General features: G+C 41.3%; 60 protein-coding genes (2 of these 60 running past the window's edge). 26 read left to right on the top strand and 34 right to left on the bottom strand.

The features are described from left to right. The 4 genes in view from ACM9H2_RS01960 to ACM9H2_RS01945 are tightly spaced (at most 39 nt apart) and all read right to left on the bottom strand, a layout consistent with a single transcriptional unit that may run on beyond the window. Positions 1-325: the 5' portion of a phosphopantetheine adenylyltransferase gene (locus tag ACM9H2_RS01960; RefSeq protein ID WP_415487626.1), read on the bottom strand. 152 nt of this gene lie to the left of the window's left edge; 325 of the gene's 477 nt are visible here — the first part of the coding sequence; it begins with the start codon at positions 323-325; its stop codon lies beyond the left edge, outside the window. Next, positions 325-1398: a glutamate--cysteine ligase gene (locus ACM9H2_RS01955; protein ID WP_415487624.1), complete on the bottom strand. Its 1074-nt coding sequence runs from the start codon at positions 1396-1398 to the stop codon at positions 325-327. The genes ACM9H2_RS01960 and ACM9H2_RS01955 overlap by 1 nt, the downstream gene beginning before the upstream one ends. Before the next feature lie 39 nt (positions 1399-1437). Next, positions 1438-2073 (bottom strand): fibrillarin-like rRNA/tRNA 2'-O-methyltransferase, encoded by a 636-nt coding sequence (locus tag ACM9H2_RS01950; protein ID WP_415487622.1) that lies wholly within the window; start codon positions 2071-2073, stop codon positions 1438-1440. Next, the gene (locus ACM9H2_RS01945) at positions 2070-2918 is read right to left on the bottom strand and encodes an NOP5/NOP56 family protein (RefSeq protein WP_415487620.1); all 849 of its coding nucleotides are present in this window, start codon (positions 2916-2918) and stop codon (positions 2070-2072) included. Before ACM9H2_RS01945 ends, ACM9H2_RS01950 begins: the two co-directional genes overlap by 4 nt. Positions 2919-3017: 99 nt before the next feature. On the opposite strand from ACM9H2_RS01945, the gene ACM9H2_RS01940 reads away from it, so the two are divergent. Next, positions 3018-4070 carry a hypothetical protein gene (locus ACM9H2_RS01940; RefSeq protein WP_415487618.1) on the top strand — a complete coding sequence of 351 codons (1053 nt, stop codon included), beginning with the start codon at positions 3018-3020 and terminating at the stop codon, positions 4068-4070. 38 nt (positions 4071-4108) lie between these two features. Then, positions 4109-5089 carry a C-terminal binding protein gene (locus ACM9H2_RS01935; protein WP_415487616.1) on the top strand — a complete coding sequence of 327 codons (981 nt, stop codon included), beginning with the start codon at positions 4109-4111 and terminating at the stop codon, positions 5087-5089. On the opposite strand, the gene ACM9H2_RS01930 is transcribed toward ACM9H2_RS01935, so the two are convergent. From ACM9H2_RS01930 to ACM9H2_RS01915, 4 genes are read right to left on the bottom strand one after another with little or no spacing between them, the layout of a single operon-like run. Next, positions 5084-5923, bottom strand: coding sequence for an MBL fold metallo-hydrolase (locus ACM9H2_RS01930; protein WP_415487614.1), 840 nt, complete (start codon positions 5921-5923; stop codon positions 5084-5086). The two genes, ACM9H2_RS01935 and ACM9H2_RS01930, sit on opposite strands and share 6 nt — an antisense overlap. A gap of 30 nt (positions 5924-5953) precedes the next feature. Next, the gene (locus ACM9H2_RS01925) at positions 5954-6352 is read right to left on the bottom strand and encodes a YlbF family regulator (protein ID WP_415487612.1); all 399 of its coding nucleotides are present in this window, start codon (positions 6350-6352) and stop codon (positions 5954-5956) included. A 45-nt stretch (positions 6353-6397) separates the two neighbouring features. Then, positions 6398-7060, bottom strand: coding sequence for an alpha/beta hydrolase (locus tag ACM9H2_RS01920; RefSeq protein WP_415487610.1), 663 nt, complete (start codon positions 7058-7060; stop codon positions 6398-6400). Between the two features lie 43 nt (positions 7061-7103). Further along, positions 7104-8576 (bottom strand): UbiD family decarboxylase, encoded by a 1473-nt coding sequence (locus ACM9H2_RS01915; RefSeq protein ID WP_415487608.1) that lies wholly within the window; start codon positions 8574-8576, stop codon positions 7104-7106. A gap of 105 nt (positions 8577-8681) precedes the next feature. Here ACM9H2_RS01915 and dph2 point away from each other — a divergent pair, with 105 nt between their 5' ends. Together dph2 and ACM9H2_RS01905 are read left to right on the top strand one after the other, a co-directional pair. Beyond that, positions 8682-9731, top strand: coding sequence for a diphthamide biosynthesis enzyme Dph2 (gene dph2, locus ACM9H2_RS01910; protein WP_415487662.1), 1050 nt, complete (start codon positions 8682-8684; stop codon positions 9729-9731). Positions 9732-9733: 2 nt separating this feature from the next. Then, positions 9734-10366 (top strand): METTL5 family protein, encoded by a 633-nt coding sequence (locus ACM9H2_RS01905; protein WP_415487660.1) that lies wholly within the window; start codon positions 9734-9736, stop codon positions 10364-10366. Positions 10367-10370: 4 nt separating this feature from the next. Here ACM9H2_RS01905 and ACM9H2_RS01900 read toward each other — a convergent pair whose 3' ends face one another. From ACM9H2_RS01900 to ACM9H2_RS01890, 3 genes are all read right to left on the bottom strand, one after another. Further along, on the bottom strand, positions 10371-10772 hold the full coding sequence (locus tag ACM9H2_RS01900) for a PaaI family thioesterase (RefSeq protein WP_415487606.1): 402 nt from the start codon (positions 10770-10772) through the stop codon (positions 10371-10373). Between the two features lie 117 nt (positions 10773-10889). Continuing rightward, positions 10890-12476: a class I adenylate-forming enzyme family protein gene (locus tag ACM9H2_RS01895; RefSeq protein ID WP_415487604.1), complete on the bottom strand. Its 1587-nt coding sequence runs from the start codon at positions 12474-12476 to the stop codon at positions 10890-10892. Then, entirely contained in the window at positions 12476-13525 is a 1050-nt protein-coding gene (locus ACM9H2_RS01890; RefSeq protein WP_415487602.1) for a zinc-binding dehydrogenase, read from the bottom strand. The genes ACM9H2_RS01895 and ACM9H2_RS01890 overlap by 1 nt, the downstream gene beginning before the upstream one ends. A gap of 182 nt (positions 13526-13707) precedes the next feature. On the opposite strand from ACM9H2_RS01890, the gene ACM9H2_RS01885 reads away from it, so the two are divergent. Then, positions 13708-13992, top strand: coding sequence for a DNA-directed RNA polymerase subunit L (locus ACM9H2_RS01885; RefSeq protein WP_415487600.1), 285 nt, complete (start codon positions 13708-13710; stop codon positions 13990-13992). 13 nt (positions 13993-14005) lie between these two features. Here ACM9H2_RS01885 and hisF read toward each other — a convergent pair whose 3' ends face one another. Beyond that, a complete protein-coding gene (gene hisF / locus ACM9H2_RS01880) occupies positions 14006-14821 on the bottom strand; it encodes an imidazole glycerol phosphate synthase subunit HisF (protein ID WP_415487598.1) in 816 nt (271 codons plus the stop codon). A gap of 153 nt (positions 14822-14974) precedes the next feature. Here hisF and ACM9H2_RS01875 point away from each other — a divergent pair, with 153 nt between their 5' ends. The 3 genes from ACM9H2_RS01875 to gatA are packed head-to-tail and all read left to right on the top strand — an operon-like array spanning position 14975 to position 17270. Then, complete coding sequence (locus ACM9H2_RS01875; RefSeq protein WP_415487595.1) at positions 14975-15664, top strand: PHP domain-containing protein; 690 nt, start codon at positions 14975-14977, stop codon at positions 15662-15664. A 47-nt stretch (positions 15665-15711) separates the two neighbouring features. Continuing rightward, entirely contained in the window at positions 15712-15996 is a 285-nt protein-coding gene (gatC, locus tag ACM9H2_RS01870) for an Asp-tRNA(Asn)/Glu-tRNA(Gln) amidotransferase subunit GatC (protein ID WP_415487593.1), read from the top strand. Next, positions 15993-17270, top strand: coding sequence for an Asp-tRNA(Asn)/Glu-tRNA(Gln) amidotransferase subunit GatA (gatA, locus tag ACM9H2_RS01865; RefSeq protein WP_415487591.1), 1278 nt, complete (start codon positions 15993-15995; stop codon positions 17268-17270). Before gatC ends, gatA begins: the two co-directional genes overlap by 4 nt. A gap of 11 nt (positions 17271-17281) precedes the next feature. Here gatA and ACM9H2_RS01860 read toward each other — a convergent pair whose 3' ends face one another. The 7 genes from ACM9H2_RS01860 to ACM9H2_RS01830 all read right to left on the bottom strand — a co-directional run bounded on the left by ACM9H2_RS01860 (position 17282) and on the right by ACM9H2_RS01830 (position 25259). Beyond that, positions 17282-17644 carry a helix-turn-helix transcriptional regulator gene (locus tag ACM9H2_RS01860; RefSeq protein ID WP_415487589.1) on the bottom strand — a complete coding sequence of 121 codons (363 nt, stop codon included), beginning with the start codon at positions 17642-17644 and terminating at the stop codon, positions 17282-17284. Positions 17645-17670: 26 nt separating this feature from the next. After that, the gene (menE, locus tag ACM9H2_RS01855) at positions 17671-19131 is read right to left on the bottom strand and encodes an o-succinylbenzoate--CoA ligase (RefSeq protein WP_415487587.1); all 1461 of its coding nucleotides are present in this window, start codon (positions 19129-19131) and stop codon (positions 17671-17673) included. Next, complete coding sequence (locus tag ACM9H2_RS01850) at positions 19128-20162, bottom strand: mandelate racemase/muconate lactonizing enzyme family protein (protein WP_415487585.1); 1035 nt, start codon at positions 20160-20162, stop codon at positions 19128-19130. Before ACM9H2_RS01850 ends, menE begins: the two co-directional genes overlap by 4 nt. A 53-nt stretch (positions 20163-20215) precedes the next feature. Further along, positions 20216-21154, bottom strand: coding sequence for a 1,4-dihydroxy-2-naphthoate polyprenyltransferase (locus ACM9H2_RS01845; RefSeq protein WP_415487583.1), 939 nt, complete (start codon positions 21152-21154; stop codon positions 20216-20218). 61 nt (positions 21155-21215) lie between these two features. Next, on the bottom strand, positions 21216-22091 hold the full coding sequence (locus tag ACM9H2_RS01840; RefSeq protein ID WP_415487581.1) for a 1,4-dihydroxy-2-naphthoyl-CoA synthase: 876 nt from the start codon (positions 22089-22091) through the stop codon (positions 21216-21218). Between the two features lie 58 nt (positions 22092-22149). After that, entirely contained in the window at positions 22150-23898 is a 1749-nt protein-coding gene (menD, locus tag ACM9H2_RS01835; protein WP_415487579.1) for a 2-succinyl-5-enolpyruvyl-6-hydroxy-3-cyclohexene-1-carboxylic-acid synthase, read from the bottom strand. Next, positions 23895-25259, bottom strand: coding sequence for an isochorismate synthase (locus ACM9H2_RS01830; RefSeq protein WP_415487577.1), 1365 nt, complete (start codon positions 25257-25259; stop codon positions 23895-23897). The genes menD and ACM9H2_RS01830 overlap by 4 nt, the downstream gene beginning before the upstream one ends. A gap of 181 nt (positions 25260-25440) precedes the next feature. Here ACM9H2_RS01830 and ACM9H2_RS01825 point away from each other — a divergent pair, with 181 nt between their 5' ends. Genes ACM9H2_RS01825 through ACM9H2_RS01815 form a run of 3 tightly spaced genes read left to right on the top strand, consistent with a single transcriptional unit; the run spans position 25441 to position 27802 of the window. Next, entirely contained in the window at positions 25441-25719 is a 279-nt protein-coding gene (locus ACM9H2_RS01825) for a UPF0058 family protein (protein ID WP_415487575.1), read from the top strand. 33 nt (positions 25720-25752) lie between these two features. Beyond that, the gene (locus ACM9H2_RS01820) at positions 25753-26061 is read left to right on the top strand and encodes an FAM210A/B-like domain-containing protein (RefSeq protein WP_415487573.1); all 309 of its coding nucleotides are present in this window, start codon (positions 25753-25755) and stop codon (positions 26059-26061) included. Positions 26062-26089: 28 nt separating this feature from the next. Next, positions 26090-27802: a hypothetical protein gene (locus ACM9H2_RS01815; protein WP_415487571.1), complete on the top strand. Its 1713-nt coding sequence runs from the start codon at positions 26090-26092 to the stop codon at positions 27800-27802. A 4-nt stretch (positions 27803-27806) separates the two neighbouring features. Here ACM9H2_RS01815 and ACM9H2_RS01810 read toward each other — a convergent pair whose 3' ends face one another. Then, positions 27807-28106: a hypothetical protein gene (locus ACM9H2_RS01810; protein ID WP_415487569.1), complete on the bottom strand. Its 300-nt coding sequence runs from the start codon at positions 28104-28106 to the stop codon at positions 27807-27809. 201 nt (positions 28107-28307) lie between these two features. Between ACM9H2_RS01810 and ACM9H2_RS01805 the strand changes: the two genes are divergently transcribed. From ACM9H2_RS01805 to ACM9H2_RS01790, 4 genes are read left to right on the top strand one after another with little or no spacing between them, the layout of a single operon-like run. Further along, positions 28308-29624, top strand: a complete 1317-nt coding sequence (locus ACM9H2_RS01805; RefSeq protein WP_415487567.1) for an adenylosuccinate synthase — start codon at positions 28308-28310, stop codon at positions 29622-29624. Between the two features lie 43 nt (positions 29625-29667). Further along, positions 29668-29847: a methytransferase partner Trm112 gene (locus ACM9H2_RS01800; RefSeq protein WP_415487565.1), complete on the top strand. Its 180-nt coding sequence runs from the start codon at positions 29668-29670 to the stop codon at positions 29845-29847. A gap of 56 nt (positions 29848-29903) precedes the next feature. Next, complete coding sequence (locus ACM9H2_RS01795; RefSeq protein WP_415487563.1) at positions 29904-30458, top strand: hypothetical protein; 555 nt, start codon at positions 29904-29906, stop codon at positions 30456-30458. 43 nt (positions 30459-30501) lie between these two features. Further along, positions 30502-30924, top strand: a complete 423-nt coding sequence (locus tag ACM9H2_RS01790; RefSeq protein ID WP_415487561.1) for a hypothetical protein — start codon at positions 30502-30504, stop codon at positions 30922-30924. A gap of 40 nt (positions 30925-30964) precedes the next feature. Here ACM9H2_RS01790 and ACM9H2_RS01785 read toward each other — a convergent pair whose 3' ends face one another. Then, entirely contained in the window at positions 30965-32491 is a 1527-nt protein-coding gene (locus ACM9H2_RS01785; protein WP_415487559.1) for a TrkH family potassium uptake protein, read from the bottom strand. Then, the gene (gene trkA / locus ACM9H2_RS01780; protein WP_415487557.1) at positions 32488-33813 is read right to left on the bottom strand and encodes a Trk system potassium transporter TrkA; all 1326 of its coding nucleotides are present in this window, start codon (positions 33811-33813) and stop codon (positions 32488-32490) included. Before trkA ends, ACM9H2_RS01785 begins: the two co-directional genes overlap by 4 nt. A 221-nt stretch (positions 33814-34034) precedes the next feature. Here trkA and coaBC point away from each other — a divergent pair, with 221 nt between their 5' ends. Further along, positions 34035-35198, top strand: a complete 1164-nt coding sequence (gene coaBC / locus ACM9H2_RS01775) for a bifunctional phosphopantothenoylcysteine decarboxylase/phosphopantothenate--cysteine ligase CoaBC (RefSeq protein WP_415487555.1) — start codon at positions 34035-34037, stop codon at positions 35196-35198. A gap of 19 nt (positions 35199-35217) precedes the next feature. Here the strand turns inward: coaBC and mnhG are convergent, their stop codons facing one another. Genes mnhG through mbhE form a run of 7 tightly spaced genes read right to left on the bottom strand, consistent with a single transcriptional unit; the run spans position 35218 to position 41208 of the window. Then, the gene (mnhG, locus tag ACM9H2_RS01770) at positions 35218-35622 is read right to left on the bottom strand and encodes a monovalent cation/H(+) antiporter subunit G (protein ID WP_415487658.1); all 405 of its coding nucleotides are present in this window, start codon (positions 35620-35622) and stop codon (positions 35218-35220) included. Between the two features lie 5 nt (positions 35623-35627). Then, entirely contained in the window at positions 35628-35915 is a 288-nt protein-coding gene (locus ACM9H2_RS01765) for a monovalent cation/H+ antiporter complex subunit F (protein WP_415487656.1), read from the bottom strand. Further along, positions 35905-36486, bottom strand: a complete 582-nt coding sequence (locus ACM9H2_RS01760; protein ID WP_415487553.1) for a Na+/H+ antiporter subunit E — start codon at positions 36484-36486, stop codon at positions 35905-35907. The genes ACM9H2_RS01765 and ACM9H2_RS01760 overlap by 11 nt, the downstream gene beginning before the upstream one ends. Positions 36487-36496: 10 nt before the next feature. Then, a complete protein-coding gene (locus ACM9H2_RS01755; RefSeq protein WP_415487551.1) occupies positions 36497-38074 on the bottom strand; it encodes a complex I subunit 5 family protein in 1578 nt (525 codons plus the stop codon). Further along, positions 38071-38409, bottom strand: coding sequence for a sodium:proton antiporter (locus ACM9H2_RS01750; RefSeq protein WP_415487549.1), 339 nt, complete (start codon positions 38407-38409; stop codon positions 38071-38073). The genes ACM9H2_RS01755 and ACM9H2_RS01750 overlap by 4 nt, the downstream gene beginning before the upstream one ends. A gap of 1 nt (position 38410) precedes the next feature. After that, positions 38411-38836, bottom strand: a complete 426-nt coding sequence (locus ACM9H2_RS01745; RefSeq protein WP_415487547.1) for an MnhB domain-containing protein — start codon at positions 38834-38836, stop codon at positions 38411-38413. Further along, the gene (gene mbhE / locus ACM9H2_RS01740; protein ID WP_415487545.1) at positions 38833-41208 is read right to left on the bottom strand and encodes a hydrogen gas-evolving membrane-bound hydrogenase subunit E; all 2376 of its coding nucleotides are present in this window, start codon (positions 41206-41208) and stop codon (positions 38833-38835) included. Before mbhE ends, ACM9H2_RS01745 begins: the two co-directional genes overlap by 4 nt. Before the next feature lie 130 nt (positions 41209-41338). Here mbhE and hpt point away from each other — a divergent pair, with 130 nt between their 5' ends. From hpt to ACM9H2_RS01710, 6 genes are all read left to right on the top strand, one after another. Then, positions 41339-41917, top strand: coding sequence for a hypoxanthine/guanine phosphoribosyltransferase (gene hpt, locus ACM9H2_RS01735; RefSeq protein ID WP_415487543.1), 579 nt, complete (start codon positions 41339-41341; stop codon positions 41915-41917). A 33-nt stretch (positions 41918-41950) separates the two neighbouring features. Next, complete coding sequence (locus tag ACM9H2_RS01730) at positions 41951-42691, top strand: SDR family NAD(P)-dependent oxidoreductase (protein WP_415487541.1); 741 nt, start codon at positions 41951-41953, stop codon at positions 42689-42691. A 64-nt stretch (positions 42692-42755) separates the two neighbouring features. Continuing rightward, on the top strand, positions 42756-45641 hold the full coding sequence (gene uvrA / locus ACM9H2_RS01725; protein WP_415487539.1) for an excinuclease ABC subunit UvrA: 2886 nt from the start codon (positions 42756-42758) through the stop codon (positions 45639-45641). 24 nt (positions 45642-45665) lie between these two features. Then, positions 45666-46760: a geranylgeranyl reductase family protein gene (locus tag ACM9H2_RS01720; protein WP_415487537.1), complete on the top strand. Its 1095-nt coding sequence runs from the start codon at positions 45666-45668 to the stop codon at positions 46758-46760. Positions 46761-46803: 43 nt separating this feature from the next. Beyond that, positions 46804-47487 (top strand): hypothetical protein, encoded by a 684-nt coding sequence (locus tag ACM9H2_RS01715; protein ID WP_415487535.1) that lies wholly within the window; start codon positions 46804-46806, stop codon positions 47485-47487. Between the two features lie 12 nt (positions 47488-47499). Continuing rightward, on the top strand, positions 47500-47865 hold the full coding sequence (locus ACM9H2_RS01710) for a DUF5611 family protein (protein WP_415487533.1): 366 nt from the start codon (positions 47500-47502) through the stop codon (positions 47863-47865). Positions 47866-47885: 20 nt separating this feature from the next. On the opposite strand, the gene sepF is transcribed toward ACM9H2_RS01710, so the two are convergent. Further along, positions 47886-48239, bottom strand: coding sequence for a cell division protein SepF (gene sepF, locus ACM9H2_RS01705; protein WP_415487531.1), 354 nt, complete (start codon positions 48237-48239; stop codon positions 47886-47888). Between the two features lie 148 nt (positions 48240-48387). On the opposite strand from sepF, the gene ACM9H2_RS01700 reads away from it, so the two are divergent. Next, positions 48388-48591 (top strand): CDGSH iron-sulfur domain-containing protein, encoded by a 204-nt coding sequence (locus ACM9H2_RS01700; RefSeq protein ID WP_415487529.1) that lies wholly within the window; start codon positions 48388-48390, stop codon positions 48589-48591. A gap of 6 nt (positions 48592-48597) precedes the next feature. Here the strand turns inward: ACM9H2_RS01700 and ACM9H2_RS01695 are convergent, their stop codons facing one another. After that, positions 48598-49074 (bottom strand): RNA-binding protein, encoded by a 477-nt coding sequence (locus ACM9H2_RS01695; RefSeq protein WP_415487527.1) that lies wholly within the window; start codon positions 49072-49074, stop codon positions 48598-48600. 46 nt (positions 49075-49120) lie between these two features. Here ACM9H2_RS01695 and ACM9H2_RS01690 point away from each other — a divergent pair, with 46 nt between their 5' ends. Next, complete coding sequence (locus ACM9H2_RS01690; protein ID WP_415487525.1) at positions 49121-50389, top strand: ribonuclease catalytic domain-containing protein; 1269 nt, start codon at positions 49121-49123, stop codon at positions 50387-50389. Positions 50390-50394: 5 nt separating this feature from the next. On the opposite strand, the gene ACM9H2_RS01685 is transcribed toward ACM9H2_RS01690, so the two are convergent. Then, positions 50395-51612, bottom strand: coding sequence for an MFS transporter (locus ACM9H2_RS01685; RefSeq protein WP_415487523.1), 1218 nt, complete (start codon positions 51610-51612; stop codon positions 50395-50397). A 158-nt stretch (positions 51613-51770) separates the two neighbouring features. On the opposite strand from ACM9H2_RS01685, the gene ACM9H2_RS01680 reads away from it, so the two are divergent. Beyond that, positions 51771-52715 (top strand): NAD-dependent epimerase/dehydratase family protein, encoded by a 945-nt coding sequence (locus ACM9H2_RS01680; RefSeq protein WP_415487521.1) that lies wholly within the window; start codon positions 51771-51773, stop codon positions 52713-52715. 20 nt (positions 52716-52735) lie between these two features. Here the strand turns inward: ACM9H2_RS01680 and ACM9H2_RS01675 are convergent, their stop codons facing one another. Then, positions 52736-53860: a dimethylarginine dimethylaminohydrolase family protein gene (locus tag ACM9H2_RS01675; protein ID WP_415487519.1), complete on the bottom strand. Its 1125-nt coding sequence runs from the start codon at positions 53858-53860 to the stop codon at positions 52736-52738. An 88-nt stretch (positions 53861-53948) separates the two neighbouring features. Between ACM9H2_RS01675 and ACM9H2_RS01670 the strand changes: the two genes are divergently transcribed. Beyond that, complete coding sequence (locus ACM9H2_RS01670; RefSeq protein WP_415487517.1) at positions 53949-54758, top strand: DUF4013 domain-containing protein; 810 nt, start codon at positions 53949-53951, stop codon at positions 54756-54758. Between the two features lie 11 nt (positions 54759-54769). On the opposite strand, the gene ACM9H2_RS01665 is transcribed toward ACM9H2_RS01670, so the two are convergent. Beyond that, a protein-coding gene (locus tag ACM9H2_RS01665; RefSeq protein WP_415487515.1) for a hypothetical protein crosses the window boundary here: on the bottom strand, positions 54770-55042 show its 3' portion. 963 nt of this gene lie beyond the right edge of the window; the window shows 273 of its 1236 coding nt (coding positions 964-1236); its start codon lies off the right edge, out of view; it ends in the stop codon at positions 54770-54772.

Below are 55042 nucleotides of genomic sequence, written 5' to 3'. Positions count from 1 at the left end.
AGGAAATAGGTTCAGTTTCAGGAGAGACGACAAGCACATCATATTCGCCTTCGGAAGCTATGGAAGTCGGAGTCATCAATTCGGTGATTTCAAAGGTTCTTGAGTGAGTTTTTGAGAGGAGAAGGAGTTCAGATATGAGATTTTGTTTCCTATCAGAGAAGGGGCGAATGAGTCTAGAACTGGATCGAGTGCTAGATGCTAGTTCGTCGCTAGTGAGTCCAATGGTAACGTTTCCTAACTCGAATGCGTATTTGAATAAACTCCGGTGTCCATCATGGATGGGGTCGAATGTGCCTCCAAAAATGACATTTTTAAGAGGAGGCATCAAATAATTAAACTCCTGCAAAGAGTATCGAGTCCACCACTATCATATTGGTCCCGTTGGGAAGAAGATCCAGACCCTAAATCGTAGAGAGTACGTAAGCTTGAAGTTCCAAGGCGTTGGCACTCGGATTCGACTAGATCGACTAAGTGAATTTGATTAGAGTTTTCCCAATTAATAAAAGTGGAATGATAACCGTGTCGGATAGATCTCCATTTGTTTTCACATAAAACTTCAAATCGGGGGGAATCTCCAGAATCCCCATCTTCGTATCGTTCGGATAGGTCAGACAATAGGTAGTAAATATACTCCAAAAGGTGTGCAGACCTTTCAGTTTGGGTTTGAGCATCCATGATTCGCAATTCAATGGTTCCATTTTCAGTATGAGGACGGACGTCGTGCCAAAGTGCACCTCGGTCGGAGATTGAATTGGTTTCCACCATTAAACGCTCGAAATGTAAATAATCAGCCATATTTGAAAATTCAGCAGGCATTCCAGTATTGGGTAGTGACTCGAAAATGAGTGCCCGTGCAGATTCTAAGCCCGTATCGAAACCATTCCAATAGGGAGAATTTGAAGATAGAGCCAGCAAAAGAGGAAGGTAGGGGCGGCACTGATTTGCCATCCATATTGCTTTTTCGGCGTCGTCCACGCCAAAATGAACATGCAATCCCGCAGTAGTATTTCTGTGCTGAGGATATTGAATTCGGTCGAGTTGTGCAGCATATCTAGGAGATTCTACGTGTTCAAGTTCTTGCCATAATGCTGCAGGGTGTAGCCCAGATACTGCTAGTTCAAATCCATAATTTTGGACGTGTAATTGTATATTTTCTCGCATTTCCGATAAAGCTGATTTTGCGTCGTTGAGGTTGTTTGATATAGGGGTTCTACATTCAATTATGAATTTGAAGAGTTCATTGTCAATATTATTTTTAAGGAAACCAGGAGCATCAGATCCTTCTATGAGTTGACCGGTGGTATTAACAGGTTTTCCACTAGAATCCACGACGAAGTACTCCTCTTCAATTCCAAGAGTACCAAATTTGTTAAAATTGGCTGCAGAACCTAGTTTCATTGGATATAGTTAGCCGAGATGGGAATAAAAATTAACTCATTATTGAGGAAGGGGTTCTGCAACAATGGCCATGTGGTCTTTATGATGAGAAGTAAGTTTTTGAGTTTGAAGAATGGCGTAGCTTTGAGATAAATCTTCTATAGACGATTTGAAAATAAGTTCAGGCGGAGTAACAACGTTTTCACTTCGGGCTTTGATTACGAGGAAAAGTTTTCCAGTTGGAGATAGGAATTCTTTGTTATCAAGGGCGATTTTAACCTGACCCCTGGTTGCGACATCCTGTATTATTAGATCAAGATTGGATTCCACAACATGTGAGTACGTTTGAGGATGTCGGGCGTCTTTTAACAAAGGAATAATATTCGTTCGTGATCGCGCCACATTGAGGAGGTCCCTCATTGGTTGTGGTGAAAATTCAACTGCATAAACTATAGATGCAACGTCTGCAACATGACTGACTGTGGTCCCATTCGCAGCACCTAAATAAAGGACCTTTGCATTTTTAGACAGACCGACATCGATGTCTTGAGTGAGGACTGATCCGAGTTTGGATCTGGCAGGATCCCATACTCTCCACCCATTTTTTGTTTGCTCCCCATAAGTAGGAGGGCCTTTTGTGACTAAGTGGGTTTTTCCTCGAATGTCCAAATGTTGATAAGACTCTGGTTTTGTCATTTACTTTCACCCCGAGATCTAATTTGGTCTATTTTGGCAAGTAGGTCGGAATGGACTTCGGGATTTAAAGTGCCAGAATAATAATCGATTCGGGCGGCAATTGAAAGTTTACCGGAGAAGGCTCGTGCTACATTCCCTCTTAAACGGGGATGTGTTTTAGAGATATATTCATGAGTATATATGACCCCATGTTTTGGGGAGGTTGCGCGTCCCCTGAGATGGGCAAATAGTGCGTTTTCGGCCCCGAGAACTTGTAGAGTTCCGGATGGTTTTTTTGCTAATTTTTCCAAGCCCCCTGCTATCGAAATTAGTCTTGCTGCCAGAAGAGGACCTGCCATTTGTGTTAGATTGGGTGATATGTGGGGCATTTCAGATTCGATGAAATGTGCAAGTTTTTCACGCTTGTCGGAGAGAGATACTATTTGATTATGAAGTGAAAGGATGTGAGCATCGAAGTGGGAATGGTCAGAATTAGTGGCGATTGTCTCGATGGAAGTTTGGAGGTCTTGGGATATGCCAGTATAGTCGCCCAGCCACTCAGAGAGTCGGGCTGTGAGTTCGTTCTCAATACGAGAGTAGTCATCCATGGTACGGATTGCATGGGAGATTTGCCGGTCGGGGGTTTTGGTAAGATTTGATGCAGATTTTTGCGCAGCTTCACATGCCGAATTATATAGACGAGAATAGTATTCATCGGGAGTTGGTGCATACCCATATTCGAGGGCCATAGACGGCCAGGGGAGGGGGGAAATGCAAGACCCTTCTTCTATTGCAATTGCCCCGGTGAGGATATCTTCAGGGTTGGTTTGATAAAACCAAGCATGTTCTAGGTCTTTTTCACTCATATGTCGGCTAACTCTTCATTCGCTTAAAATGTCGCGTATTGATTGCAGGATGAAAGGAGATTAACCTAAGTTCATTGGTAGACACATCTTTAATACGGTATGGTTGTTTTGATCGACAATGAAATTGCGAAGAAAGTATTGGACAGAAGAGAAACTATAGATTCTATAGAAACTGCATTCAGGCAACTAGGAGGAGGAAATGCTACGTTTCTCTCCAGGACAGATATAGTTTCTCCGACCACAATGGGAGATTATTTTGCATGGGGATCGATGGTTGGTGCTACAATAAATCCTCCAAGGCTAGCTCTTCGTTTTAAATCGGATGTCATAAAATACGTAGACAAAGGAGGATATTTTGCAGAGGAAAAGTTCAATGAGAGCCCGGGTAAATTCATGGGAGTCATACTTCTTTTTGATACAAGAAACGGCGAGTTATTATCAATAATGAACGATGGAGTGATACAGCATGAGAGAGTAGGAGCAACTGCGGCTGTTGCGTGTAAACATCTCTCAAATGAGGATTCGAATATACTGGGGATAATAGGATCAGGGGGGATGGCTCAGAGTTATGCCATGAATATTTCAGAGGTGAGAGAAATAGAAGAAATAAAAGTATATTCTCCAACGGAAAAAAACAGGAAAATTTTTGCGGAAAAAATGTCTGATGAATTGAATATAGAAGTGAATACTATGGAGAGTCCAGAAGGGGTAGCAAGAGGATCAGATATTGTTGCCACATGTACTGCATCTCAAACTCCAGTTTTTTCTCAGGAGTGGATAGAACCAGGAATGACCATAATAGATGTGAGGAGTACTGAAATTGACAACGGGACTATAGAAAATGTCGATCGGGTGTTTTCAACGACGAACAAAAATCACAAGGCCGAAATAATAGGTGGTGGAAAAATTGATAAATATCAATCTAAAAGGGGGAAGCGCGGGTTTGTAGAGACGGGATATCCCACTTTGTCTGAAATTATTTGTGAAAAGGAGATAGGTAGAAAAGGTAAAAATGAGTCCGTATATTACCATAATCGTTCTGCAGGGATACAATTCGCAGCAGTTGGGGGTTTAGTCTATGAACGTGCGAAGGAACAAGAACTAGGAGAAGAAATACCATCGAAATGGTTTCAACAATCGATTAGGAATTAGACCGATTATTTTTAGTCAGTGGAAATGAGTCGACATGTATGGAGCCCTTTTCGGTGGTGTATACAGATAATTCGAAGGGGGGTTTAGATATAGAGAGGGACATATTAGGGAAAATTAATGCAGAGTTAATCGATGCAGAGTTATCGGATCGATCTGCCAGAGATCTAATTAAAGAGGCAGATGGTGTTATTGTGAGCCAGATGGAATTCGATAGAGAAATAATCGAATCACTAGAAAAATGCCGCGTTATTAGCAGAACGGGTATTGGTTTTGAAAATGTGGACTTGGAAGCCGCAACTGAAATGGGGATATATGTTAGTAATGTTCCAGATTACTGCATACCAGAAGTATCAAATCACACTATCGGGTTGATTTTGTCACTGGAACGACGTATTGTTGGTTTCGACAGAGATATTAGGAAAAATGGATGGGGTGTGGCACGATCAAAGTGGGCAGATATGAGAAGAATCGAGGGTCAGACAATAGGATTTGTTGCATTTGGGCAAATACCTAAAGAGGTATGTAGAAAGGCGATTGCACTAGGTTTTGATGCAGTAGCTTATGACCCATATGTCGATCCAGAGGAGATAATAGAAGCAGGGGCAAAATGTGTCGAGAATATTGAAGACCTTCTCAAGATTTCGGATGTAGTATCATTACACGTCCCATTGACTGATGAGACGAGAGGAATGATTGGGAAGAGGGAACTAGAATTAGTAGGGAAAAATGGATTTATTATCAATACATCTAGGGGAGGGGTCATTGATGAAGAGAGTCTAGTCTGGGCGATAGAAAATGGAAAAATCGCAGGTGCAGGGCTTGATGTTTATGCAGATGAACCATTCCAATCGAATAACCCTCTATCAGATATAGAAAAAGTTGTGTTGACGCCTCATGTTGCTTTTAAATCCGTTGAAAGTGAGCTGAAACAAAGAGAAATTGTCGCAGAAAATATCAGGGCTGTTTTGACAGGGAGAGAACCAATAAATATAGTAAATAAAGAGATTTTTTCGCTATAGAGTTAACATGTCTCCGATTTCAACTACTTCGATGTGGTGAGGAAATTCAAATCCTCTTGCATGAGGGACCAAGGATGAGGGGTCTGCAGTTAGTCCTTTCCACATATCCCAATGGGCGGGAATCAATCGTTTTAGACGTAATTGGCAAGACGCTTGAATGATATCTGACTCATCACAATACCATTTCGTGAGCTTTGGTTTGCGTGTTTTTTTGTTAAGAATAATTCCAGAAGATCCAAACGCTAATGCACCTAGATCTATATCATACTTAGCCCCAATATCATCGAGACAGGGGTGTGGTTTTGTATCCCCTCCGTGAAAAAAAGTACCGGTTTTGTGTTGAATTATATAAGAAACAGGATGGCGTGCTCCGGGATCATGTGCTGGTTCTACATGGATTGTAAAAGAGCCTACAGAAAAGCTATCTCCTTCGGAGACTTCAATGAATTGAGAGGGGTCAACGTCCCAATTTTCGACCCAGTTTTCAGATTCAATTTTACTTAGGCTAGCATCGGGCGCATAGTATGGGGATTTATGTTTAGAAAGAATTGGTGCTTGAGATTCTGCGTGGACGTGGTCGGTGTGATCGTGAGTAGCAAGAATGGCGTCCGAGTGGTGTATAGCAGAGGGGTGAAAGGGGACAGGGATCATTCGAACTGTTCTGGGGGGGTCCCCACTGCCAAGGTATGGATCGATAAAAAGGGTAGTTCCATCATTAGCTTTGAGTACAAAGCCTTGACACCCTAGGTACCAGATTGACACGCCAGAGGGGGTTGAATTGTGTATTTGATTGGGCAAATAGTCTCCCCAAGTTGAATGGATAGTTTCGTTCATAACATGTGGGTTGTGAAGGTATGAAAGTAACTAAGAGCAGCCACATCCACTGATCTGCTCTCCAAAATTTAGAGAAAGCTCCTCGGAAATATACTCATTGGTTTTTTCTAATTGGGCTAGCAATTCTTGTTGAGTTTCTAAAAAATGCTCCATCGTGGGTAAGTTGTTGAGTTCTTCTTGTAGCTCTCCGACTTTGTCTAAGTCCTCTTTGGTTGCTTCACCGCTAGCTCTTTTTATTATGAATAATTGCCTTTGTTTTTCAAAATCATTGATAAGTTCTTGGGCCTCCGAATCGCCTTTCACTTGATCTCGGGCTTGTTCATACGCTTTATATTCCGGTAAATTGGAAATTGCCTCTCCAAGAAGCTTGCCGAATGTTTCTATTTCGGAGGAGGGTTTCGATAAATCAGAATCTGCTTTGGTGCTCATAGGAGAGATTTCGCAGGAGAGGATTTATGTGTGCCGAATGAAGCACTAAGGAACGTGTTTAGAAATCCATTGTTGCAATTCCATGAGCGTGCTTTGTTCAATATAATGGCCCCCGGGGTGTGATGAAAATGTCACGTCGCACCCTAGTTCTTCTAATTTCTTTTTGGTTTTATCGATTTTATGTAAAGGGATGAGTTCATCTGCAATCCCTGCCGATAAAAACACAGGTTTATTCAGGAGTCCGGCATGGGACGAATTAAAAAAAGAAGTGGGAAGGTATCCGCTAAAACCAATACACCAAGAATAATCAGACGGGGATTTGCAAAGAAGAGAAAGAGAAAGTATAGTTCCTTGGCTAAATCCCAATAGACCTATTTTGTGAGGTTCTAAGTTGTATAGTTCTATGACCGCATCCCGGCTTTTATTGATTAAATCTATACTTTGATTTAAAGAATCGGGTTCTGGTTGATCGGGAATTTCCCCAGTGGGAGAGAGGTTGATTGGATACCAACAATAACCGCTAGACAAAGGGAAGGGGGCACGCAAACTGATTATAAAAATGTCAGATGGGAAATGGCGTGATAAAGAAGAAAGATCCAGCTCATTTGCACCATATCCGTGTAGAAAAAATACTGCAGAAGAGGGCTGTTCTGTCGGATTTTGTGACTGTAGAACTTCAAAGTCAAGAGGGATTTCAAGAGATTCCATGGTGTTCTTTAGTCGGTGAAGGGGGTGAAAAGATATAGGAATATCACTCTAGTTCTCGGTAGCGTTTGAGAGAATTTTGATCAATTAAGTCGTCCCACCGAGAGAGAATTTCTTCTTTTGCATGGTCGGGGACACTACATCTCGCAGGATAAGCGTATTCGAGTGGGACAGTGGCATCTATAATCATTTTGGCATTTTTATTATCATACTCAGGTCGGACTGTTGGGTCGAGAGTATTACCTTTTGCCCCGGGAATGATGTCCAAATCTTCTTCCACGCGGCACCGTGTAGAAACTGCCCAAAGAACTTCTTCCTCATTGAACACATCAATATCGTCGTCGACGACTATAACGTGTTTGACTAGATCTCCTGCAGCTAGTGCTGCAAGACCTGCCATTTTCCCTTCCCCTTCTGCTTTTTTGTCAATTGAGAGATATGCCCTAAATCTGCCACATCCACTAGGGGGGTGATGGATTGCAGTGAGGCCTGCGATGCGACCATGAATTTTTAGAGCATTGTAGCGACTGCCTTCTTGGGGCAAGGTTCCAGTTAACCAGTGGTCTCGGTGTCCGGCAAAAACAGTTTGAAGAACAGCGTTTTTTCGACGAGTTATGTTTTTGACATTTATCAAAGGGCGCATTCTTTGTGGCCCATAATATCCAGGGTATTCGCCGAATGGTGCCTCTGCCTCTAATTCGTGGGGTGGAATTTCACCTTCAATGACGATCTCTGCATCTGCAGGTACCATGAAATCATCCCCCCATGTTTCTGAAGGAACAAGCCTGACAGGTTCTTGCATCATTCCTCCTGCAATTTCGTATTCGTCAACCCCATATGCTGCAAGAGTTAGAGCACCTAGGTAAAATGAAGGATGATGGCCTGCCACAATGGCCACTTTAGTCGTGCGATCGCTAGCCCAATTTTTATTGACTATCCGATGATTATGACGGGGGGACATGTGAATTCCAAGCTTATCAGGTCCTTTATACTGCGTACGTAGGAAGGCTATATTGTAGAATTCATGGCCAAATTCATCCACATCTTCAGGAGGGGCTTGCATTACATTTGCCATGTCAATATAAGGGGCAGGGTCCATCTCATTGATATGCATGATAGGGAGTCGCCTAAGATCGACATGTCCGTACGCATCAACGTGGCTTACTTCTTTTACAGGGGCATCTTTGGGATCAATAATTTCGGGTAAAATTCGTTCTCTTTCTCGGCGAGCATATTCGAGTGCAGGTTCCATTCGATATTGAGTTCTACGTAATCCTAGCGCGCGAGAGATTCTTTTTCGATCGGCGAATACATTGCTTGCTAGTGTTACTTTTCCCGGGGTAGTGTCTAAGCCATCAATTCCTGAAGGATTGGTAAAATGGACAAGGGGGAACTCCCCACGTTCTTCAAGATGTTCAAGTATTGCACTAGCTTCAAATTTATCAGGGTGAATGGCGCTAGATATTTCTAAAACTTCTTCTTCGACTTCGGCTATGAAGTCTTGTAAGTTTTTTGCCATGCATAATCAAAAAGGGGAGAGATGATAAAGAGAGGTGTTTGTACAAAAATAAATAAGAAAGTAGAAGCGCCGACGTTAAAAGATTCGAGATGCACAAGAGACATAATGGAGAGGGAATGGGAATCGGATATGGAAGGCCAACCTGAATCTATGATGGAACTTACATACGAGAGAGAGTGGGATTATGAGCTTGACCAAATATTAGAAGCTATCAAAGAGAAAGGGGCAAAAACGATTGGATTGCAATTTCCAGAGGGATTAAAACGCAGAGGTCCAGCGATAGTAAACGATCTAAAAGAGAAATTGCCAAAAAAGGTGGTCGTCGCGATTTCGGGACAGCCTTGTTATGGAGCTTGTGACTTGGATATGCATCTATTGAAGAGATCAGACCTTTTCGTTCATTTTGGACATAGTCCGATGAAAACTTCTGAGAAAATAATATATGTTCCTTTATATTCCAATGTGGAGGTTGTGCCAATAATGAAACTTGCTCTTAAAGAATTAGAAATTCCAAATTCCAATCCTGATGTTGGACTCGTGACAACCACCCAGCATCAGAATAGATTTGAGGAGATGAAAAAATTCTTGGAAGATGAAGGGTATACGGTCCATACTAGAAGAGGAGACGAAAGGTTGACACATGAGGGACAAGTTTTGGGTTGCAACTATGCCTCTGCCGATGTGGACGCTAGTCAGATAATGTATGTAGGAGGGGGAAAATTCCATCCACTTGGATTGGCAATGATGCATAGAGATAAACGAGTGGTGATTGCAGATCCGGTAAATAATCTAGTTTCTATTGCAGATGCGGATAAATTTATCAAGCAACGATATGCAGCAATTCATAAAGCGATGGGTGCGAAAACGTGGGGAATAATATATTGCACAAAGATCGGACAGGGGAGATGGGAATTGGCAGAAGAAATAATTGAAGATAATGAGAATGCATATGTAATTACCCTGGATGAGATCACTCCGGATCGATTATTGAATTTCAAATTAGATGCTTTCGTAAATACGGGCTGTCCACGAATATCGACGGATGACGGTCCCAGATTCAAAAAACCCATGCTTACTCCGCAAGAGTACTGGATCGCTACGGGGAGAGACCCATTGGAGTCACTGGCCTTTGATACATTCCATGGAACGTGGTAGGAATGGTAAGTGGGAAGAAGAAATTGGAGTTAAACTTATCGAGGGTCTCCGATTTTGAGAATCCAAATATTAAATATGAACAATATATGACTTCTGCGGAAGTGGCTTCTACGATAATTCATGTAGCAGATATGAATGGAGATATACAAGGCAAAAGTATTGTGGATTTGGGAACAGGTACAGGGATGCTAGCAATAGGGGCTGCTCTGAGAAATCCAAGAAAGGTAGTAGGAATAGAAAAGGACAAAGATGCCCTTTCGATCGCCAAAAGGAATGAGGATTTAATTTCACCGGAAGTGGCGGTGGAATGGATACTGGCAGACGTGAAATGCGTTCCAATTAAAATGGCAGGAAAGGATGATGTGACAGGGATAATGAATCCGCCATTTGGTGCGCAAAAAAATCATAAGTATGCAGATAGAATTTTTTTAGAAAAAATATCAGAAATTTCATCGATTTCTTATTCCATACATAACTGCGATAGCATAGATTTTATAAAGACTTTTGTTGAAGGAAGAGGGGGGGTCATTTCACATTCATATTCGGCGACTATGGAGTTGAAAAAGAGTCAGATCTTCCATACTAAAATGAGGAAAAAAATTGAAACAGAAGTTCATCGGATAAGGTGGAGATGAAATTCTAACTATGTTTGTAGGTTGCCCGACCCATTGCGAGAGTTTTTTGGGAATCTTCAGATTGATAGAGTTTCATATCTGCGACGCCAGTAGAGGATCCAATTTTAATCACCTCGCCGTGAACTAATAAATCGGAATTAATTGCAGGGGACAGATAATCTACGCTGAGGTTAATGGTAGGAGATTTAGACCCTACAACGGAGAAAATGGCATAATGACCAGCTATATCCAATAGGCTTGCTATAATGCCACCGTGAATTATGCCTAGTTTAGGATTGACTAGAAGTTCTTCGCGAAAGGGGATTTTTAACATAACCTCTCCTGACTCATATTTTTCGAATTGAATTCCAAGAAATTGATGAAATGGAGAATTATGGAGCAATCGTTTTGCAGCAGATAGGTCCATAATAGAAAAGAATAGGGTTTGGAACAAAACGTCGTCGGTGTGGTATGCCAGAGGAAGAGAGAGAGGGAGAGAGGGAGGGGGCGGGGGAGAAATTAGAGAATGTGCAATTGGAGGGGATTATAATGGATCGGGGAAATGTTGAAGTGCGATGTCCTTTGCCGCAAGTCGATCTATTTTTCCAGTGCCCGAAAGGGGCAATGTTGGGACAAATAAAACCCGACGTGGATGTGCATATGCAGGGCCATTGTTTAAAGCAAATTGTTTAATTTCCTCTTCACTTGTTTCATCTGCAATAACAAGGGCAACGGGTGCGGCTCCTTTGATTGAATGGGGAAGTGAGATTACACAAACATCTCGGACAGAAGGGTGTGCAGATAACAGTGACTCAACTTCTGCAGGGTAGACATTTTCCCCACCAACATTCATCATGTCATCAATTCTGCCAACGATGTAGTGGAATCCTTGATCGTCTATGTAGGCGAGATCCCCTGTATGTAAAAATCGAGAGTCCCCAATCAATTCAAAAGTGGATTTTTCTATAGTGGGGAGATTGTGATAGGAGCCCAGTCCGGGACTAGAAATGATTAATTCCCCTATGTCTCCAGAGGGGAGTTTCTCATTCGTCATTGGGTCAATTATATGAGTTATCACACCGGGCAAAGGCACACCGGAGCTTCCTAGTTTTCTAGTCCCATCACGAGGAGATAAAGTAACAATTGGCCCACCCTCAGTGAGACCATATGCCATCCCCATGGGCGCATTGAAAATTCTTTCAAAAGAGGTTATAAGAGATTCTGGTAAACTAGAACTTCCAGATACGGCCCATTCGATGCTAGAAACATCATATTTAGATAAAGAATCAGTATCATCGACTAAAAGTTTGAACATGGCAGGGACACCGCGAAGATAAGTGACTTTGAATTTGTCTATGGATTTGATCATTTTTTTCGAATCGAATCCGCGAAGAATAACGGTGGACCCTCCAACAAGAAGCATGGGTTTTATCGCGCCATTTAGTGCATTACTATGGTACATGGGGGCAGCAACAATTGCGCGGTCAGATTCTTGTAGTCTATGGAATTTGCAAATTGTACTAGCATTCCAGGTAGATCCCCCATGAGTTAACACGACACCTTTTGGATTGCCAGTTGACCCGCTCGTATAAGATTGGAATGCGGCATCATTTGGTAAGACTTCAACAGACCCACTCAAGGGGGTAGCAGCATCCATTAGGTGGGAAAGGTTGTGGAAAGAAAGATCGGGGGAATCCGCAGGAAAATGGTCTTTTTCGTCACAGGAGAAAAGTATGTCAGATATTTTGGAAGACTGGGCAGACTGGATGGCCTTTTGAAAAATATGGCTTTGAGAACTAGATATAATTAGAGAGGCACCAGCATCTCGTACTATATAAGAACAAGTTTCAATTGGCAATTCAATGTTTATTAACACGGGTACGGCCCCGACCCTCATTGAGCCAAAAAGTGCATATAGGAACTCTATCTGGTTTGGAAAAAATAACGCTATCCGGTCCCCTTTTGAAATATTCATAGAATCGAGAATCGACCTTACTTTTGCCGTATTGATTTCAAGCTGTTGAAAGGATATTTCAACCCCACTCTCACCGTCGATGAGAGCTATTTTGGCGGGGTTTTGTATAACAGAAGAATGGAAAATTTCCCCCAAATTCGTAGTTGAAACGGACATTAGGGGGTTATTATCACCTTGCCTGTTAAGTCTCTATTTTTCATTGCTAAAAGGCCATCAATAGCACTTTCAAGGGGGAGTGTTCGATCGATGATGGGGGTCAATTCGCCGCGCCAAACAACAGAAGAGAGTTGTTGCAGATCTTTCCTCTGCCATCCGCGGCTGCCTAAAATAGATATTTCTCTACTGAATAGATATCGAATGTCAGTCATGGCATCGTATCCCGTGGTTGCACCGCAGGTGACAACCCTACCCCCATTTGCTAAGGACCGAATGCTGCCAGTCCAAGTCTCTTTTCCGACATGTTCGAATACAACGTCCACCCCATGTTTATCTGTTAGGCCCCATATGGCACGTGAGAAATCTTCTTCCGCGTAATTAATCACGTGGTGTGCACCCCGTTCGAGTGCGAGTTGCATTTTTTCTTCAGTACTAGTGGCGGCATATACTTCTGCCCCCATGAGATTTGCAATTTGAACTCCTGCAGTTCCAAGTCCACCAGAAGCCCCAAGAATTAGAACAGATTCTCCAGGTTGGAGTTTTGCACGGGTGACAAGCATCCTCCATGCGGTGGCATATGCAATTGGTAAAGCCGCGGCTTCTTCGAAGTTTGCGTGGTCAGGCATTTTTATAGCGTTTTTAGCAGGTGCTACGACATATTCAGCTAAACCACCCCAGTACTCTTCGCCTAAGTTTCCGTGTTCTTTTCCCTTACAACGATTAGATTCGCCGGTCAGACAGTAGCTACACTTTCCACAAGTTATCCGAGGGTCTACTAACACACGGTCTCCTTTTGCTACTTCTTTTACTTGAGTTCCAACATCGACTACAACTCCAGAGATATCACCTCCGGAAATGTGAGGAAAGGATAGGTGAGATCCTGGTATCCCTTCTCTTACAAAAATATCAAGATGATTTAGTGCACATGCGCGGACTTCGACCAACATATCAGTGGGCGATAGGGTAGGTACATTTACGTCTACATACTCCAAAACTTCGGGCCCCCCGTGTTGTTTAAATGCAAGGGCACGCATTTTGTTTGGGTTCATATTTAAGAAATGAAAAGCCAATTAACTATAAAAGTGGCTTGTTATTAGGAGAACGAAACTTCCCCCAGTTTTGTTCAAACGTTATTCCCGAATCCGGTGTGACATTCTGAAAGATATAACGTTTTGACTTAAGTCCGTGACGTGAACGAAACTTTTAGATGTACTACATTGTTAAACATATTATGGAATTGCGGGTTTTAAGTAAAGAAAGTAGTGAGCTGATGATAGAAATCAAAGGGGAGAATCATACGTTCATGAATGTTTTGAAAGGGGCCCTTCTAGAAACAGAGGGCGTAACTGCTGCCACATATGATTTAAATCCAATACAGTCAGGAGGGCAGATAGATCCTATTTTGTCTCTGAAGACTGATGGAAGAGACCCACTAGAGGCCCTTGGTGATGCAACAAAAAGTATAGAGAAGGCATATGGTGAGTTCTTGAAAGCGTATCAAGCTGCAGTGAAATAGGGATTAAATAGAATTATAGTCGAATGGGAATTCCATGGGATTGAAGATATTCTTTTGTTTCTGTAATCGTATACTCGTCGAAGTGGAAAATGGAGGCTGCTAGAGCTGCGTTTGCCCCCGCGTTTGCGAATACTTCGTACATATGTTGGGGCGATCCGCACCCTGATGAAGCGATGACAGGAGTGGAAACGGAATCGCAGACAGATTTTGTTAGAGGGATATCGTATCCGTCTTTAGTTCCGTCGGCATCGATTGAATTGACAAATATCTCTCCCGCCCCAAGTTTTTGTGCAGTTTGAACCCAAGATACAACATCAATTCCAGTTCCCTCGCGGCCGCCTTTAATAGTGCATTCGAACCAACAAGACTCTCCATTGATTTTGGCATAATGGTCTCCGTGTTCGTCGAATCTCCTCCGTGCGTCGATTGAAATCACAATGCATTGATTGCCGAATGCCTCAGAGGACTCAGTTATTAAAGAAGGCCGAGATAGAGCAGCAGTGTTTATTGAAACTTTGTCTGCGCCAGCTCGAAGAGTGTTCTTAACATCTTCTTTAGTTCGGATTCCTCCCCCAACTGTGAGGGGGATGGACAGTTCATCTGCAACGTTCGAAACTGCATTGAGCATTGTAGAACGTGAATCGGAAGATGCAGTTATATCTAGAAAAACAAATTCGTCTGCCCCCGCTTGATTATATTTTTGTGCCATTTCTACAGGGTCACCAGTGTAACGTAAATTTTCGAAGTTGATGCCAGTATATACAACTGCATTCCCAGTTGGGTCTAAATCTACGTCGATGCATGGGATGATGCGGTTGGTGAGTGTCATGTTGAAAGGGAAAGGGCCCTTGGTAAATGTATGGTTTACTGAATACATGACTTTAGCGGGACGCAGATTGTGCAGATAAGAGAAGGATAAATGATTCGAGTGACTTTTAAGCAGAGGATTTAATTTGACAAACTGAGACTAAATTCGGATAATATGTTCATAAAAGCCGACTTACACACCCATTCGAAATTATCATTTGATGGTAAAGATTCTGTAGAAGATCTATTAGAAAGAGCTAGCCTTGTTGGGTTGGATGCCATAGCAATAACAGACCATGATGAAATTGATGCTAGTTTGGAGGCAGAAAAAAAATCTTCTGTATATGATATTATTGCAATCCCAGGTATGGAAGTGACTAGTGATGTTGGCCATATCCTAGCTATTGGGATTCGCGAACGTGTTGACAAGGGACTTTCTTTTGAAGAAACTGTTGAGCGCATTCAAGAATTGGGGGGAGTTGCAATAGTACCACACCCGTTCCAAAAAACAAGACATGGGGTTGGAATTAAAATTTCAAACGAGAGACTATCCAAAGTAGATGCCATTGAAGTGTATAATTCTAGATTGATTACAGGGAGAGGTAATAGACGGGCGAAGAATTTTGCAGAAAAGTACGGGATTGCAATGACAGGGGGTTCCGATGCCCATATCGCGAGAATGGTGGGAATGGCAGGAGTGAAAGTTCAAACGGAAGAGGACACGGTGGAGGGCATAATAGAATCCATTAGAGAAGGTAGAATGGAAGTGTGGGGGCAACGGACCCCTCTATGGACCACCATCTCACAGGGTATATCAGGAGTAGATAGAGTAGTGAAACGCCGTATAAAGAAGAAGGGTAAGTAGCAAGGCGGGTTCGAAAAGCTTACCGCCTGATCTAGAGTAGCTATGGTATGAGTGAGCGGATTGTAGTTGATGTAGAAACGGTCCAACATATTTCAGAATTGGCCAAAATTGACCTTGAAGATGAAGAAGTGGAAATTTTTACTAAACAATTCGGGCAAATTATCAACTATTTTGAGATTCTAGATGAAGTCCCGGAAATTGAAATTCGATTGGACGTCAAAAACGTATTGCGTGATGATGAAGAGGGAGAATCGTTGCCACGGGGGGAAGTTTTTCAGAATGTGGACGAAAACACAAAAAAAGATTATTTTAAAGGTCCTAAAGTTCGATGAAAAATATTAATTCATTTATAACAAAAATTGAGTCAAAAAGTAATAAGAAAGGGGCTTTAGAAGGGTGTACGATTGCAATAAAAGATAATATTTCCACTAAGGGCATACGCACTACGTGTGGATCTGCTATGTTAAAGGATTATGTCCCACCTTATGATGCCACAGTGGTGGCCAAAATAAAAGCAGCGGGTGCGACCATAGTGGGAAAAACTAATATGGATGAATTTGGAATGGGTACAACTACAGAAACATCTTATTTCGGGCCTACAGTGAACCCGCACGATGAGAGTCGGGTTGCAGGGGGATCGTCGGGAGGCTCGGCCGCTGCTGTTGCTTCGGGGGAAGCCATGTTTGGTTTAGGGACGGATACAGGAGGGTCTATTAGATGTCCAGCTGCATTCTGTGGTGTTGTGGGTATCAAACCTACTTACGGACTAGTTTCTCGGTACGGGCTGGTGGCATATGCAAATTCGTTAGAACAAATTGGACCCATAGCAAGAACGGTAGAAGGTGCAGCCAAATTGTTAGATGTGATAGCAGGAGAGGACGTGAGAGATTCAACTAGTTCAAGTGATGGGAGAGATACCAAATATGCAGACTGTGCAGATGGAGAGATAGAAGGAATGACAGTGGGAATTCCAGTAGAACTAGTAAATGGAATCGATAAAAATGTGTTAGATCCATTTGAATTATCGATGAGTCGGTTGGAAGAGAGAGGAGGTATAATCAAAGAGATCACAATCCCATCGCTTGAGAAGGCTGTTGCGGCGTACTACGTAATTGCCATGTCAGAAGCGTCTTCTAATTTGGCTAGATATGATGGCGTCAGGTATGGCATTTCTGGTGGTTTTGGAGGAGATTGGAATCAAATGTTCTCTGCTTCGAGGGAGAATGGATTTGGAAAAGAAGTAAAAAGAAGAATTCTCTTAGGAACATACGCATTATCAGCAGGGTATCAAGATAGATATTATGCAAAGGCGCAGAGGGTGAAAGCCTGGGTCCGTAAAGAATTTGAAAATGCATTCAAGGGGGTTGATGTTGTCGCATCCCCTACGATGCCAGTACTCCCGTTCAAATTAGGGGAGGGTGAAAAGGATCCTCTTAAAATGTATTTATCAGACTCAAATACAGTTCCCGTGAATCTTGCAGGATTACCAGCCATCACAGTTCCTGCAGAATGGGATAAAGAGGAAGGTCCGGTTGGAATTCAATTTATTGGTGCAAGATTTCAAGAGAAAAAATTGATACGCGTGGGGAGTGCAGCGGAAAGATAACTGAAAGTAATCTACGGGGATTGGTCTTCAAGAGAGGGTAAGCTCAATATCCACTGAGTGAATTCTGAAGAATTTTCATCGATATCTTGGTGGGATATAAAAGGAGAAAGGTGGCCTTCGGCCATGAGAAGAGAATAATCAATTTCAATAGGCTCTGGGGAAATTGCGTAGGTCTTGCTACCCTCAAATGTTACTGCTTCTTTGGTGACAAAGCCTAGTTCAACTAACTTGGAAATGATTTTTCCACCTTTTGCGGATGTTAAGCCAAGGGTTTTCCAAAATAAACTCTGATGAGTGCCTCCAGATTCATAAATGAATTTAAGACCGTTTTTTTCGTCCTCACTTAAATTTTGGACGTCTCGATAAGTAGCCATAAAGAGTGATGAGGGGGGGAAGACATTTATTTGTTATTAGATGTGAATGTGAGAGAATTGAAAGTTCCAGTTACAGTTCTGGGTATCGAATCGACGAAATGGATTGTTTTTGGAATTTTATATTTTGATAACTTTTTTTGGCAAAATGAAATGATTTCTTCTTTGGAGAGAGTGGGACTATTTTTAACTACAATGGCTACTATTTTAGAGCCCCATCTATCATCCGGTTCTGAGAAAACTGCTACATCAGAGACAGCAGGGTGGGTTAAGAGAAGATTTTCGATTTCTGCAGGATATACTTTTTCTCCCCCGGTTATAATTAGATCATCTATACGGCCCATTATCCACAAGAAACCGTCCCTCACATAGCCAATGTCCCCTGTTCTAAAAGTATGGTTAGATAGTTTTGAAGAGGGGTGGGCGTCATAGGAGAAATAGCCCTTTGAAACCATTGGTCCTGAAACTATTATTTCTCCACATTCGCCTTCATCTACAAGTTGGTTTTGTTCATTTTGGATAGCTAAGTTTAATGAATTCAAAGGACGTCCCGCAGTTCCGGGATTTTTTATCAAGTCCGAGGGGGTTGCGGTTGTTATTTGAGAAGATGCTTCTGTTGCCCCATAAGTGGGGTGGACGGGAATGGAAAGTGATTTGCATTGAGCTAGTAGGCTTTCCGGAATGGGTCCACCGCCAAGTAGGAGAATTCGGAGAGTTGATAGATCAACTTGTTCATTTAGTAGCTTAGTTAACAAAGTGGGTACTGTAGAAAGACAAGTTATGCCATATTTCTGCATGCATAATTGTAGATTTTGAGGAGAGGGAGAATCTATTGCGGCAATGGCTGTTCCAGATATGATAGATCGAAAAAGAGGGGAGAGTCCCCCCATGTGATGTAACGGCAAATACAATATCCAGATGTCATTTGGATCTGTTTTGAGTCGGAGTGCGGAGGAGATGGAACTAGATAGTAGATTTCGATATGTGAGAGGTACAATTTTTGGAGAGATTCCAGTTGTACCAGAGGTGAAAAGCAAAAGGCAGGTATCATCGAGTTGTGATTCGTGAGGGATAGAAGTGGAAATATCAGAGAGGTTAATCGAGGAGGTGGGTGGAAGGGTTTCAAGGGAAGTGGATGGAATTCCAAAATCGAGAGGGTCTTTAGGGGAATTAGTTTGCCAGAATAGTCTATTTAATTTCGCTGTATTAATGAAATTGGATATTTCTTCCGAAGAAGATTTATTAGAAATGGGAACGCATAATGAACCTATTCGGAGTAGAGCATAAATAGTTAAAATGGATTGTGCAGAGGTATCAAGAAAGAGACCAACTTTTTCCATGGGCCGGATTCCCTCTTGAAGAAGGATTGTAGAAAGTTTATTAACTTCATCGTTGAGAGAAGAATAGGTCCAATGTTTATCGGTGGTGGTGTCTATGAGAGAGACTTGATTTGGAGTTGAGTGACTTCGATAAAAAAGGAGATCTTTCATACAGAACCCCAATCTACAAAAACACCATTTCCAGGGTTTTGTGGAACTATCACATTCCCTTGTTTTAGAACAGCAGGGTCGGGAGAGACATCATCTTTTAGCATATGCCCAGTTGCAAGACCACATGCTTTTATTGGAGATAAGCTAGCAGCTAAGTGGACTGCAGCAGTTCGGGCGACAACTGCATCAATAGTAGTGGTGATTATAGGTTCTATGTTTAGGGATCTAGCCTCTTTCGCGAGGGCATATGCATTGTCGATTCCCCCTAATACCATCGGTTTTAATATGACAAAATCTGCAGCCCCTATTTTGTATATCTCTTCCAAGGTATTCGAGATTAAAGATTCATCTAGGGCTATATTGACAGGTCCATTTCGAAGAATTGCGTGCCCTTCTATATCTTGCATAGGCAGGGGTTGTTCTAGGTAATCCAAATCAATTTGTTCTAATTTTTCGATTGCTTTTTGTGCTTGTTTGAGGGACCACGCCCCGTTTACGTCCGCCCTGAGTTCTATATCAGGTCCAACAGCAGCTCTAACGGCGGATAATCTTGTTAAATCTTCTTTCAGGGGTCTTTTTCCAATTTTTATTTTTAGAGATTTCGCGCCAGAATCGACTGCGGCTGTACACTGGTTTACAGTAGAAGTTAGTGAAGAGTCTCCAATTGGAATATTAACAGGAATGGAATGTACATGATCAGAACCTAAGTATTGGTACAATGGGATTCCTTTAGAATGGGAGATGTCGTCGAGTAAGGAAAGAGAAAACCCATGTCGTGCGGATGGGGTGGTTGATAAAGACTCTAGTATGGTTTCAAAGGGAGAGCCAAGTGATGCATCTTTTTTTGCAGAAATTAATGCTGCCCTACAAGAAGCCAAGGATTCAGTCCAACCGTGGAGGGGGGTAGATTCTCCAATTCCTGATTTTGAATCTGAAATTTTTAGGAGAAATCCGGTTCTAGAAGTAAGAGTACCAAAAGAGGTGGAGAAGGGCTTATTGAGAGTTAGAGAAAATTCGCGAAGCGAAATCATTATAATAACAAATGCCACCCATCAGATTAATTTTTTCGAGAACGTCGGGAGAGTTAAAATGGGTTAAAAATTCCAAATCCAAATAGAATAGAGAAAAATAGTGTCAAGAAAGTCGTATGTTTTAAAATTTTATTGAAAGAGGGAGGAGTAGGGTCTGAAAGGACTAGATATACCAATGAAATTGCGTAAGGGGATACGAGTAATGGGAGTAGCACAGTTTTTGGAAAATTAAGAAATATGTAGAAGTATATCGGAGGGACAAATGCCAATAAGATAAGAAATAAATACTCCATTTTACTCCAGAATTTTCCAAGATAGATGGATAGGGTAATTTTCCCAGCTTTTTCGTCGGTTTCCATGTCCCGTATATTATTTACAACCAGTATGGAAGTGGTGAGAGAGGCCATAGATATACTAGCTATAAGCGACATCGTTGTGATTGTACCAGGGGGGAACCATAGTGGAAAATATGAAAGTGTAGCTACAGCTTGAATATAATAAGTTCCTGTAACTGCAATGATACCAAAGAAAATAAATACGAATAGATCTCCGAGGCCATGGTAACCGAATGGATATGGACCCCCGGTATAAAGTATTCCCGCGGCGATACTGAGTAAACCTATTAAGAGAATTGGGAGTCCTCCAAGATACAGGAGATAAAAACCAAGTAGCACTGCGATGCTAAAAACAAATATCCAAGCCCGTTTCATATGAGTCGGGGGTATGAGTCCAGATGCTGTTGCTCGGACAAATCCGGTTCTATCGGGAGTATCTACAGAATTTAGAGCATCGTAGTAATCATTTGCTAGATTCGTTCCTATTTGGATTAGAAGGGCACATGCCACGATTACAACTACCGCAGTTGGGTGGAGAATTCCATCATGGAATGCAATACACGTTCCTAAAAAAATGGGTGCAATAATAGCAGGAAGTGTATGTAGACGAATGGCAGTTACCCACGGATTAGTAAGAAAATCTTTGGCATGCGTCATAACAATTTGAATTGAATGCGGGGAGAGGAAAAATAGTTACGAAGTTGGAATGGGGGTTGGATTAAAAATGCCAGGGACTTTTTGAAAAGTCAGGTTTTCGTTTGGAGAGAAATGCATCTCTGCCTTCTTTTGCTTCTTCGGTTCCGTACGCGAGTCTAGTTGCTTCTCCAGCGAATAATTGTTGACCTACCAAACCGTCGTCGGCTAAATTGAAAGCATACTTGAGCATCCGAATAGCAGTAGGGGATTTGGAGCTAATTTCGTGAGCCCAATCCAGGGCGGCAGATTCCAATTCTACATGAGGAACCACTTTATTAACCATGCCCATTTCTTTTGCTTCTTCTGCGGTGTAAGTTTTACCTACAAAAAATACCTCTCTAGCCTTTTTTTGGCCAATTTGTTTTGATAAATACGCAGATCCAAATCCGCCGTCAAAGCTCGCTACGTCGGCATCCGTTTGAAGGAATTTTGCGTGTTCTTTACTTGCGATAGTCAAATCACAAACAACGTGTAAACTATGCCCACCTCCAACGGCCCACCCGGGTACGACTGCAATAACGGGTTTTGGCATAAACCGGATGAGCCTTTGGACTTCGAGTATGTGCAAACGGCCAGTAGAAGAAGTATCTTGATATTCATATCCATCATTGCCCCTGTAGTTTTGATCCCCTCCTGAACAAAAAGACCATCCTCCATCTTTAGAAGACGGTCCATTTCCTGTTAAAATGACACATGCGACATCGTTTTGCATTCTAGCATGGTCTAGCGCGGCATACAACTCGTCGACTGTTTTTGGCCGAAAGGCGTTTCGGACTTCGGGTCTATTGAATGCTATTCGTACGGAATTTCCATCTTTTTCTTTATGGTAAGTTATATCCTCAAATTTTGCTAGATCTACAGAAACCCATCTGGTTTCGTCCATAATGGAAGACGTCATATAAGAGTAATTGGCGGGGAGAATCGAAAAAGATGGGGGTTTCTTTTTTAGGTATCGATTAAATATTTTGGATGACAGTATTCTGTAAATTCTCGCGTGTTGATTGATTTTCCAAGGGGTCACTGATAACTTCAATAACGCAGGATTTGTTTTGGTTAAGGGCAGATTCATATTCCAAATTGAAATCCTCAATGGTAGATACGCGGGTGAAATCAAACCCATATAAATTCGAGGAGTGGGACAAATCTAGATCGTGGGGTGTTCGGAACCCAGAAGTGAAAGGTGGGTCGTGTTTTGATATAGGTAATCTATAGAATATACCGCCCCCATTGTTGTTAATTTCAATGATGATCAATTTAAGATTAAATTTATTAAGAGCTATTAATCCGGACAGGTCGTGGTAATAGGCGACATCTCCAATTAACAAAGTGACTTGGTCGGTTGTGGAACTGGCCGCGCCAAGGGCAGTGCTTATTACTCCGTCGATCCCGCTTGCACCACGATTTCCAATCAAAGTAAGTTGTTTGGAAGCGGGCTTTCCGAAACGGTCGATATCCCGAATTGGCATGCTATTTGATACAATGATTGTTGAGTTGGCGGGGGAGATATCTAAGAGGGAGGATGCTATTGAACCTTCAAAGAAAGAATTCTGGGAATCAATTAATGCCCAATAGTCAGATTCTGCAGAAAGGAAATGATTAGATAGATCATGGGGGTCGAGGGACAATCTACTAGATATAGAATTTGAGAACCAAGTTGGATCGCATGAGACGAGTTCGGAAGACGAGAATGCAGGGTCACGTGCTTTCCCTGTTGGGTCTATCAATAATTCATAGGCCCCACTTCTAAGTAGATAATTTTGAAGGGAGAGGGAGATAGGAGCGGCACCAAATCGGATGATAACATCAGGATTTGGCCAATTTTTGGTAGTAATAGGATTTAGATAGGAATCATATCCCCCGCAGATGTGTGATGATTCGACATGTTTGCCGAATCGGAGTCCAGATAAGGAGTCTGCCAAAATAGGAAATCCAAGAGAGTTTGACAAAAGAGAGAGGGAATCTGGAGAAATTGAATTGGGATTAGAGGGCCCAGCTATGATTAAACCATTTTCAGATTCGGAAAGTAGGTTGGAAATTCTTAGTAGATCTTCATCGGAAATGATAGATTTTCCAGATGTGATTTTAGTATAAGGACCAGTTCTGCCTTCGGCTGCGAGAGGGTTGTTTGCTATAAAATCAATAACAGATTCATCGGGAGTGTCATTGGGTTCGAGGGGTTTTCTAAATGGGACGTTGAGATGTACAGGTCCGGGAGACATACCGTTGCACTCAGACAGGGATCTAGCGATAGCAGAACGAAGGGAGCGAAATTTTCGTTCGTTGAGTTCGGGTTCGGGGAGGGTGCGGTTCCAACGCGCTGATTTGGAGAAAATATTGTCCTGAGAAATAGTTTGGTTTGATCCACTATGAAGAAGATCGGAGGGGCGATCTGCGGTGAATAGTAACATAGGTGTACGAGAAAGGTCAGCTTCAATCACAGAGGGGTGGAGATTTGCAACTGCAGTTCCCGATGTGCAAACAATAGGAGTGGGGACCCCAGTTCTTTTTGCTCGCCCGAGTGCAAAAAACCCAGCTGATCGTTCGTCTAAGTGGACATATGTGGTGAATTCAGGATTGGTTAACATGGCAAAAGACAAAGGGGCAGATCGGCCGCCTGGAGTTATGCAGGCGTGTTTAACCCCTGCATGGAGTAGTTCTTCTACGATTGCCTGACCCCACAAAGTGTTTACGTTGTGTGAAATCATGATTGAGTAAGGGAATTTAGGATGGGTTGGAATTTTAATTGGATTTCATTCCATTCCTCTTGAGGATTAGAATTGGGGACGATTCCAGCACCCGCATATAACATAACCTCATTTTTATGTGCGATTGCAGATCGAATAGAAACGGCAAATTCACCATTTCCATCAGAATCAAACCAGCCAAATAGGCCACCATACCAGCCACGTTCGAATGGTTCTATGGAGTTAATTACATCTTGGGCTAGGTTTGAGGGAATTCCACTGATAGCAGGTGTGGGATGGAATGCACTTGCTATAGATAAAATGTGATCACTTGCATCTATTGTGGCCTTCAGGGTCGTCCAGATATGTTGAACCGTTTCTAGTTTTTTGATTTTTTGAGGTGTGATTTCGATATCGGTGGCGAAGGAGCTGATTTTTGATTTCAGAGTTTCGAGAACTATTGAATGTTCATGTTGATTCTTAGAACTTGTTAGTAGTTCTTGTGATAACGCCAAATCGGATGATTCCGAATTCCCTCTTGCTATAGATCCAGCCAATGCTTCCGTTTGGATAACGTCCCCATCTCGTGAAACTAAGAGCTCTGGTGTGGCCCCAAACATTGTATTCCCGTCAACGGGTTCGAAAAGAAAATGGTAACATCCTGGGTTTTGGTCACGTAGTTTGTAGAATGTATTGAGAGGGATGAGAGGCTGCTCCAAGGTTGCTTGGAGCGACTGGGCAAGAACAACTTTTTCCAGAGGTCCATTTTTGATTGTATCTAAAACTTCGGTTAATTGAGAGGCCCAGAGTTGGTTGGAAACCGAAGGAGTTAATTTGAGTATTTGCACAGATGGAGGGGATCGAGGAGAGGTTGGTATTGATTCTAAACTAGATTTTAAAGACATAAGATTGAGTTCAACTTGAATAGGGTCAATATCAGTACCATATTCGTTTAAGGTCAATTCAAATCCATTTTTGGATTGGACAAGTTGAGCCCTTGGTAAGATGAAAAGGGCAGAAGGGAATCCAGACCAAAGTGGAGATTCTTTATGATGTGCATCAAAGGAAAATCCACCAAAAAATTTTAATGCAGGTATATTGTCACTGGTGGTGGCGATGTCAATATCAGATAGCGAGAGAGTTGCCGCTTGTTTTATTTGTTCAAATCTGTTTTCTCCGGAAGCACATAGAGTAATTGCAGCTCCAAAAGAGAGAGAGAACGGTTGTTGGGGGGAAGACCAAATAATTCGGGGGGACTCCATCATGCGGAAAACCGAATCAACATCGATGTAGGGAAGATTGACGCTTCGGCTGACTAAGACTCCTTTCTCAAAGGGAGAATGTACGAGGTCTACACTGTCATATTGAGCGGATGCGGGCATCTATAGTAATGATACCTCAACCACGTATTTGGACCTTACCAAAGAGAACGATAAGGCATCGTTAAAATTCAGGTAGTTAAAAGTGTTAAAATCGATAGAAAGGGGTGAAAATGAAGGGAGTGAGTCATAGTTTAACTCGTCACAGGCAATATTTAACAGAGTACAGGTTCAGAGTAAGAGCATGCACAAAGAGGAGTTAATTCAATTGCATAGTCACTTAGCGGTAATAATGGATTATTTTGTACAACAGGAAGAAATTGATATTGAAGTGTTTTCACCTTATGAAGTTCTTGACGTGAATCCATCTCACGTACACAAATCTAAAAGTGAACACAAACACGCCGTTTTTGTTCTGGGACAATCCCTTGCGAACGCCATGAGTGATTATGAGTTTTCAAATGCGGGTAGGCTATCCAAGCGAATGGGGGAGCTAGCAGAGGATGCTGAGAGAAGGTTATAGTCATTTTACAGGGAGTTTTGAAGGGTGTGAGTAATGGGTTGGAAAAAAATTATCAAAGAATATGGAATATTTTTTTTCATATATTGGACTGCAATATGGGCGTGTTCAGGGGCCATAATATTTTTATTACTTGAATATGGGCTGATAGGAGGGGCGGATGTAATTTCGTTCCTTAAATGGATTCGGTTAGATTCGATTATTTCTCTCGATTCGATTGATCCAACGGTGGGAAATATAGCAGTAGCGATAGCAATAAATGAGTGTCTAGAAATTGTTCGATTTCCACTTGTAGTTTCATCATTTGTTATTTTAAAACAAGTGTTCGGTGGGAACCGAAACTAATTACAACATTCGGGCCGAAATGCAGTGTATGGAGCAGAGCATACTCTCGAGGATGGAATTGTGGGAAAGGCGTTCTTTTTTACGAGGGTATGCAGAACTTCGAGAAATGGAGAGGGAGAGTTTTTCTGGTGTTATTGTGGTGGGCGATTCGTCGATGTTTATGCTTAATGGAAAAATTGTAGGAATAGATAACGGGGGGATAGAAGACTTTGAGCGGAATGAAGGGAGCATCTATATTTCACCACACCCTTCACTTCCTTTGCTTTTTTCCATGCAAACTTCGGTTAAAGAAAAGGGAATGCAATACTACACAGATGATAAGCCAATTGAAGAGGTTGATGTTATGCTAAGGGAAGCGGAATTTACAGGATATTTAGAACTTTCAAAGAATGTTCTGAGCGGGGATTATTATATTGTTTATCATAGGGGCAGATCAATGGACGTGGCATTTATTGGAAATATCAATCGATTGATTACAGATGAAGAAGCACGAGAGGGAACGAAAGAAGAAGTTGGAATTTATGAAGTGAATTCGGTGGGGATAAAACCCATCTCAATTCCAGAAGCAGAAAGTACCGAAAATCTGCACCAAGGAATTATAGAAACGGAAGTCCAAAGTGAAGGCGAAATTGTGGAGGAAGAAGTAGAAGAAAGAGAGGTTGTTCCGGAAGTGGAATCGGTCCCGGGGGTCTCGAGTGAAGATTCTCCAAGGGAAGTAATAACAGAGGGTGTGGAAGGGGAGAAATTCAAGGGGGAAATGGAATGGAGAAAATCTAGAGTGGTACCGTCAATTGATCCTACTAAAGATGGGGCCATGGTAGTTGCACTCAAAAAAGAAAAGGGGAGAGAAATTAAAGCGGAGGTGATAGAAGAGGGGGGATTGAAAGAGATCATAGAAGAGATAGAAGCAAATCAAAATGATCCAGACATATCGGAAAGAGTTACTTTTGAAGTGAGTCAAGAAGCTCAAGGAGGGGAGACTGTCGAAAATATAGTAGATGAAGAATTGGCCAAAGAGAAATCGAATATATTCATTAGGTATAAAAAAGATGATGGTCCGACTCTATTAAAATCATTAAATAGGAAGCAAAAGTATGGCATCGATGCGGTTAAAGCGAATTTAAAATATGAGATCCATAGCAGATTTAAGGCAGATAAGACATTGGTGAAAGGGAAAAGAGGTACAGAAGAAGTTAAGGAATACATACGTAAGACACCAGAATACAGGTTTGCAGAATGGGCATACCTTACACTTCCTTATGAGATTAAAGGAACAGAAAATGTCAAACTTTTGAAATCGTTATATAGAGCGATTCCACAGATTGAAAGGGTCCGATTACGAAGTGTAGTAGAAACTTTTGAAAAGGAAGGTGACTCTCGAAGATATAGATTTGACGTCATTATGGACGATGTAGAAGGAAGACCGCTTATTGTGGCCAACATAAATGATGATGTTGACCCAACAGGAGGGGAAATGATAACAGAATTGGTAGAGTCTGCCTCCAAAGTTGCAGAATATGAAGACGCATTTGTAGCGGCATTCTTAGTTAGTTCAAGCTATCACTCGAAAGAAACTCGAGAGGTTGCTACGAAAAAAATAAAAGGAAGAAGCCGTTTAAAAAGGGGAGATTCAAAGATCAAAGATCCAAGGGTCAAAGTTTCAAGAAAGAGTAAATATTATCTTGGATTGGTCGATTGTAGAGAGGGAGAAGAAGTACACCTAGTATTTCCAGAATTATAGAGTTTTAAGAATCGTCGGGAGAAGGAATACCTAGTGAGTTCAAGCTAGACCTAATGTCGTCTAGCTTAGAACCTAGACTTTCGACGAATGCTCCAGTGTTTTCAGTGCAAATGGCACCTTGGCTAGAAGGCGCTATCAAACCACCTTCTTCTAAAACGCGGAGAGAATATCTTATTTTATGATGCTGGAGTCCAGTTTCATTAGACATTTTCACTATTCCAATAGGTTCACTAGAAATGACTAACTGGAGAATCTCAAGATGTCTATGCAACATCTCGACTTCTTTTTCGAGGCGATCGATCATAGCCAGTGTAGGTGAAAGGATGATAAAAGTCTTTTTACGGTTTTCAGTGGAATGTAGAACTATTTTTGGGTAATTGAAATAAAAAATAACAGAAAAATTGAGGTACGTTTTTCTATTTCAAGAGGGCGGGTGTGGGGATTTGTATACGGCGAGGGATCGGAATATGTATACGCAGAGTGTACAGAAAAGGAAGTGGAAGGAATGAGCGTAACAATTGTTGGTTCTCAATTAGGGGATGAAGGAAAGGGGCGCATTGTCGATATATTTTGTGATGAAGCAGACATAGTTGTTAGATATCAAGGGGGCGATAATGCGGGCCACACAGTGGTCATAGAAGGGGAGAAATATCAATTATCACTCGTACCTAGTGGTGCGATTAGTGGAAAGGTTGGAGTTTTAGGAAATGGGTGTGTGATAAATCCGAAGACATTATTTGACGAAATTGATGGTTTACGGGAGAGGGGAATTGATCCTGAGATATACATTTCTCAGAGGGCTCATGTGATATTTCCATTTCATAAGGTTGCAGATAACCTAGAAGAGGTTGCTAAAAAGAAAAAGAAAATGGATGCGGGGACCACAGGAAGAGGTATTGGACCCACCTATGAAGATAAATCGGCTCGAAGGGGGATCAGGGTGGGGGATCTTCTTGATAAAAATCTTTTTTGGGAGAAGCTTGAATACTTAACTCAGAAAAGGTCGAAAATGGCTTCAGATGTGATTGGTTCGGTTATTGATGAGTCATTTGATCTAGAAACCATATATAGAGAATACTGTGCTTATGCTGAGAGAATTGAAAAGGAAAATATGGCCATTGTATCAGGGGATTTTATAACGGAGCAAATAAAAGTGGGGGCCAAAGTCATATTCGAAGGTGCGCAGGGGACATCACTAGATATAGATCATGGAATCTACCCACATGTTACGTCATCTAATTCATCTTCGGGGTATGCTGCGACAGGGAGTGGAGTGTCTCCTCAGATAATAGGAAAGGGAGAGATTATAGGAATAGTTAAAGCATATCTGTCGCGAGTGGGTACAGGTCCCTTGCCTACAGAATTGGAAGGTGATTTTGCAGATGACCTTAGAGAGAGGGGAGGAGAATATGGAACGGTGACGGGTCGACCTAGAAGAGTTGGGTGGTTGGACATGCCAATGTTGCGCCATGCTGCGCGGGTGAATGGGTTTACAGGAATTGTTATTAACCATATAGATGTACTTGCGGGAATGGGAGACATAAAAGTGGCAGAATCATATGAATTTAGGGGCGAAAGTATACGTGTTTTGCCCCCCACAACAGAATTGTGGGGAGAATGTCGGGCCGAATATAGAAATTTTTCAGGTTGGCCAGAATGTGATTGGTCGAAGATAGCAGAAAGTGGGTATGATTCTTTGCCGGAACAGGCTCAAAGATATATAAATTACGTGGCGTCTGAAGTTGATGCTGATGTGATAGCAATTGGAGTGGGCCCGAGTCGATCTGAGACTATTTTGAAGAGAAAACCATTTAATTGGTAGAGATCCCGTCACATTTTTAATACTATGTGTTTTCTTAAGGGTCATGAGAAAAGATCTTCTTGATATTCTTTGTTGTCCGGTTTGCAAGAAAGAACTAGAACTAAACGTGGTTGAAGAGAAAGAAGACAAGATTATAACTGGAACTCTTACATGCACAGAGTGTGGGGAAAAATATCCCATTGAAGAGGAGATACCAAATATGCTCCCCCCCGATTTACGTTAGAAAATTCAAACTAGCTTGCCAGATATCTTTTTACCTTGTTCTGCCATATACAGACTGTGTCTGCAGATCTAGAGATCCAAATTAATAGAGCCTTTCCAAATTCGATTGAAGTGGAAGAATCTCCGATAGAAGTAAGTGGATCATTTGGAGTGATATTATATAATAACGGTGCTCCATGTCACGTTTACTTACAGCTTAGCGATGAACTTGCAGAGTTTGCATATATGGGTACGTCGAATCGGTTTTTAAAAGAACAGGAAAATGTGAGACTTGAAATCCGAGTGAGAGAAAATACTCCAGAGATAGAAGGATGGGTAAAAATAGTAACCGGACATGGGTCTGAGACTGCGTATGCTACGGTTATAATAAAAGACTCAAAAAAGATTAGAACGCAGATCATAGTGGATGAGAAACTATCAATTCCAAAACCAAGAGTGGTGGATAAAGATCCCGTAATGCCCACGGGAAGACTTCCGTTGGTGGCATTGATGATGATTGCCATCACAATGGCAGCCACCTCGCTCGCAATTATACAAAATTGGATAATCATAATAGGTGTGGCGGTGATAATGGCAGGAACGTATATTGCATATCAATTGATCAGAACATGAACACAGCATAGTTTTTGTTTTATAAGGCACTACAGAAGGTAGTATGTCACTCGCAGCCATTACGCGGAGAGAAGTAAGAAAAACCCCATATCTATATGATGCGATTAGAGCAGGAATAGTTAATTATTCTGCAGCTGCGCGCATGTTAGATTTAGAAGGGCAAGACACAGCAGTTTCAGTATCATTGCAACGTTTGAATAAAGAGCTTCCACCGTTGGAAATGGAAAGAATTGATGCGAATATAACAATTAGTTCTGATGAAACTAATCAACAGGTAAAGATCATGGTTGAAGGTCCAGTAGATGCAAAAATATTAAGTCATTTAATCTTGGTTTGTCATATGAATGAGATACGGATAATTGAGGCGAGTATTTCGAGGGGAGAAATACAGATTGTAGTGGAATGGAAAGAGGGACCCAATTCACTTAGGATAATAGAAAGGGCATTGGAATCAATTCCAGTATAGAGTAGAAATAGGTAAGAGTGGGCAATTATAGTAAAAGGGCTTAGGATTTCCAGAATGCTCTTGTTAGTAAAACGATGAGGGGGAAAATTTCCAATCGTCCTGCAATCATCAGAATGGACATATAAAGTTTCGAGGTCCAAGGGAACAGGAGATAATTACCCATAGGACCAGAGGGTCCGAAAGAGGGACCAAAATTTCCAAGAGTTGCCGCAACAGCTCCCATCGCTTCGAGTAAAGATAGATTAATTCCAACGCGGGATGCATCGAGGACTACAAAAATGGTAGAAATGGCGAAAATTAAGATGAACAGAAGGGTGAATGCATGAATTTTTTTGATCTCGGAATCGTCATAGATACTATCATTAAACCGGAGGGGTAAGACCGCATTGGGATGAATAAGTGAAAAAAGATTTTTTCTAAGAGATTTTAAAATGACTATCCAACGAAGAATTTTAATAGAACAACTGGTCGATCCAATGCTGCCTCCAATGAACATGCAAAAGAGCAATAAATATTGGACAGGTAGGCTTAATATTGTAAAATCAAAACTTACATAACCAGTAGTAGTGACTACAGAAACTGTTTGGAAAATGGCATGCCTAACAGTAGTGAGAATGGTTGTTTGTTGGAAAGCAGAACCTGAGAAGTTACTGTTTAAAAATAAGATAGTGAATATTGTCGCAATAATGCCTATCAAGATGAAATAGTATTTGAATTCTTTATCTTTCAAGAAAATTTTTCGATCGCCTTTTAGGAAATGGAAGAATAAAGCAAAGTTAGTTCCTGAAGCTATCATGAAGGGGATAATTACCCATTGGACTGCTGCTGAAAATGTCTCAATGCTACGTGCTGCAGGAGAGAAACCTCCAGAAGCTAATGTCGTGAATCCATGACAAAGTGCATTGTAAAAATCCATATTTGGGGCAAGTCCGATTATATGGAGTCCATACAATAGGAAGACTTCAAGAAAGGTGATTCCAAGGTAAACTATCCAAAAAAAACGTGCTGTTTCAGCTATTCGGGGAGTGAGTTTTTTGATTCGAGGACCAGGTGCTTCTGCGTCGAGTAGGCGTGCCCCTCCAGGAGACAGTTCAGGTATTATGGCTAGGGCAAGAACGACGATTCCCATCCCACCTAGCCATTGGGTAAATTGGCGCCATAATAAAATAGAAGGTGTGTAGTGATCAGCAGACAAATCGCCTATGACTGTAGCGCCAGTGGTAGTGAACCCACTAACACTTTCGAATAGGGCATTTATCGGGCTAGCTAGAGTGGAAGTAGTTCCCGCTGTTGCGATTAAGTATGGAATTGCACCAATACATGCGACCGTGATCCAAGCAAGTACTAGCATCAGAAAACTATCCCTCAAGCTCATGTGCGGATCAGGATCTAGTCTTTCGAAAAACGACCCAATAAATAGGGCGATTCCCATTGTTATTATGAATGGGAGAAGGGGATCCCCATAATAGATTGCAACGAAAAGAGGTAGCAAAAGTGCGATTGCTAACCATTTAGTAATAGTACCAGTGAGACTCAGTGAAGCTTTCCAATTTATCCGGGAGGTCATAATTGTTTAAGGATTTTATCAGATACAGATACATCGATAAGAATTACAATGTTATCTCCATTTTGTATCATTGTGTCACCTCTAGGAGCAAGAACTTCACCGCCTCTAACTATGGCCCCTATTACGATAGAAGAAGGTATTTTGGAAGTTATTTCTTGGACACTTCTACCAGATAGTTTACTACTGGAATCAATTTCAATTTCAAGAATTTCTACTCTGTCAGAATCTAGAATTGCCACATGCTTTGTATTTATATTATGGGTGAAATGAATAAGGGCTTCTGCGGTGACTTCCCGGGGGTTAACAGCCACATCTATACCAACATTTTTGAATAAAGAAATATAGTTTCCAGAATTGACAACTGCTGCTATTCGAGGAGCACCTAATTGTTTGACTAACAAAGATACTAAGAGAGTTTCTTCGTCGGAACCTAAATGTACGACTACTAGATTAGATTGAGTTACGTTTTCAGATTCAAGGAAATCGATATCAGTTACGTCATGGCACATGACTATAGTATCGGGTAATTTTTCTGCTAGTTTGAGTGATAATTCTTTTTCAGAGGTCATCAAGGTGGAAGACATACCACGGGTTGTAAAAATGGACGCTATTTCTGCGGAGATGGGACTCCCTCCAAGGATAACTGTACTTTTAATGTCGGTAATGGTTGGTTCGATTGTGGAAGAAAAGTCTTGAACGCTTTTAGGAGTCCCAATGACCACCAATCTAGATCCAAGGGGAATTTTGGTAGAGCCACTAGGTATAATGATCTCATCTTCGGTAATGATGGCGGCGAAGGTTAAAGACTCAAATTGATCTGCTTCACTTATAGTTTGATCGAGAAGTGTACTAGTGGGACGGATTTCGAACTCGGCCATTTGCACTTTTCCCTCTGCAAAAGAGTCAGCATCGAGGGCAGCAGGTATCCCTGCTATATTGACAATTGCTTCTGCAGTTAATCGGTCAGAACAAGCCATGAAATCGACTCCGAATGCGCCTTCGGAGTGGGACCATGAATTAAATAAAGTGGAATTTTTTATTCTTGCAACGGTGAATGTATCTCCAAGTAACTTGACTGACTCGCACGCAATGAGGTTTTTTTCGTCGTCATTGGTGCAAGCTATAATCAGATCTACTTCACCTACTTCTTCTATATTTTGAAGATCGTTTCCATCCCCGCAGATTGCCAGGACGTCAAGCGAATACGTCAACTCAGAGACGCGAACGGGATCGATATCCATAACCACGATTTGATGCGCATCGGATAGGTTTTCTGCGATACTGTATCCAACTTGTCCGGCGCCGATTATGAGAATTCGCACTTGCGTGTACCTATCCGCCCGATTGCCAAGGTAAGTATAAGTGCATTGCGCTTATGGTGGGAATAGATGAGATTAAACGTGTAAAGAAAAAATGATGCTCAGTCTATTGGTTTTTATTAGAAAAAATGGCGTGGAAGTAAATCAAAATGGGAGAATATCTATAAAAAGTCCCCATACACATCGCCATGTTATTAAATGGGGAATTCAGAGATACCTAATAGATGCTCAAAGGAGTGAATGTGGCAATAGGGATTACAGGTAGCATTGCTGCAGTCAGGGTTGTAGAAATTGCTCACGAATTCAAACGAAGAGGGGCCAATGTGAGGGGAATTATCACATCGGATGCAACAAAAATTATCCACCCGTGGGCAGTGGAATATGCAACGGGGAATGCAGTTGTCACAGAGATAACAGGTAAAGTAGAACATATAGAGCTATGTGGGGAGAATGGATGGGCAGATGTACTATTAATTGCCCCAGCAACGGCAAATACGATTGGTAAAATGGCAGCAGCGATTGATGATACCTGCGTAACTACATGTGTAACTACGGCAATCGGATCGGGAATACCGATAGTTGTTGCTCCTGCTATGCATGAACCTATGGCAAATCATCCCGGAATCATTGAAGCACAAGAACGGCTCGAGTCATGGGGAGTTAATTTTGCAGATCCAGTTGTGGAAGAAGGAAAGGCAAAAATAGCAGACACAGAGACTATAATTGTCGAGGTAGAGAGGGCTGTTGATTTAAAACCACTCGGGGGGAAACATATAATAGTTACTTCGGGAGGCACTCGTGAGCAAATTGATCCTATACGAGTTATTACGAACCTTTCCTCGGGGAAAATGGGAGAAAATGTTGCCAGAGGCTGTTACATAAAGGGGGCAAAAGTAAGTCTAGTACATAGTGGAAAGAATATCCCATATGTCGATACATACCAAGTACAAAGTGCAGAAGAAATGATTGAAAGGGTAATAAATCTTTCACGCGAAGCTGATGTATTGGTTTCTGCCGCTGCCATCTCAGACTATGGCATGGATCCATTAAAACAAAAATTAAGATCAGGTAGGGAAAGTATACAATTGGAATTGCATCGGAAACCCAAGTTGGTGGATGCAGTTCGGAAGGAATTTCCAGACATTGTGATAGTGGGGTTCAAAGCAGAGATAGAAGAAGACCAAAAAATAGTTATTGAACGGTCGAAGGAACTTTTAGAACGTGTTGGGCTCGCATTTGTTGTTTCCAATAATGCAAGAGTAATGGGCTTAGAAGACACAGAAGTGAAGATTATCCGAATGGAGGAGATTATAGAAGTGGAGGGTTCGAAAAGGGTGGTTGGTATAAAAATAGCGGAAGAATTATCCAAAGAGATAAAAACAGATTAGAAAGAAATCAAAGGACAGATTAAACTTCTGTTTCGTCTGAAATTGCATCTTCATTTAAATGGGTTTGAGAATCGGGGTGGATGGGCCACGTGACATCGCCGAAAAATTCAACTCCCATTTTTTGAGCTGCTCGGGAAATCATATGACCCCCTGTCGGTGCAGTTAAAAAGAGAAAAAGGACTCCGACTAAAGATGTCAACCCCATTCCTTGGAACCCATAATGTAAAAATCCAGAAAAGAAAATAGAAGCTGCGCCGAGGGTTGTGGATTTACTAGTAGCGTGGAGTCGATTATAAACATCAGGTAATCTCAAGAGGCCAAGTGTACCTACAGTGAGGAAGAAACATCCTAAGATAATAAAGAACATAACAAACATGCTCCGTGGTGAATGTGTTGAATTGAGGGCTACAGAAAGAGTATGCATATTGATCATTGGATAACCTCACTTTCTGAAATATAATTTGCCGCTGCAATTGTGCTTATAAATCCGATAATGGCCAGCACTAGTCCTACTAAAACAAAGTGATCAAATGAGGTTAAAATGGCTAACAATATGGCTATAGCAGTGATATTGGTTCCGATGGCATCGATCCCAATTACACGGTCGGGGACAGTAGGTCCTATAAATGCGCGATAGCCACAAAACAAAGTGAGAATGGAAATCAGAATTAGGGCAGATGTTAGAAGCAGAGTGAAGGAGAATAGTTCAGCCACGATTGCCCCCTACGGAGTCAGAGAAAACTTTTTTGAGAGGGGTGTTAGTAGGCAATTCGTGAAAGATATTGAGTGCATATTCCTCCCAGATATGAATGGTTTTAAGGATAGATTCGACGTCGTTTCCGTCAATTGTATGGATCAATAGGCTATTCGTTTCTTCAATATAATCTAGAGTGAGAGTCCCAGGTGTTAGAGTAATACTGTTGGCTATGGTTGTGATAGAGAAGGGTTTTTTTACGCGAAGGGGGACTACAATAATCGCGGGTTTAATGGGCAAGCTTGGGTTTAAAATACGAAATGCTACATCGATGTTTGCAGATACCAAATCCCTCAGGAAAACTATTACAAACAGCGCTATGTAAGGAAAAGAGGAGAATATAGCCCCTATCGAAACATATTCGGGGAAAAATTTTCGGAAGCCATATGCAATGGGCAAACAGATTACAAGACCGAAAACAAATTCGATGAGAAAATTAGAAAGGGGCGGGTGGACACCACGTACAAAAATCCAAGTTAAGGATAAGAATACACCGAAAGGAATCCAAGTTTTGGTTTTTTCTAAAATATACATGATTGAGAGTCTACCTATGATACAGAACGGCTTCTATATAGCCAGAACTATCTATTGCGGAACGAGAAGCTGATTCAATTAGAGGGGAAATGGAATCGAAACCGACCCCAAGGGAAATTAACACGAGGGTGAAGAATAGAAGGACGTACTGGTTTTGCACAGGAATGGTTGAATCAGATACCGTGGATGAAATTTCCCCCCAGAATCCCGTATTCCACAGGTGTATGGCATAGAGGAAAGATAGAACAGTTCCCACTAATAGGATTAAAATGAAAAGACTAGAATACATTGTCTGAATGGGTTCTGTATTTAGGGGCAGAATTAGAAGATGTAATTTTCCGAAAAATCCAAAAATTGGGGGAATCCCCACTAAAGAAAATATGGAGACAAATACAGAAATAGAAAGAATTGGAGAGTGGCGAGAGAGACCGCCCAAATCAGAAAGTTTTGCAGATCCAATAGCATTTTTTATACAGCCACTAGCGAGAAACAGAGAGGCCTTGGCGAGAGAATGGTTCAAAGTTAAGATTATAGTTGCTATGAGCGCCATTTGTCGTATAGATGGAAACAGAGCTGCGAGTGAGAGTGGTAGCATTATGAATCCCATTTGGCTTATACTAGAATAAGCCAACAGATTGTCAATATTATCTTGACTAAGTGCAGATATTCCACCGAAAATTATACTTGTGGTAGACAATATGAAAAGTGATATTCCGAAAATTGTCAAAACTGAGAGTTCTCCGAGGAGAGTGGAATCACCTGAAGGAAATACTGTGAAAAATATCCGAATCATAGCATATAGACCTACTTTTTTCACTACCCCAGAAAGAAGAGCAGATATGGGAGACGGTGCTGCTTGGTAGACTAGAGGGACCCAAAAATGAAGAGGAACCAATCCAGACTTAAGAGCAAAAACAACAAAAAGAATCATGGAAAATAAGATAACAGAAGGCATAGAAATGTTGTATATATCGGGTTGAGACAATCTATGGGATAAATCTGCCAAATTAAGAGTCCCGGTGGTGGCATAGATCCCACCGATGGAAATTAGCATAAATGCACCACCAATGAGATTGAGAATTACATACGTCATCCCTGCCTTGGTTTGTTTAGAAGTTGAATAGAATGTGACAAGAACGTAGCTCGTCATGAGAGTTACTTCAAACCAGACAAAGAGGTTGAATAAATCCCCAGTTAAGAGTGCACCGGTGGCACCGAAAAGCATGAAGTGTAAAAGAGAGTGGTAAGAGAATTTTTGTTTTGATTCATCAATAGTGGTGATCGAATAGAGTAGGACCCCTGCAGTGACTATGGCGGTGATGCATAGTAAAAGAAGTGCGAAAGAGTCCGCAACAAATGAGATCCCATAAGGGGCGGGCCATGCAGAAAATTGATATATAAGAGGGCCATGCTGAACTGAAAATAGCAGAGATACAACAGACGCAATATAAGCACAGGTGCCAAGTAAGCTCAGTGAAATTGTCAATTTAAGAGATCGTCTAGATAGTAGGGTTAAACATGCAGTTAGCAATGCAATTAGCAGAGGTAGTACGGGAGAGTGGCTTACGATCGCTGTAGATGTACTCATAGTTGCCCCCAGAGTCGGTCTATGTCTAATGTCCCATGTTCATCGTAAACGCGGAGTAAAAGTACAAGTACGAATGCGGTTGTTCCTAGGCTGATGACTATTGCAGTTAAGACTAATGCTTGGACGAGGGGATCAGTTATAGAAATTAAAGAACTGCTATCAGATAGAACAGGAACAGTACCAGAAATTCCTCCCATGGTGATCAAATAAACATTTGCTGTTTGGCCGAGGATGATAACGCCTAAAATTGCTTTCAGGAGATCCCTTCGTAGGAGTAGAAAGGTTCCAAGTGAGAAGAGGGAACCAAGTATTAGTGCTAAGATTAAGGGAGTCATTTTAGCGACTCACCCCCGACAAGATAGAAAGTAAAGAGCCAGTAACTGTGAAAAGAACACCTAAGTCGAATAAGATGGCCCCTGAGATTTTTAGTTCTCCTAAAAATGGAAGGGGTGGGAGAATTAAAAATGCTTGAGTTAAGAAAGGCATGTTGAACAAAATGGGTATAGAGCCAGTGATGAGGATCAGCAGCAGGCCAGATACAAGTATTCTCCTATTGAGTGTAGATGGAGAAATGTTTAGTAGCCGGGTGAGGTCCGAAGTCCCATACGCTATGTAAAGTAGAGCGATAGCAGATACTATTAAAACGGCAGATACGAATCCGCCTCCAATTGAATTATGCCCTTGGATGAAAAGTATCGCAGCGGTAACAAAAATCAAAGGTGCAACAATTCTTGCTGCAGTTCGGGTAATCAGCGTGGTCATGATCGGCCCCCAGATGTTCGCGAGGATAAAATGGTCAAGATGGAAAGTGCAGCGAGTGCCACAACTGATATCTCCCCTAAGGTGTCCAATGCACGGAAATCGACTAGAATCACATTGACAATGTTAGTTCCTCCCCCGTAATCAACTATGATGTTTTCGGTGTATTCCGAAGGGTAGCTAGCCCTATCAATGAAAAACGTTGCTATGTTTTTCGAAACTGAAGAGGTAGTTGCGAGGAGAACTGTGAAGAAAATAGTCGCCCCTATGAAAAGAGATAGTAATATATCCCGCATCACACGAGGGGAAGATGTCTCCCCGTAGTAAGCAGGAAGTTTTCCGATTATAACTAAGAATATTACAAGAATGAGAGTCTCAACTGCGAGTTGAGTTAATGCTACGTCTGGTGCATTTGAAAGTAAGTAAAATACTGCAATCATAAACCCGAGAATGGAAAGGAATAAAACACCCATGATGTGAGAGTTTGCCCGGACTACCGCGAAGGCACCTAGAGCTATAATAAGGAGAAATACCAAGAAATCAAGTCGGAGGGGGGGTCCAGATATCATAAGGAAATTTGGTTTCAAATAGAAAAGGCTCGCTAAAACAAATGTTCCGATAAGCCCGAGTAACCAGATTATGTGGGTTCTCAAAAGGAGTCGTTCAGTCCTATAAGTGAGGGAAGAACTCCAAATCTCTAGTGTGGAAATTATAGAGAGATATATTGAATCTGCACTAAAGTATGTGAATGGTAAAATTGAAGACATTCCTTTTAGAATCTGTTCATATTTTAAAAATAGTACAATTCCGAATATTATGGACAAAAGACTCATCAATAAAGGAGGGTCAATTTGAGTAGGGAGTCCAACGTGCAAAGTGGAGATATCTTGTAAATATGGAGATCCAGAATGGGAAAGGATATCTAGGGGGAAGAGAGGGTAGAAAATAGTGAGAAAAGATAATAGAATTAAAATAGAAGTAGGGATCGTCATGGAAAGGGAGGGAGGAGAAACGCCTTGTTGATCGGAGGAGGGGGTACCGAAAAATATCATTACGAATTTGAGAGAGTAGACGACTGCAAATGCACTAGCTATGATTGTGAGGAGAGGTAGAACCCATGAAATCCCACCATAATTATTAGCGACCGCGTATATGCCTTGAAAGAGTAGTTCTTTGGAATAGAATCCACTAGTGGGTGGAATTCCAGCCATACATAGAGAAGCAAAAACTGCAAAACCTGCAGTTAGAGGTAGTTTCTTCCGCAAACCTTTGATTTCAGAAATTGTAGTTATTCCTACTTGGCAAGCTATAATTCCTGCGATGAAAAACAGAGCTGCTTTGAACAGAGCATGATTGAATAAGTGAAAAGATCCAGATGCAAAACCAAGGGACTGGGATGCACCGGTTAATGTTAGAGGTATACCAAAGCCGATCAGCATTAAACCGATATGAGACGCAGTAGAATATGCAAGAAGTTCCTTGAGAGTGGTGGAGATTATAGCGAAAAATGCAGTGATGAGCATTGTGGCGATTCCAAGTGTGATGAGAATAAGAGACCACTCATCTCCAGCTAAAATTGGGTGGAATCTCCCAAGAATATAGACTCCTGCTTTGACCATAGCTGCAGAATGCAAAAAGGCAGAAACGGGAGTTGGAGCAACCATCGCACTTGGTAACCAAATGTGAAATGGTATTTGTGCAGATTTGGATGCGCCTGCAATAATGATAGCAAAAAGAATGGGCAAGAAAATTCCATTTTCCCGAAGAATAGATTGGATAGATTCGGGTTGAGAGAGGAGAAAGGTTAGATCGAAGCTGCCGGTGATAGAATGGATGAGTAAAAATCCAAGAAGCATGAAGAATCCACCAAGAGAAGTGATGACTAGTGCTTTCTTTGCAGCAGATCTAGAAGTGGATTCGTGGTTAAAATACCCAATTAGTAGGTATGAGGAGAGGGAGGTCAATTCCCAGAAAACGAAAAGGACGATTAAATCTGCGGAGAAAACTATTCCGAGCATAGACCCCATGAATACTAATAAGGATGCATAATAAGTCGGGCTTGGGGTCTTTGTTTTCATATATCCAAAAGAATAAATGAAAGTCAATAGTCCCATACCAGAGGCCAGCAAACCAACAAGGATTGACAGTCCATCGACGTAAAAACGAAGGTGAATATCCAGAGAAGAAATTAGAGGGATGGAAATTGACCCAGTAGTTCCAATGAGGTTTAGGATTAAAAACGCACAAATTAGGGCTATGAATGCTGCGAAGTGGGCTGTTTTTTCTTTTAAGATCGGATAAATGAAGAAGGTTAATGCAGCTGCAAAAAAGGGTAGGAAAATAATTACAGCCATGGAAAGGAAATTAAGTTCCACAATCAAACGTTTCTGACTCTAAACTGAATTAAGGGCTTCGTTCGGCGGCGAAAAGGAGTAAACTAGAATTTTCAGAGGGGAGAAAATATATTTCCGAAGATTTTTTTTAGGCCCAAGGGACAGGTAGAATATGGATTGGTTGAAGAGGTCTCTTTTAGATGCTCCAATAATAGAAAAGGATGGGTATCATTATTTTGTCCACCCGATATCAGATGGGGTTCCAATGCTAGAGCCCGGGCTCCTGAGAGAAATTGTGATTAAAATAATTAACAAAGTTAAGAGGGAGAACTTAGAAAACATTGATAAAATAGTTACACCTGCAGCTATGGGAATACACATTTCCACTGCCCTGTCACTAGTTACAGACATACCTCTAGTGGTTGTCCGGAAAAGAGAATACGGACTAGAGGGAGAAGTGTCATTGATGCAAGAAACGGGATATTCGAAAAATGAGATGTATATAAATGACATTAGAGAGGGAGATAGGGTTCTTTTGTTGGATGATGTTATCTCCACAGGAGGGACCATAATTGCGATAATGGAAGCGTTGGAGAAAATAGGTGCAGAGGTTGTTGACGTTATTGCAGTTATAAACAAAGTGGGGGGCGAGAATAGAGCGGGGGATAAGGGGTATCAAGTTAAAACATTGATAAATATAGATGTAATTGAAGGAAAAGTAGTAATTGTCGATGAACACGGAGATGGATAGTCTATAGTATGTAGAGAAGCGTAGGGAAAACTAATGAGTGGTCTACTAGATCTTTCGGGGAAAGTTGCATTGGTGACAGGTAGTTCTAGAGGAATAGGAAAGGAGTTTGCATTGGAATTGGCAAGATGTGGGGCGCAGGTCGTGATACATTATCTGAAAAATGAAAAGCTAGCAGAAAAAGCAGTGGAAGAAATTAGATTAACTGGGGTTGATGTGATAAAAATGAAATCGGACATAAGAAATCCAGAAGGGGTAGAATGTCTATTCAAAGAAATAGAAAGTAAGTTGGGATCGGTTGATATATTAATTAATAATGTAGGGGATTATGCCCCAATACATTGGGAAGATATTGATTTTGAAACGTGGGAGCGAGTAATGGCGACTAACTTCACAGGCACATATCTATGTTCAAAAAGGGCACTTCCAAAAATGCGTGAAAATGCATGGGGAAGAATAATAAACATAGGTTATGCTTCAAGTGAAAAGGGGTTAGTTAACACAAAGAATTTCCCATATTTCGTTTCGAAAACAGGAGTTCAGATGTTTACGCGGATGCTTGCTTCTGACACATCAGGGAGTGGGATTACAGTTAATTTATTGTCCCCATATGTTGTAGAAAATTCAGATAATTTTCCCGCAAAAATTCCGATGGGAAGGCCGGCTAAGTTGGAAGAGATGGCAAAATCCATGCTGTTTTTCCTTGGTCAGGGATCAGATTATATCAGTGGTGCAAATTTAGAAATCCATGGAGGATGGTTACCAGAAAGAGTGTAATGAGTAGGGAGAATAAGCAGTGGTTGTTGCGAAATTTATATTGGGATTATAGTTGATAATAATAATGGTAAAAGAATATATTGAAGTAAGGGGGGCGGCGGAAAACAATCTTAGAGATCTGAACATAAAAATCCCAAGAGATAAATTAATAGTAATTACAGGTGTTTCAGGGTCTGGAAAATCGTCGTTGGCATTCAACACGATCTACGCAGAGGGGCAGAGGAGGTATATAGAATCTTTGAGTGCGTATGCGAGAAATTTTCTTGGTCAAATGGATAAGCCAGAGGTTGAGTCGGTAGAGGGTTTATCCCCCGCAATATCGATAGATCAAAAAAACGCAGCGAATAATCCTAGATCGACTGTGGGAACTGTAACAGAAATGCATGACTATTTGAGGTTATTATACGCAAGGATAGGAATTCCACATTGTCCAATTTGTGGGGAAGAAGTGGGAAAGCAGTCGGCTCAACAAATGGTAAATCGCATTTTAGAACTGCCCGAAATGTCAAAAATAAAAATTGCAGCCCCGGTAGTTCGAGATCAAAAGGGGGCGTTCAAAGAACTATTCAAAGATTTGATTGCGAGAGGGTATACACGGACAGAAGTGGATGGGGAAGAATATGATTTGGCCGTAGAGATCCCGGAATTGGAAGAAACATATGATCATTCGGTTGATATAATAGTAGATAGAATAGAAGTGTCTGAAAATGCGCGTTCAAGGATTACGGATTCTGTTGAGACGGCATTGACAGAAGCAAAAGGCGTAATAAAAATTATTGTTCCAGATCCTTCTTCAGATATAAAGCTAGGTGCCCAATTTCGGAGAACTGGAGATCTTTCGGGTAAAACAGATTCGAGATTGGTCGTAGAATTTTCCGAAGAATTTGCTTGCAGCAATTGTAAAATAGATTTGCCAGAAATAGAAACCAGATCTTTTTCATTTAACAGTCCACATGGTGCATGTCCGAAATGTGAAGGCCTCGGGCATATGAAAGAAGTAGTTCAAGATTTGGTGATAAGAAATAAGAATGCCCCTCTAAAAGAAGCGATTGGTCCATGGAATTATAAAGCACCAGTTTACAAGGGTTGGATAGACTCGTTGTCGGACCATTTTGGAGTGTCGGTGGATACCCCATTTGGAGAATTGGACCCGGAGGTTCAAAATGCGTTTATGTGGGGAACGAAAGAGAAAGTGCAATTGAGGAGGTGGACCAGGAGGGGAATGAGATGGAGAGAAGGCCCATTCGAAGGAATAATTCCGAGTTTAGAAAGAAGATATGTTCAGACAGATTCTCAATCAACTAGAGAGCATATTGAGAAATATATGGCCATAACTACTTGTGCTTCGTGTGAAGGTACCAGGTTAAAACCGGAAAGCAGATCGGTTAAAATTGCAGGAAATAGCATAACAAGAATCAATCAAATGAGCATAGGAGATGCTCTGCTTTATTTTACAAATTTAGATCAAGAATTAAATGACAGAGAGAAACAGATCGCAGAACAGGTTATAAAGGAAATTCATTCTAGGTTGAGATTTATGTGCGAGGTGGGATTGGAATATCTGACTTTGGACCGGGAGGCGCGAACTCTTTCAGGGGGAGAAAGTCAAAGGATAAGGCTTGCAACACAAATTGGATCTGGATTGGTGGGAGTATTGTATGTGTTAGACGAACCATCTATTGGACTCCATCAGAGGGATAATGATCGATTGTTAAATACCCTCGAGGGATTGCGAGATATGGGAAATACACTGATTGTTGTGGAACATGACGAAGAAACCATGTTTCGGGCAGACTATATTGCAGACATAGGCCCGGGTGCCGGGAGGAATGGTGGGGAATTGGTGGCACAGGGAACGGTGGAGCAAATTATGAAATGCAAAGATTCCCTAACTGGGAAATATCTTTCAGGGGAGATGGAAATACCAATACCAGAAAAAAGGAGATCCCCAAAAGAAAATATAGAGATCAAAAATGCATTTCAACATAATCTAAAAAATATTGATGTTTCCATACCTATGGGTATTTTAACGGTTATTACAGGTGTCTCTGGATCCGGGAAATCTACTTTAATTCACGAGGTATTATACAAAGGTTTAGCTCAGAAAATTCATAAAAATAGATCGATTGTTCCGGGTGGTCATGGAAGTATAGAAGGATATGATCAAATTCAAAGTGTAAGATTAATTGATCAAAATCCAATAGGCAGAACTCCTAGATCGAATCCTGCAACATATACAGGAGTATTCACATATATCCGAGAATTATTTTCGAAAACTAAAGTTGCCCTTCAGCGTGGATATAAACCGGGTAGATTTTCATTTAATGTCAAAGGAGGGAGATGTGAGATTTGTAATGGTCAAGGTGATGTGAGGATAGAGATGAACTTTTTATCAGATGTATATGTCGTGTGCGAAGAATGCAAAGGGTCAAGATATAATGATGAGACTTTGGAGGTCAGATATAAGGGGAAAAATATTGCAGATGTTCTTGATATGTCGATAGAGGAAGCAAGAGAATTTTTTGAGAATAATAAGAAAATTCTTCGAAGTCTAGATTTGCTATATGATGTGGGATTGGGATATATGAAACTTGGGCAATCGTCTACGACATTATCAGGGGGGGAGGCCCAGCGAGTAAAGTTGTCTCAAGAGTTGGGGAAACGAGAAAAGGGGAATACATTATACTTATTGGATGAGCCAACTACAGGGCTTCACCCTGAAGATGAAGCTAAATTGATCGAGGTATTGCACCGATTAGTAGATAGAGGAAATACAGTAGTGGTTATTGAGCATGAGCTTGATTTGATAAAAAATGCAGACCATATAATTGACTTAGGTCCAGAGGGAGGAGAGAAGGGCGGAGAGATAGTGGCCGAAGGAACACCGGAACATATAATTGGGAATGTGAAATCATACACTGCACAGTATCTAAAAGGGAAACTCAAGTAGTGGAATGCAAATATAGATAGTAGAATGTATGATTTTGTAGTTGTAGGTGCAGGTCCTGCTGGGTCTCACTTTGCACATAAAAGTGCAGAGTTGGGGAACAAAATCGTCGTGTTTGAAGGGGGAGAAGTGGGAGCTCCCCTATCATGTTCGGGGCATGTGAGTTTGGATTTATGGAGATATATATCTGAGAAAAATAAATCCAAGTTAATTCAAAATGAAATTTTTGGTGCGAGATTTCATGTGAATGGGTCAGATGGAAGGGCCCATACATTTTATAAAAATGAACCCATTTCCAACGTAATTGATAGAGTTGGGTTGGATCGTTGTCTGGCAAAAATGGCGATTGATTCCGGTGCAGAAATAGAGGAGAGAAGCACAGTGATCGGTGTCAAAGAACTAAAAGAGAGAGTGGTTGTCAAGGTTAGAGGACCGGATGGAAAACGAGAAGTGAATACCAAGATGGTGGTAGGGTGTGATGGGCCAAATTCTAGAGTTAGACGTTCGCTAGGAATAAGAGAACCAGATGAATTACTGCATGGAATTCTTGGATTTGAATCTACAGTGGACTTTGGGAACTTTGTTGATGTTTATCTAAATGTTCCACGATTCTTCTCGTGGCGGATACCAAGAGGAAATGCAGGTGTAGAATATGGAATTGCAGGGAGTCCCGACATAGATATAATAGGAGAATTTGAGAAATTAATTGACTCTCAGGGAGTTCAAGTGGAGAATAGATGTTCAGGAATGATACCAATTGGCCCCCCTAGAAGTGTTAGTACTAAGAGGGGATTTTTGATAGGAGATGCGGCGAGCCAAACGAAACCATTCACAGGAGGGGGAATAGTTTATGGCCTGATAGCATCAAACTGTGCAGCAAGTATAGTTAATCCAAACAAAATAGATACGATTGACATGTATGAGCAGAATTGGAGAAAGGGAATAGGCAGAGAAATAGAGATGGGAAAATGGATCAGAAAGGGGTATTCACTTCCTCGAGTGGTACAGGAAATTGGATTACAAGTTTTCTCTGGGGAAATCGGAGTCCACATGGATCGCCCTACGTCTTTGTTTTCAAGGAAACAATTAGAAGCCATGAAAGAGAACCTAAAATTAAAATGATAAAAGGTAGGCTTTTTGGTAAAGGAAAGTGTCTGGTAAATTAATGGGAGTTCTATGTATCTTTGGTCACTCGTATGGTGATGTTCAGAGGTCGGAAGAAAGAAATGAACAAGGGAGAGAGGTTGTTACTGTCATTCAAGAATATAGAATGTGTTCTAGGTGTGGTAAAACTCGGATTTTAAGTGAACATAAAGAAGTTGGGGTGGAGCCAGTAGTAGAAGGGATAGAAGAACAAAAAATTGAAAATGATGAAATGGATTCGGAGAGGGATTTAGAAGAAGAAGTTGGGGAAAGTTTAGAAGGTAATGGAAAGAGGAGTGGGGTGGAATTTATTGAAGAGGAGGTAGAAGAATGGCCAGAAGTGGCTGGCGAGGATGAAGGGTTTAATGCCGGGCTTCCAGATGCATCTATTGAGAATATTGAATTTGGAGGGGGATTGATTCCTAAATCTTTGAGAGAAGATGAAATAGAAGAAGAAATAGTAGTAGAATTTCCAAATCAAGAGGATATGGAGTTGAGAGTGGGAGAAGGGGAAAATCAAGATCCCGTAGGGAAAATAAGAGGAAGAAGGAAAGACACTCAAACAGTGTATATATGTGAGCAATGTGAATATCAGACCCCAGTATATGAATCGTCCTTGCGGAAAGGGGATATTTGCCCCATGTGTAGGAAAGGATATATTGACGAAAAATTAATTGAAAGAAGATTCAACAAAGATAGGAGATAAAAAAAATATAAAATGAAAGAATATGAAATTAAAAGAGGGTCTACGTTGGAAGAGAGAATAGTGGATCTAAAAGGAGCAGTAGAAGAATATTTTGGACCAATAACAGGTGCAGAAATTCAAGAGGGTCAAGAATTATATGTTGTGGAAAATCCAGTAAACCCTATATTTAAAAAAGTGAGCATTGGCGCGGGGAAATATCCGGGGAAGAAAGATACCCTCATTGTAGATTTTGAAGAGCTTCCGATACCAGAAATAATTGCAAATGGAGATATAGAACTAGCTGCAGATGCCGTTTCAGTGAAAAATGAATTTTTACTTAAAGCTACTGGGAAAGATTCCAAAGCGCGGCGTAAAGCTATGAAGAAAGATGTTGAATAAAAAATATTTTTGTGGAAAAATTACTTCTGTCCGATCTTTTCTCGGCTGATCACGACCCCAGCAGGGGCAGCGATTATTTGATCGTCTCCGCTTAGAACAATATCCCCACCGACTTCTTGTGCTACCTGATTTAACTCAGTAGTAATACGATTCATTAGTGAATCTTTAGTTCTTAATCGAGTTATATTGGAAATTACTAGGTCGCCGTCATAGATTTTGTCTTTAACCGCAATGACATCCTCTATGTTTGAAATTTCAGCAATGTGAACTTGAAATGTTCCTGCCGCTGTTTTCTCGATATCGTCGCTATCTAGAGCTATGTAATCTTCGATGGTATGTTTACCGCCACCAAGAAGTTTGTCCACAAATCCCATAGGTAGATAAAGCGCAGGAGAGGGCATAGTTCTTACGGCCGGATTTTTATGTTAAATTTGTTTGAATAGGTAAGATTTTAAGGATTAAATATGCAGATAATAGGAATGAATTGTAATGCTTTTACATCTGAAAAAGAAAAGTTCAGATATGGCAAGATTTGTGATACATGAGGAAAAAGGACCTTTTAAAATACCAGCTAGTGAGGAGCCTGCATTTATTTGCATGTGTAGTTTGTCGAAAAACAAACCATATTGTGATAACTCCCATATAAAAACGCAGGACGAAGAGGATGAGATCACATACATATATGACGGTGACACGCGCTATGATGTGGATGAAGAAATGAGTTGAGTTTGATCAGAAAAAATGGTAGATTTCGTCGCCAACGTAGTGGATTGATTCAATAGCTTTTCCAGAACTTCCAAGCATATCAGCAGTAGGTACAATCGATCGCCCTATGCAAAGTGCTTTTTCGTGGGCTTCTTCGAGGACGATCACTATGTCTCCAGGTTCTATTGAAGAGTCCACTCTGGTTATCCCAGGTTTCATTATATCGGCGCCATTGGAAACAAAGCGGATTGCTCCCTGGTCCACAAATACAATGTTTTTAGAAGGTGCATAGGTATTTGCACCTTTTACTGTAAGAGAAGGGGAACCATCAATATAACATGCGAGAGGTTCCTTGTCAAGTAGAACCAAATCAATTTGGGAATGTGATAGTTCAACTAACTCATATGTTGATCCGGGTAGCTCGACGCCGAAAGTAGATAGAATTGAAGATTCAAAGGCGCGTATAGTGTCATTTCGGAGGTTGTGGCGAGAAATAACCTGCATGGAAAAAAATAAATCGGAGGGAGCTTTAAAATTTGTATTGTAGAGCATGAACGAAGAGAGAGAAGAAAAGGGAGGAAATGACGGTCCGATTAAAATTCCAGAGGAAGTCTACAAACAAATAGTTGGAAAAAGAGAATCCCTATTAGAGAAGTTGGGGATAGTAGACCAATTTCCAGAAGATGTTATTGATGAGGCGAAGGGGTGGGCGGATGGAAATAAAGAAGAAGTCTCACTTGAGCTTGAAAATAGAAGGGATTTGAGGGAACTTACCACGTGGACAACAGATCCGGCTAGTGCACAAGACTTTGATGATGCTCTTAGTATTACCGAGGAAGAAAAGGGATACAGAATTTGGGTGTATATAGCAGACGTGACGCATTATGTAACCCCTGATACGAAAACCTGGAAATTGGCCATGGAAAGGGGAAATTCAACATATATGTCGGGGCACACGATACACATGTTACCCAGGTATTTAGCAGAAGATGTCTGCTCCTTGGTTCCGGGAGAAGATCGGTTGGCGCACACAGTGGAGATGTATATTAACAGAGATACACTGAGTTATGAGTCAATAGACATATATAAATCTGTGATTAGATCGGATGAACGGCTAACATATAGAGAATGTGAAAAAAGATTAGGAGATCCGGATTTGCCACTGCACAAAGAGTGTAAAACCATTTATGAAGTCACAGAAAGATTACAAAAACAGCGAAAAGATGACGGGTCCCTTGTTCTTAATCAAAATAGGGATAGGTCGCATATGATAGTAGAAGAATGCATGCTTAAAGCGAATAAGGCCGTGACCCATGAATTGATGTGGAATAGAGGGGTAGAAGCTATGTATAGAGTCCATCCACAGCCTACTCCACGGGAATGGGATTCTGCGTTGCAAGAAATACAAAAACTCCCAGGAATAAATATCCCATCTGCTTCTTTGGAAGATCCAAGAATAGCCGTCAATGTTGCCATAGAAGCAGCAGAGGGGTATCAAATTGAAAAAATAAAAAGATCGGTCTTAAAAGTAATGCCAAGGGCCATGTATATGGCAGATCCATTTGGTGGACACCATGCATTGAACTTCGATGTTTATGGGCATTTTACATCTCCAATTCGGAGAATGAGTGATTTAATAAATCATTGGATTGTTCACAGGAGGGAGATCCCTGAAAATATAGATGAGTTATGTAAGCGAGCACAGGATCTACAGAAAACATCTGAACAATGTGAGAGGGAATATGACCAAATTCTACGTGAGGAAGCATTAGACCCTGTGAGGATTCGAGATCAGGGGATAGAAGTGATAAAGGAATAAACGGATTATTCTCGCGAAGGTGGTAGGAAGAAATAGCACACGGTGGCTATGAAAAACAAACCACCCAGAGATATGAATGCGAGATCAAAAGAATAGTTATCTGCTATAAATCCAACCATAAAAGAAGCCAAAGCCCCAAGACCAATGAAAATGGATCTTAGAAGTCCCAGTCCAGATCCTTGTACTTTAGAGGGGATGGAAGAAGCCAAGTAAGCATTATTTACAGGTGCAAGTCCTGCACGGGTTCCGAGTAGGATTGAGAGAAGAATTAAGGGAACAGTGCCATGGATGAAAGGTAGTGACAAGAGGCAAATAGTATGCAATGCTGCAAGAGATAACAGTAGTCTTCGTTCTCCATATTTATCAGAAATTATCCCAGAAATGGGTTGGGATATTGCACCAGTAATAAAGAACACAGAGAAAATCGTTGTTGCCATAGTAGCACTGGTGCTTTTCATAGTGATGAGGAAGAGGGGAAAGAATGATGTGAATCCTTGAAATGTAAAAACGGATAAAAGAGTTGCACTACTAACTAATAAAACATCTCTTTTAGACAATCCATCGATAAGTAGTCGGATGTTTTTAGAAACTTCATAACGCCCCCATGTTGAAGATGAAGGGGGTTTGAATGGAGAATTCCAAAGTAAGAAAATTGTGATGATAAAAATAGGAATGCAAAAAATAAATCCAAATCTCCATCCGAAATAGGTCGCCAAAATACCAGCAATGAAGGGTAATACGGCAGATCCAAAGTTGCCTGCAGAGAAAGTGAATCCTAAAACTGTTCCATCATTTTCAGGATATATTTTTGAGAGTGAAGTTACACGAGGAGTTCCAAAGAGACCAGATCCCAGGCCGAAAATTATACAGGCGAATATAAAAAAGTTGAAACTAGAGGTAAGTGAAAAGAGGATAGCTCCAAGAGTTCCAATCGAAATGCTCAAAGTGAGAATCTTGCGTTCACCAAAATTATCTGAAAAAATTCCAGCAGGGAATTGAACTACCGAATATGCAATCCACAGTATAGTAATTGCACCCCCTGCTGCGGTTAAAGATAAATCAAATTCAAGGATGACCCCGGGTAAAATAACGGGCATAACAAGACGCATGCCTAAAACTAGAAACCAGCCAAGTGCTACAGAGACTAGAACTTTGCTTCTTCCATCGTTTTTAAAAGTTTGAACTCCCGAACTCAAATTTTGTAGAGAAAATGGAGAAGGCATGGTGAAATGAAAATTAAATAAGAAATGTACTTGTGCAAATGTAGTGCGCTGATCAAGATAATTCTTCTTATAGGCAAAATATGCCAATTATGCGTCGGATTTTTCGCCTGTTCAAATCCAATATTTGATAATGTCCCCTGTACAATATAAACAGGATAATGACTATTTTAATTATTGGAGCATCTGGCTTCATTGGAATCGACCTGGCCAATTACCTAGCAGATTCAGGTAATGAGGTAATCTGCATGGATGTGGCCCCGAACGAACTTTTGAAACATCCATCTATCGAGTTGGTCCAAGGTGACGTGACAGATTATGAATATATTTCAGAGTTGGTCAGCACCAAAGGTGTTGAAAAAATTGTTAATTTGTCTGCCATAGTGGGCGGTGCATCTCATAAATTCCCAACCAAAGCGGTTGCAGTAAATTGCATGGGTTTTGACAACGTACTCCGCGCATCTGTTGAGCATGATGTGTCTCGAGTTGTTTGGACGAGTACCTATGGAATCTATGGAAAGTCCTATGACTACCCAGATGGACACACTATCACAGAGGAATCAAAACCACTACCTTCGTATTATCGATATCCAAATGAAACTCTTTACGCAGCCACCAAACAATTGAATGAGCACCAATCTCTTGTTTATGCGGCAAATCATGGTTTGAGTGTTCATGGAGTCAGACCTAGCTTGGTATTTGGACCTGGAAGGATTCGGGGGTACATCACATCGCCTGGGAGAAAATTCATGTGGGCGGCGGAGTTTGTTCAAAAGGCAGTGGCTGGAGAAGCATGCGAGATAGATCTGTCCCCAGATGATCAACTCAATATGGTGTACGTAAACGATGCAGTACGTCTAATTAGTCTCATTTTGGATGCAGATTCACCCTCACATCCAGTTTATAATACAGGAGGCCATACGATTTCGGTTAGAGATCTAGCAGCACTCATTGAGGAACTCACAGGTACACCAGTTACTTGGAATGATGATGCGAAGCCATGGGGGAGGCCACCAATTGTGAGTCATTCCCGGGCGGCCGAGGACTTTGGGTATGAATTAACTTCGTTGCCCGACTCGATCTTAGATTATATTTCTAGGCTATAATTTTTGAAATTTTTTTGAGTTTAATGTGCCGGTCCTTCTCCTAATTCTTCAATGTGAGGTCCCTCGTCTCTTCGAAGGAATGAAGTTGCACATTTAATACCACCACCATAGCTTTTGGCGTAATCAAAGTCGACTGAAATCGTTTCGATTCCTCTAGATTCTAAGTTTTTGATTGTTTCTTTTGCTGCACCATTGATCATCACTTTACCTGGCTCCAATATTATCAAATTGCAAGGAAAACTCTCTCTTTGTTCTTTTTCAGATACTTCTATAATCTCCACGTTTTGACTTTTCAACCATCGTTGTGTTTCATAATCACAGAATCCAGGATATAATAGTACCAATCCAATATCTACTGGTGCAAACCACATATCTAGGTGCATACAATGTCCGTCTCTCCACGAAAATGATTCATGGGGACCGGGGGGGCGAGTGACTTGTATATGTTCAACTCCAGAAGCGCGCATGACAGGAGTAATTTGGTCGATTGCCTCTTGGTTTCCATCAGTAGATAAGTAGGTCATCCAGATGTTTTCTGCCAACCACTGAGTTGCCCCTATCTCGTGAATTCCATGTCCGTGTATGGTCAAAAGTATGGGAATTCCCATTTCCACATAACATTGCATCGCATGTCGCGTTCTTCCCCTTATCCATGGTGCAGCCGCTCTCGGCATGATCGCACCTCCATTTATCACCAATCCTATATTTGACATGGTTCTTTTTAGTAAACCATGAGGTCCCTCGGGGGGGAAATCAAATTCCCACCAATGGAGATTGACTCCTTCTTCTTTGAGTATATCAGTCATCATATCATGATTTGTCCTAATCTCCTCTATAGAAGGGAATTCTTTGGGTGCCATGAAATATGCTGAATCGTCGGACCACATGGGGTGGACTTCGTGGGGCATTGGATATCTAACAGCCACATCTGTCAAACGGCCAATTCCTTGGGAACCCCAATCCTTGCCCCAATACTTTTCCATTTCATCAAGCCATCCTACTTCTTCTTGATATTTCACAAAATTTGGAACTTTGTTTGCTTCATAGTAGGGGTAATCTTCTGCAGAATATTGTTCCAATATCTCTGCGTGATCCTCATAATTTCCTTTGTCTACTATCTCTTCCTTGCTTTTTCTATATGGCATCGTAAGTGTGTCTTATACTCTCACACGTATAATTTAAAGGTTAATTTATTCCAAAGGTGTTATCTACTCCTCTTGGCATATCATATTCATGCTCATTGAGTCGCTAAAATATGTTACAAACAACCTCAGAATGGTGCTAGGTTTCTCCTTGTTCGGCGTGCTAGTGATACTCCCTACTTTAGCCACTATGTTTGCAATAGTTTCTTTGGCAGAGAATGGTGTAAATTCGTTTTCAATGATACTATTGATAGTATCCTTAATCGCAGTTGTGCTAATGATGTTATTTCTGCAAGGATACGTCATAAAACTCATTCGATCTCGTTCTTCAGGGGATGATCGAGCCCCTGCTCTCCGTTCGGGATCGCGCTCAGGTCTTAAGGTTATGCTCAAAGATGGATTCTCATTAACGGTGATTTCCACGGTTTATACAATTGTCCCCATTGTTCTGTTTTCCTTGTTGTTTCTGTCAATATATCCGATTTCTAGTTTTATAGAATACGGTACGGCTTTGGCAGCTGCAGGAGAGTCCGACATAGCGTTACTAACTGAACAGATGGTGCCTGCAATTTTATCATTTATTGGGATCATTCTTTTACTGACCCTATATGGTTATTATATCGTCCCCGCACCCATTTTGGCATATGCAAACAGCCGAGAACTTGTTACTGCATTTTCAGTGAGTGAAATAACCTCATTGTTGTTTGATCGCACCTATTTCATTGGCTTTTTATACGTTTTATTGGCCATATTTTTGATCACAGTTATTGCTTCGATTGTGGCAATCATCCCACTAATTGGATGGCTGATTTCGATCCCAGTAAGCGTCATTGGGACCTTAACGGTGTGGTCTATTTGGGGTCGGGTTTACCGTGATATTTACCCACCATCAGAGAGTTAATGTTCTCAAAATTAGTATTGATATAGTTTCCACCAGTTGGTCCATTGTGATTCAGTATATGGCTTGCGGAAGGGGGCGGGGAGGTCTCGGTTTGCATTCGAATCAATTCTAAATGTTTGTGCAATCCCATACCCAACCAACCATGAAAAATATTCTACGGTCTTACTTGGGATTTGAAGTCTTAGTTGATAGTATTGATCATACACCCCATCGGAGTCATAATCATTTCCTGTAAAGTCCCCACAAAACAAGTCTTCACCTTCCGGGCAGTCAGTAGCATCTGC

The sequence above is a fragment of the Candidatus Hikarchaeum yamanae genome (assembly GCF_009889665.1).
In the GTDB taxonomy this organism is placed as follows: domain Archaea; phylum Halobacteriota; class Halobacteria; order Halobacteriales; family Hikarchaeaceae; genus Hikarchaeum; species Hikarchaeum yamanae.
This window is presented reverse-complemented; position numbering and strand designations above follow the sequence as displayed.

Excerpts from the sequence above, each read along its gene's own strand:
- ACM9H2_RS01700 (WP_415487529.1), top strand. The coding sequence starts at position 48,388 with ATGGCAAGATTTGTGATACATGAGGAAAAAGGACCTTTTAAAATACCA.
- ACM9H2_RS01750 (WP_415487549.1), bottom strand. The coding sequence starts at position 38,409 with ATGACTCCCTTAATCTTAGCACTAATACTTGGTTCCCTCTTCTCACTT.
- dph2 (WP_415487662.1), top strand. The coding sequence starts at position 8,682 with ATGGAGAGGGAATGGGAATCGGATATGGAAGGCCAACCTGAATCTATG.
- ACM9H2_RS01845 (WP_415487583.1), bottom strand. The coding sequence starts at position 21,154 with ATGACGCATGCCAAAGATTTTCTTACTAATCCGTGGGTAACTGCCATT.
- ACM9H2_RS01720 (WP_415487537.1), top strand. The coding sequence starts at position 45,666 with ATGTATGATTTTGTAGTTGTAGGTGCAGGTCCTGCTGGGTCTCACTTT.
- ACM9H2_RS01820 (WP_415487573.1), top strand. The coding sequence starts at position 25,753 with ATGGGTTGGAAAAAAATTATCAAAGAATATGGAATATTTTTTTTCATA.
- ACM9H2_RS01670 (WP_415487517.1), top strand. The coding sequence starts at position 53,949 with ATGCTCATTGAGTCGCTAAAATATGTTACAAACAACCTCAGAATGGTG.
- ACM9H2_RS01830 (WP_415487577.1), bottom strand. The coding sequence starts at position 25,259 with ATGCCCGCATCCGCTCAATATGACAGTGTAGACCTCGTACATTCTCCC.
- ACM9H2_RS01890 (WP_415487602.1), bottom strand. The coding sequence starts at position 13,525 with ATGAACCCAAACAAAATGCGTGCCCTTGCATTTAAACAACACGGGGGG.
- ACM9H2_RS01685 (WP_415487523.1), bottom strand. The coding sequence starts at position 51,612 with ATGCCTTCTCCATTTTCTCTACAAAATTTGAGTTCGGGAGTTCAAACT.
- ACM9H2_RS01950 (WP_415487622.1), bottom strand. The coding sequence starts at position 2,073 with ATGACAAAACCAGAGTCTTATCAACATTTGGACATTCGAGGAAAAACC.
- ACM9H2_RS01730 (WP_415487541.1), top strand. The coding sequence starts at position 41,951 with ATGAGTGGTCTACTAGATCTTTCGGGGAAAGTTGCATTGGTGACAGGT.
- ACM9H2_RS01825 (WP_415487575.1), top strand. The coding sequence starts at position 25,441 with ATGCACAAAGAGGAGTTAATTCAATTGCATAGTCACTTAGCGGTAATA.
- sepF (WP_415487531.1), bottom strand. The coding sequence starts at position 48,239 with ATGGGATTTGTGGACAAACTTCTTGGTGGCGGTAAACATACCATCGAA.
- ACM9H2_RS01690 (WP_415487525.1), top strand. The coding sequence starts at position 49,121 with ATGAACGAAGAGAGAGAAGAAAAGGGAGGAAATGACGGTCCGATTAAA.
- ACM9H2_RS01710 (WP_415487533.1), top strand. The coding sequence starts at position 47,500 with ATGAAAGAATATGAAATTAAAAGAGGGTCTACGTTGGAAGAGAGAATA.
- ACM9H2_RS01900 (WP_415487606.1), bottom strand. The coding sequence starts at position 10,772 with ATGGACCTATCTGCTGCAAAACGATTGCTCCATAATTCTCCATTTCAT.
- ACM9H2_RS01850 (WP_415487585.1), bottom strand. The coding sequence starts at position 20,162 with ATGATTTCGCTTCGCGAATTTTCTCTAACTCTCAATAAGCCCTTCTCC.
- ACM9H2_RS01885 (WP_415487600.1), top strand. The coding sequence starts at position 13,708 with ATGGAATTGCGGGTTTTAAGTAAAGAAAGTAGTGAGCTGATGATAGAA.
- ACM9H2_RS01895 (WP_415487604.1), bottom strand. The coding sequence starts at position 12,476 with ATGTCCGTTTCAACTACGAATTTGGGGGAAATTTTCCATTCTTCTGTT.
- ACM9H2_RS01810 (WP_415487569.1), bottom strand. The coding sequence starts at position 28,106 with ATGATCGATCGCCTCGAAAAAGAAGTCGAGATGTTGCATAGACATCTT.
- gatC (WP_415487593.1), top strand. The coding sequence starts at position 15,712 with ATGAGTGAGCGGATTGTAGTTGATGTAGAAACGGTCCAACATATTTCA.
- ACM9H2_RS01790 (WP_415487561.1), top strand. The coding sequence starts at position 30,502 with ATGTCACTCGCAGCCATTACGCGGAGAGAAGTAAGAAAAACCCCATAT.
- ACM9H2_RS01945 (WP_415487620.1), bottom strand. The coding sequence starts at position 2,918 with ATGAGTGAAAAAGACCTAGAACATGCTTGGTTTTATCAAACCAACCCT.
- ACM9H2_RS01920 (WP_415487610.1), bottom strand. The coding sequence starts at position 7,060 with ATGGAATCTCTTGAAATCCCTCTTGACTTTGAAGTTCTACAGTCACAA.
- ACM9H2_RS01925 (WP_415487612.1), bottom strand. The coding sequence starts at position 6,352 with ATGAGCACCAAAGCAGATTCTGATTTATCGAAACCCTCCTCCGAAATA.
- ACM9H2_RS01760 (WP_415487553.1), bottom strand. The coding sequence starts at position 36,486 with ATGTATATTTTAGAAAAAACCAAAACTTGGATTCCTTTCGGTGTATTC.
- ACM9H2_RS01815 (WP_415487571.1), top strand. The coding sequence starts at position 26,090 with ATGGAGCAGAGCATACTCTCGAGGATGGAATTGTGGGAAAGGCGTTCT.
- ACM9H2_RS01805 (WP_415487567.1), top strand. The coding sequence starts at position 28,308 with ATGAGCGTAACAATTGTTGGTTCTCAATTAGGGGATGAAGGAAAGGGG.
- ACM9H2_RS01915 (WP_415487608.1), bottom strand. The coding sequence starts at position 8,576 with ATGGCAAAAAACTTACAAGACTTCATAGCCGAAGTCGAAGAAGAAGTT.
- ACM9H2_RS01680 (WP_415487521.1), top strand. The coding sequence starts at position 51,771 with ATGACTATTTTAATTATTGGAGCATCTGGCTTCATTGGAATCGACCTG.
- menE (WP_415487587.1), bottom strand. The coding sequence starts at position 19,131 with ATGAAAGATCTCCTTTTTTATCGAAGTCACTCAACTCCAAATCAAGTC.
- uvrA (WP_415487539.1), top strand. The coding sequence starts at position 42,756 with ATGGTAAAAGAATATATTGAAGTAAGGGGGGCGGCGGAAAACAATCTT.
- ACM9H2_RS01935 (WP_415487616.1), top strand. The coding sequence starts at position 4,109 with ATGGAGCCCTTTTCGGTGGTGTATACAGATAATTCGAAGGGGGGTTTA.
- ACM9H2_RS01785 (WP_415487559.1), bottom strand. The coding sequence starts at position 32,491 with ATGACCTCCCGGATAAATTGGAAAGCTTCACTGAGTCTCACTGGTACT.
- hpt (WP_415487543.1), top strand. The coding sequence starts at position 41,339 with ATGGATTGGTTGAAGAGGTCTCTTTTAGATGCTCCAATAATAGAAAAG.
- menD (WP_415487579.1), bottom strand. The coding sequence starts at position 23,898 with ATGATTTCACACAACGTAAACACTTTGTGGGGTCAGGCAATCGTAGAA.
- ACM9H2_RS01940 (WP_415487618.1), top strand. The coding sequence starts at position 3,018 with ATGGTTGTTTTGATCGACAATGAAATTGCGAAGAAAGTATTGGACAGA.
- hisF (WP_415487598.1), bottom strand. The coding sequence starts at position 14,821 with ATGACACTCACCAACCGCATCATCCCATGCATCGACGTAGATTTAGAC.
- ACM9H2_RS01875 (WP_415487595.1), top strand. The coding sequence starts at position 14,975 with ATGTTCATAAAAGCCGACTTACACACCCATTCGAAATTATCATTTGAT.
- ACM9H2_RS01800 (WP_415487565.1), top strand. The coding sequence starts at position 29,668 with ATGAGAAAAGATCTTCTTGATATTCTTTGTTGTCCGGTTTGCAAGAAA.
- ACM9H2_RS01715 (WP_415487535.1), top strand. The coding sequence starts at position 46,804 with ATGGGAGTTCTATGTATCTTTGGTCACTCGTATGGTGATGTTCAGAGG.
- ACM9H2_RS01860 (WP_415487589.1), bottom strand. The coding sequence starts at position 17,644 with ATGGCTACTTATCGAGACGTCCAAAATTTAAGTGAGGACGAAAAAAAC.
- coaBC (WP_415487555.1), top strand. The coding sequence starts at position 34,035 with ATGCTCAAAGGAGTGAATGTGGCAATAGGGATTACAGGTAGCATTGCT.
- ACM9H2_RS01675 (WP_415487519.1), bottom strand. The coding sequence starts at position 53,860 with ATGCCATATAGAAAAAGCAAGGAAGAGATAGTAGACAAAGGAAATTAT.
- mnhG (WP_415487658.1), bottom strand. The coding sequence starts at position 35,622 with ATGCATACTCTTTCTGTAGCCCTCAATTCAACACATTCACCACGGAGC.
- ACM9H2_RS01695 (WP_415487527.1), bottom strand. The coding sequence starts at position 49,074 with ATGCAGGTTATTTCTCGCCACAACCTCCGAAATGACACTATACGCGCC.
- ACM9H2_RS01840 (WP_415487581.1), bottom strand. The coding sequence starts at position 22,091 with ATGACGTCTTCCATTATGGACGAAACCAGATGGGTTTCTGTAGATCTA.
- ACM9H2_RS01930 (WP_415487614.1), bottom strand. The coding sequence starts at position 5,923 with ATGAACGAAACTATCCATTCAACTTGGGGAGACTATTTGCCCAATCAA.
- ACM9H2_RS01905 (WP_415487660.1), top strand. The coding sequence starts at position 9,734 with ATGGTAAGTGGGAAGAAGAAATTGGAGTTAAACTTATCGAGGGTCTCC.
- ACM9H2_RS01955 (WP_415487624.1), bottom strand. The coding sequence starts at position 1,398 with ATGAAACTAGGTTCTGCAGCCAATTTTAACAAATTTGGTACTCTTGGA.
- ACM9H2_RS01745 (WP_415487547.1), bottom strand. The coding sequence starts at position 38,836 with ATGACCACGCTGATTACCCGAACTGCAGCAAGAATTGTTGCACCTTTG.
- ACM9H2_RS01755 (WP_415487551.1), bottom strand. The coding sequence starts at position 38,074 with ATGAGTACATCTACAGCGATCGTAAGCCACTCTCCCGTACTACCTCTG.
- gatA (WP_415487591.1), top strand. The coding sequence starts at position 15,993 with ATGAAAAATATTAATTCATTTATAACAAAAATTGAGTCAAAAAGTAAT.